This window comes from Streptomyces sp. NPDC003327 (assembly GCF_053589515.1).
Genome location: NZ_JBSFSA010000003.1, coordinates 170,785 through 226,597 on the forward strand (window position 1 = coordinate 170,785; position 55,813 = coordinate 226,597).

Here is a 55,813-nt window from a genome sequence, read left to right on the forward strand (position 1 = left end):
GGGCAGAGCGGCCAGCGTCCGTACCGTTCGAGGAGGGCGTCCTGTACGTCCTGGGCGACGAGGCCGGCGACGTACGTCACGCCCTCGGGCCACTGCTCGACCCACCAGCGGCGGTGGGTCACCGCGTCCTCCACCATCGACACGACCTCGGCGGCGGCCACCTCGCGGGCCGCCAGGTCGGCCAGAACCAGCGCGCGGGCGGCGTGGAGCGCCTGCTCCACGGGGTCGATGTCGTCCATGCAGACATTGTCACCCCGCGGGAGGGATGACGACGAAGGCCCACCCCCACGGGCCACGCCCGCCCCGCCGCGGCCACCGGGGAAGGGGGTCTTGTCGCCGCCCGCACCCGAAAGTATCTTTCAAGCGTGACCAATGACGTGAAGGAAAGTTTCACCGGCGACGCGCCGCCCGCCCCCGCCGCGCTCGCCGCCAAGGTGCGCACCCTCGCCCCCTCCATGACCCGCTCCATGCAGCGGGTCGCCGAGGCCGTCGCCGGCGACCCGGCGGGCTGCGCCGCCCTCACCGTCACCGGCCTCGCCGAACTCACCGGCACCAGCGAGGCGACCGTCGTCCGCACCGCCCGCCTCCTCGGCTACCCCGGCTACCGCGACCTGCGCCTCGCCCTCGCCGGGCTCGCCGCCCAGCAGCAGTCCGGCCGCGCCCCCTCCGTCACCGCCGACATCGCCGTCGACGACCCCATCGCCGACGTCGTCGCCAAACTCGCCTACGACGAGCAGCAGACCCTCGCCGACACCGCCGCCGGCCTCGACACCGTGCAGCTCGGCGCCGCCGTCGCCGCCCTCGCCACCGCCCGCCGCATCGACATCTACGGCATCGGCGCCTCCGGCCTCGTCGCCCAGGACCTCGGACAGAAGCTGCTCCGCATCGGCCTGATCGCCCACGCCCACAGCGACCCGCACCTCGCCGTCACCAACGCCGTGCAGCTCCGCTCCGGGGACGTCGCCATCGCCATCACCCACTCCGGCTCCACCGGCGACGTCATAGAACCGCTCCGCGTCGCCTTCGACCACGGCGCCACCACCGTCGCCGTCACCGGCAGACCCGACGGCCCCGTCACCCAGTACGCGGACCACGTCCTGACCACCTCGACCGCCCGCGAGAGCGAACTGCGCCCCGCGGCCATGTCGTCCCGCACCAGCCAACTCCTCGTCGTGGACTGCCTGTTCACCTGCGTGACCCAGCGGACGTACGAAACGGCCGCCCCCGCCCTCGCCGCCTCCTACGAGGCCCTGGCCCACCGTCACTCGCCCCGCACGCGATAGCGCCCCCCGCACCGAAAGAGCCGCACGTGTCCCCTGCGTACTCCGAACTGCGCGCCCAGCTGGCCACCCTCACCACCGAGGCGTTCCGCCCCGAGTTGGCCGAGATCGACCAGCTGCCGACCGCCGAGATCGCCGCCCTGATGAACGGGGAGGACCGGACCGTCCCCGAGGCCGTCGCCCGGCAGCTGCCGGCCATCGCCGCCGCCATCGACGCCACCGCGGCGCGCATGGCCCGCGGCGGCCGCCTGCTCTACCTGGGCGCGGGCACCGCCGGCCGGCTCGGCGTCCTCGACGCCAGCGAATGCCCGCCCACCTTCAACACCGATCCGGCCCAGGTCGTCGGCCTCATCGCGGGCGGCCCCACCGCCATGGTCAAGGCCGTCGAGGGCGCGGAGGACTCGCGCGCCCTCGCCGCCGCCGACCTCGACGCCCTCGGTCTCACCGCCGACGACACCGTGGTCGGCATCTCCGCCTCCGGCCGCACCCCGTACGCCGTCGGCGCCGTCGAACACGCCCGCGCGGCCGGCGCGCTCACCATCGGCCTGTCCTGCAACGCCGACAGCGCCCTCGCCGCCGCCGCCGAGCACGGCATCGAGGTCGTCACCGGCCCCGAACTCCTCACCGGCTCCACCCGCCTCAAGGCCGGCACCGCCCAGAAGCTCGTCCTCAACATGATCTCGACGATCACGATGATCCGGCTCGGCAAGACGTACGGGAACCTGATGGTCGACGTCCGCGCCTCCAACGACAAGCTCCAGGCCCGCTCGCGCCGCATCGTCGCCCTCGCCACCGGCGCGACCGACGAGCAGATCGAGGGCGCGCTCACCGCCGCCGACGGCGAGGTGAAGACCGCGATCCTCATGATCCTCGCCGACCTCGACGCCCCGACGGCGGAACGCCGCCTCACCGACGCCCGTGGCCACCTGCGCGCGGCGCTCCACGCGGCCCTCCACGCGACGCCCTGAACTCGTCGGGACGGCGGGTCGTCACCGGCACAGGACGTCCGCCGGCGGCCGCACGCCCTCCGTCAGGAACCGCGTCACGGCCCGGTCGCCGCACGCGTTCCCGTTGCCGAGGTAGACGCCGTGCCCGCCCCCGTCGACCGACACGAGCCGCGCCCGCTCGCCGAGCGCCGCCCGCATCCGCAGGCCCATGGAGTGGGGCGTCGCCGGGTCCCGCAGGTTCTGGACCATCAGGACGTTCGACGGGCCCCGGTCGGTGACGCGGACCGGCTTCTCCACCGCCCCGCCCTTCCAGAAGGAGCACGGCGTCACGTTCACCGGCATCCCCGCCGTCAACGGGTGCCGCAGCCGGTCCTCGGCGACCGCCCGCGCGTGCGCCGGCACCGAGCGCGGCCAGTCCACGTCGTTGCAGATGACGCCCACCGTCACGGCCGCCGCCTCGTCCGGCATCGCCCCCGCGAGCTCGGGCGGCAGCGCCGGCACGCCCGCCGGGTCCAGCGCGTCGGCCACCAGACGCCCGAAGGCCGGGAAGGCCCCGTCCGCGTACAGCGCCAGCTGGAGGGCCTGGAGCAGCACCGGCCCCGTCAGCGGCACGCCCGGCGTGCTCGTGGCCCGCGGCTCCCGGTCCAGCCGGGCCGCGAGGTCCAGCACCACCCGCCGTACGTCCTGCGGCCGGGCCGCGAGCCGCAACCCCTCGTCCGCCCGGTCGGGGTGCGCCGCCCACGCCGCGAAGTCCGGGAACCGGTCCTCCGCGCCCACCGCCATCCCGGCGAGCCAGCCCCGCGCCACCCGCTTCGGGTCCGGGTCGTTGCTGCTGTCCAGGACCCAGCGGTCCGTCCGCCCCGGGAACCTCTCCGCGTACGCCGCCGCCACGTACGTCCCGTACGACACGCTCCAGGCCGACAGGCTCCGCTCGCCGAGCGCCTCCCGCAGCAGGTCCATGTCCCGCACCTGGTTCGCGGTCGTCAGGCTCCGCAGCATCGCCCCGCCGTGTGCGGCGCAGGCCTCCGCGATCCGCCTCGACCGGGCCGCGTTCGCGCCGATCCCGCCGTCCGCGCCCGGCCAGGACCGCAGCGTCACCATCCACCGGTCCTCGTCCGCGAGCCCGCACCGGGCCTTCGCGCTGCCCCCGGTGCCGCGCGGATCGAACGCCACCAGGTCGTACGCCCCGCCCAGCTCCTTTCGCAGCGCCTCCCCCTTCGCCGCGAGCCGCTGCACCCCGGAGCCCCCGGGCCCGCCCGGAATCACCATGAGCACCCCGCGCCGCGCCTCCGGCCGCTCGCTCCGGATCCGCGAGACCGCCAGGTCGATCCGCTCACCTCCGGGGTCGGCGTGGTCGAGCGGCACGGAGAGCACGGCGCACTCCTGCCCCTCGACGGGCTTCACGCGCGCCTCGCACGCCCCCCACTCCAGCCCGCCCCCCGTCCGGGCGAAGGCCTCCCCACCGACGAGCCCCGCCCCGACGACCACACCGGAGAGAGCACCGACCAGAACCTTCCGCACACGCTTCGTCGTCATGCCCCCACCCTCCCGAACCGCCCGCCCGGCCCCCATCCGGCGGGCAGGCGCATCTGAGGTGGGGTCAACCCCCGCCCGCCGAAAGGCGCCTAGACTCCGCTGCCATGACCACCACCGCCGCCATCGCCGCCGACCTCGCGCCCACCGGGACCCTGCGGGCCTCCGTCAACCTCGGGAACCCGGTGCTCGCCCAGGGGACCACCGAGGCACCGACCGGGATCACCGTCGACCTGGCGCGGGAGATCGGCGAACGGCTCGGGCTCCCGGTCGAGTTCCTCTGCTTCGACGCGGCGCGGAAGTCGTACGAGGCGATGGCGCGGGGGCGGGCGGACCTCTGCTTCCTGGCGGTGGACCCGGCGCGCGAGAAGGACGTCGCGTTCACCGAGCCGTACGTCGTCATCGAGGGGGTGTACGTCGTGCCCCGCGCGTCCGGGCTGGTCACCGTCGCGGACGTGGACGCGCCGGGTGTGCGGATCGGGGTCAAGCAGGGGTCGGCCTACGACCTGTTCCTGTCCCGGGAACTGGCCCACGCGCGCGTGGTGCGCGGCGCGGAGGGCGTGGACGTGTTCCGGGAGGAGGGCCTGGAGGCGGGCGCCGGGATCCGGCAGCCGATGGTCGCGTACGTCGCCGCGCACGACGACGTACGGCTGATCGACGGGCGGTTCATGGAGATCCGCCAGGCGGTGGGGACGACGGTCGCGCGGACCCCGCAGACCGTGGCGTTCCTGCGGTCCGTGGTGGCGGAGCTGAAGGCGAACGGTTTCGTCACCGACGCGCTCCGCCGCTCCGGCCAGGACCCTGCACTCGTCGCCCCGTAGGGTCCGGAACCCCGCCGCCACGGGGCCCTCGCCACGGGGCCCCGCCACCCACCGGGCCGCTCGCCGCCGGACCCCGCCGCCACCGAGCCCTCGCCACGGGGCCCTCGGCTGTCGCCCCGTACCCCCTACAGCGACGCGCGCAGCTCGCGCTCCCGTTCCGCGCCGAGGCCCGCGCGGCGTGCGCGGTCGAGGCCCTGCTCGCGCTCCCACGCCAGGGTGTCCGCGACCATCTCCTCGCGCGGGCGGTTGCGCAGTCCCGCGGCGACCGCGGCCGCGCCCGAGCGGCTGCCGTGCCAGTCCGCCTCGTGCACCCACAGCGGCAGCGCATCGGGCCCCGCCCACTGGCCGACGCCCCGCTCGACGAGGAGGGCCGAGTCGGCGCGGACGACCGGCGCCGTGTGCCCGGCCACCGCGCGGCACAGCTCGATCCACTCGGGGAAGGGCACGACGGGACCCACCGCGTCGTACGTGCCGGTGGTCTTCGCCTCGGCCGCGTCGAGCAGCCACGCGGCCAGGTCACGGACGTCGACGATCTGCGTGGGCAGCTGCGGGAGGTCCGGCACCAGCAGCGGCTCCTCCGGGGCGCGCGCCGCGCGGGCGGGCCAGTAGCCGGTACGGTCGGTGTGGTCGCCGGGGCCGCCGATGAGGCCGGCCCGGGCGGTCAGGAGCCGGTCGCCGACGGCTGCCGCGGTGGCGAGCTCGCAGGCCACCTTCGCCTCGCCGTACGTCTCGCGGCCCACCCGCTCCTGGTCGGTCGGGGGCAGCAGCGCGGCGGACTCGTCGGCGCCGGGCGTCCCGTGGAAGGCGTAGGCGCTGACGGACGAGACGTACGTCCAGTGCCGGGCGCGCCCGGCGAGCGCGTCGAGCGCCTCCCGCACGAAGGCGGGCTGCCACGAGACCTCGACGACCGCGTCCCAGTCACGGTCGAGCAGTTCGTCGTACGCCCCCGGGGCGCTCCGGTCCGCCGCGACGAGCCGCGCTCCTTCGGCGACGCCGCCGCTCTCGCCGCGCGCGAGGCAGGTCACGGCGTGGCCGCGGGCCAGCGCCTGTCGTGCGGTCTCCCGGCCGAGCCAGGCCGTCCCGCCCAGAATCAGTAGGTCCATGCGGCCAGTTGATCACCCGGGCTCCCTCCTGAGGCGCGGAGTTCGCCGTCAGCGCAGTCCGAGGGGCCCCGCCCGCCTGCCCGCCCCCGGGGACCGGGTCCGCTACCGCCCGGACCGCAGGTGTGCCGCCAGGCGGTCGTACTGCTCCCGGACGCCCGTCTCCATGCCCGCCGCGAGCGCCTGGTCGCGGGTCTCGTTGGAGGGCCAGAAGGACGTGCTGGTCAGGGCCGTGCCGCCGTCGGGCGTCGTGTCGAAGGTGAGCGTGACCCGGACCGGCGGGGCGTCCGGCATCTGCTCGAAGGTCTCGGTGTAGTCGAGCCGCTCGGCCGGGACGATGTCCTCGTACGTCCCGGAGAACACGAACTCCTGCCCGTCCGGGGCGCGCTGGCCCCAGCGCCAGGCGCCACCGATCCGCAGGTCGATGTCGACGACCGTGGTGGTCAGCGCGGAGACGCCGTACCAGACGCGGACCTCCTCGGGGCGGGTCCAGGCGTCCCAGACCCGCTGGGGCGGGGCGTCGAACGTGCGGGTGATGACCAGCTCGCGGTCGGCCGGGGTCGTCAGGAGGGTGACCATCGTCGTATCCCTTCACGAAGGGGCCATTCCAGGATCACCCCGGCAATCGAACAAAGCGAGTGAACACGTTCGACTGCCGGGTTCGACTGCCGGGCGCGGGTCCGGAACCGGGACCGGCACCGGTCCGGCACGGGACCGGCACCGGTCCGGCACGGGACCGGCACCGGTCCGGCACGGGACCGGCACCGGTCCGGCACGGGGCCGGCACCGGTCCGGACAACGCCCGAGGGCGGCACCCCCTGGTGGGGGTGCCGCCCTCGTCGCGTTCCACTCGGTTCGGCCCGCCTCGGGCGAGGAACCGTCGAGCGATGAACCGCCGATCCCGGAGGATCAGAAGTCCATGTCACCGCCCGGCATGCCGCCGCCGGCCGGCGCGGCGGCCTTCTCCGGCTTGTCGGCGATGACGGCCTCGGTGGTGAGGAAGAGCGCGGCGATCGACGCGGCGTTCTGCAGCGCGGAGCGCGTGACCTTCGCCGGGTCGATGATGCCCTCGGCGATGAGGTCGACGTACTCGTTGGTCGCGGCGTTCAGGCCGTGGCCGACGGGCAGGTTGCGGACCTTCTCCGCCACGACGCCGCCCTCGAGGCCGGCGTTGACGGCGATCTGCTTCAGCGGGGCCTCCAGGGCCAGCTTCACGATCGCGGCACCCGTGGCCTCGTCGCCCGTGAGGTCGCCCTCGAGCTTCTCGAAGACGTTGGAGGCCTGCAGCAGGGCCACGCCACCACCGGCGACGATGCCCTCCTCGACGGCCGCCTTCGCGTTGCGGACGGCGTCCTCGATGCGGTGCTTGCGCTCCTTGAGCTCGACCTCGGTCGCGGCACCGGCCTTGATGACGGCCACGCCGCCGGCCAGCTTCGCGAGGCGCTCCTGGAGCTTCTCGCGGTCGTAGTCCGAGTCGGAGTTCTCGATCTCGGCACGGATCTGGTTCACGCGACCGGCGACCTGCTCGCTGTCACCGGCACCGTCGACGATGGTGGTCTCATCCTTGGTGATGACGACCTTGCGGGCGCGGCCCAGCAGGTCGAGGCCCGCGTTCTCCAGCTTGAGGCCGACCTCCTCGGAGATGACCGTGCCGCCGGTGAGGATGGCGATGTCGTTCAGCATGGCCTTGCGACGGTCGCCGAAGCCCGGGGCCTTGACCGCGACGGACTTGAAGGTGCCGCGGATCTTGTTGACGACCAGGGTCGACAGGGCCTCGCCCTCGACGTCCTCGGCGATGATCAGCAGCGGCTTGCCGGACTGCATGACCTTCTCGAGAAGCGGAAGGAGGTCCTTCACCGAGGAGATCTTGGAGTTGACGATGAGGAGGTACGGGTCGTCGAGCGACGCCTCCATACGCTCCATGTCGGTGGCGAAGTACGCCGAGATGTAGCCCTTGTCGAAGCGCATGCCCTCGGTGAGCTCGAGCTCGAGACCGAAGGTCTGCGACTCCTCGACGGTGATGACGCCTTCCTTGCCGACCTTGTCCATCGCCTCGGCGATGAGCTCGCCGATCTGGGTGTCGGCGGCGGAGATGGAGGCCGTGGAAGCGATCTGCTCCTTGGTCTCGACATCCTTCGCCTGCTCGAGCAGGGCGCCGGAGACGGCCTCGACGGCCTTCTCGATGCCGCGCTTCAGAGCCATCGGGTTGGCGCCGGCGGCGACGTTGCGGAGGCCCTCGCGGACGAGCGCCTGGGCGAGGACGGTGGCGGTGGTCGTACCGTCGCCGGCGACGTCGTCCGTCTTCTTGGCGACTTCCTTGACCAGCTCGGCGCCGATCTTCTCGTACGGGTCCTCGAGCTCGATCTCCTTGGCGATGGAGACACCATCGTTGGTGATCGTGGGGGCGCCCCACTTCTTCTCGAGGACGACGTTGCGGCCCTTGGGGCCGAGGGTGACCTTGACGGCGTCAGCGAGCTGGTTCATGCCGCGCTCGAGACCGCGCCGGGCCTCCTCGTCGAACGCGATGATCTTGGCCATGTGAAGTGGTCCTCCCGGACATGGGGTGGATAACGCTCCAGGAACGCGCCGACGCCCGCGACGGACGGCCTCCGGGAGTCCGTGTGGTTCCTTGCCCCACCCGGCCGGCGACCTCGTCGTGCTCGATCCTCGTAGCACTCTCACCTTCCGAGTGCTAACGCCAATGATTAGCACTCGACCTATGTGAGTGCAAGCCGTTCCGGAGGAACGTCGATGAGGGGTGGCGGTCGGGCGACGGGTGGGGGCAAGCGACTCTCATGGATCGACCCCTCTCGCCAGGGGGCGCCTCCACCCGCGCTCAGGGAACGCGCGAGGGGCCCGCATCCCCTGGTCGGGATGCGGACCCCTCGACGGCGTGCGTCGGTGGCCGATCGCGCCGCGCTCAGACGGCGAGCTTGACCATGTCCGCCTGCGGACCCTTCTGGCCCTGCGAGATCTCGAACTCGACCCGCTGGCCCTCTTCGAGGGTGCGGTAGCCATCCATCTGGATCGCGCTGTAGTGGACGAAAACATCCGCACCACCGTCGACCGCGATGAAGCCGTAGCCCTTCTCCGCGTTGAACCACTTGACGGTGCCCTGAGCCATGCCTAACTCCCCTATTACTGGCCCTTGCGCGGGACCGCACTTCGCGGACCCGGGTCAGACCCTGCGCCGGAACGCGTCGACCGCGGCTGAATGTATCTGCCCAACTGCCCTCTGCAACAGGTCATTCGAGCGAGAATTCTGGGCGGGCCGTAAAGGCGAATTCATCCGATTCCCGTGAATCCCGGGGCAAGTCGGGCCCGGCAAAGGGCGCAGAAGGTACACAACGCGCACACACTTTGGCTGCTTCTTGTCGCGCGCGGACGCATTCTCATATGCGCCCGGCATGAGCAGCGGAGGGGACTTCCCTAACTCTACCGCGCTCAACCATGCAGAATTGCCCCTTCCGCTTATTGTCGCGGAAGGGGCAATTCGAGGAAGAAGAGGAAGAAGGGGACCGGACCGGATCAGCAGCCGCCGGCGACGGCGGGAATGATCGAGACGCCCGCGCCGTCCGGGGTCGCCGTCTCCAGGCCCTGCTCGAAGCGCACGTCGTCGTCGTTCACGTACACGTTGACGAAGCGGCGCAGCTTGCCCTGGTCGTCGAGGACGCGGGCGGCGATGCCGGTGTGGTTCTTCTCCAGGTCCGCGATGACCTCGGCGAGGGTCGCGCCCTCGGCCTTCACCTCGGACTGCCCGCCCGTGTAGGTGCGGAGGATGGTGGGGATGCGGACGTTCACGGCCATGTGTTCACGAACCTTTCGGTGGTCGTTCAGTGGGCCAGGCCCGCGTCGCGGAACGCGTCCAGGCTCGGGCGGATGGTGGCGGTCGCCTGCGAGCCGTCGGCCACGGCGTCCAGGGTCTTGAGGCCGTCGCCCGTGTTGAGGACGACGGTGGTGAGCGCCGGGTCGATCAGGCCCGCCTCGACGAGCTTCCTCGTCACGCCCACGGTCACGCCACCCGCCGTCTCGGCGAAGATGCCCTCGGTCTCGGCGAGCAGCTTGATCGCGTCGACGACCTGCTCGTCGTTGACGTCCTCCACGGCGCCGCCCGTCCGGCGGGCGATGTCCAGGACGTACGGGCCGTCGGCCGGGTTGCCGATCGCCAGCGACTTGGCGATGGTGTTCGGCTTCTGGGGCCGTACGACGTCGTGGCCGGCCTTGAAGGCCGCGGAGACCGGGGAGCAGCCCTCGGCCTGGGCGCCGAAGATCTTGTACGGCTTGTCCTCGACGAGGCCCAGCTTGATCAGCTCCTGCAGACCCTTGTCGATCTTGGTGAGCTGGGAGCCGGAGGCGATCGGGATGACCAGCTGGTCCGGGATGACCCAGCCGAGCTGCTCGCAGATCTCGTACGCGAGCGTCTTGGAGCCCTCGCCGTAGTACGGGCGGAGGTTGACGTTCACGAAGCCCCAGCCCTCGCCGAGCGGGTCGCCGATGAGCTCCGAGCAGAAGCGGTTGACGTCGTCGTAGTTGCCCTCGATGGCGACGAGGTCACCGCCGTAGACACCGGCCATGACGACCTTGCCCTGCTCCAGGTCGTGCGGGATGAACACGCAGGAGCGGAAGCCGGCGCGGGCGGCGGCGGCGCCGACGGCGCCGGCCAGGTTGCCGGTGGAGGAGCAGGAGAGGGTGGTGAAGCCGAAGGCGCGGGCGGCCTCGATGGCCTGGGCGACGACCCGGTCCTTGAAGGAGTGGGTCGGGTTGCCGGAGTCGTCCTTGACGTGGAGCTTGCCGGGCTCGACGCCGATCGCGCGGGCGAGGTTGTCGGCCTGGACGAGCTTGGTCCAGCCCGGGTTCAGGTTCGGCTTCTCGGCGACGTCGGCGGGGACGGGCAGCAGGGGGGCGTAGCGCCAGATGTTGGCGGGGCCGGCCTCGATCCGCTTGCGCAGGGCCTCCGGGTCGCCGGTCGGCAGGTCGTAGGCGACTTCGAGCGGTCCGAAACACAGCTCACAGGCGAAGATCGGGCCGAGGGCGAAGACCTCGCCGCATTCGCGACAGGAGAGCCCGGAAGCGGGACCGAGGTCGACGGGGGTGGCGGGTGCGACAGTCTGTACAGCCATGGAGGCGAGGCCCTTTCTCCTCATCTTCCTCACGACGCGTTTCGCCGCGAGACGGATTTGGCACCTTCCCTAGCCGGGGACCCCGCGTGCACGAGAAAACCGACTGGAGGGTTGCCGGGGCTTCAACGGGCCGTATCCCTCTGCCCCTCTGGATGAGCGGTATTCGATTGTGAGACGCGGTCGGCACCCCGACATGCATCGGGGATCCGCGTTGTTCAAGACTGTAACCGAAGGCCTCGAAGTGGGAGACGGTCGTCCGATCCGCGAGATGGAGATCACGTTGCTGGAAGAAGTGGAGCGCTGGCTGGCCCGGCGGTCCTGGTCGCTGCCCGACCGTTCGCTGGAGCGGATCCTCGCCGCCAAGCGGGGGACGCGGGTCAGCGTGGTGCTGCCCGCGCTGAACGAGGAGGCGACGGTCGGGGACATCGTGACCGTGATCCGGCGCGAGCTGATGACCGAGTCGGTGCCGCTCGTGGACGAGCTGGTGGTGATCGACTCGGGCTCCACGGACCGTACGGCGGAGGTGGCGGCGGCCGCCGGGGCGCGGGTGGTCGCGCGCGACGACGTGCTCCCGCGGATACCGGCGGTGCCGGGCAAGGGCGAGGTCCTGTGGCGGTCACTCATGGTGACGAGCGGGGACGTCGTCTGCTTCGTCGACGCGGACCTGCGGGACTTCTCCGCGGACTTCGTGACGGGGATCGTCGGCCCGCTGCTCACCGACCCCGACGTGGACTTCGTCAAGGCGATGTACGACCGCCCGTTCGGCGACACCCCTGGTCAGGGCGGTCGGGTGACGGAGCTGGTGGCGCGCCCGCTGCTCAATCTGCACTGGCCGCAGCTGGCCGGGTTCGTCCAGCCGCTGGGCGGCGAGTACGCGGCGCGGCGCTCGCTCCTCGAGCGGCTGCCCTTCCCGGTCGGTTACGGAGTGGAGCTGGGGCTCCTGGTCGACGCGCTGCACACGGTGGGCCTGGACGCGCTGGCGCAGGTGGACGTGGGGGTGCGCAAGCACCGGCACCAGGACGGGCAGGCGCTCGGCCGGATGGCGGCGGCGATCTACCGGACGGCGCAGCTGCGGCTGTCGCGGGGGCATCTGGTGCGGCCGGTGCTCACGCAGTTCGAGCGGGGCGAGGACGGCTTCGTGCCGCGGACGTACGCGGTGGACACGGAGGAGCGGCCGCCGATGGCGGAGGTCGCGGAGTACGCGCGCCGCCGCGTGGCGTGATGCGGAGTACGCGCGCCGCCGCGTGGCGTGATGCGGAGTACGCGCGCCGCCGCGTGGCGTGATGCGGAGTGCGCGCGCCGCCGCGTGGCGTAATGCGGCGGCCGACGGCGTGGCGCAGCCCGGCCCGATGATCCGTTTTGCCTACATTGCCCTTTCATGTTCATGCGCATCGGATCACGGCCTCGTGCCGACCTCCTCGCCTCGCGGGCGCTCGCGGCCGCCGCACTGACCGTGGGCTCCCTCTCGCTCACCCTGCCCCTGGCCACGGCCGCCCCCGCGGCGGCGGTCTCCCGCCCGGCGCCACCGGTGCGGGCCGAGCTTCCCGAGCTGGCCGAGACCGGCGGCAACGCCGAGCGGCTGTGGCTGCTCGGCGGGCTCGGCGCGGCGCTGGCGGGGACGGGGATCGTGGCGAAGGCGGCGATGCGCGGCCGCCGCGACCTCTGACCGCGACCTCTGACCGTATCCGTACGACCGCCGACCGTATACGTACGTTTGAGCGTTTACGGGACGGGCTAGGTTCGCCCCATGGCATCTGTGCTCGTCGCATCGAACCGCGGCCCCGTCTCGTACGCGCTCGCCGAGGACGGGTCGCTCGCCTCCCGCAGGGGCGGCGGCGGCCTGATCTCCGGCCTGAGCGCGATCGGCTCGCAGGACAGCCTGTGGGTCTGCGCGGCGCTCGGCGAGGGCGACCGGGAGGCGGTCAGGCGCGGGATCGCCGAGCCCGGTGTCCGGATGCTGGACATCGACCCGGAGGTGTACGCCGACGCGTACAACGGCATCGCCAACTCGGTGCTCTGGTTCCTCCACCACCACCTGTACGACGCGCCGCGCGAGCCCGTCTTCGACGCGGCCTTCCGGCGCCGCTGGGCGTCGTACCGCGCCTACAACCGCGCCTTCGCCGAGGTCCTCGCCGCCGAGGCCGACGAGGGCGCCGCGGTCCTCGTGCAGGACTACCACCTGGCCCTGGTCCCCGGAATGCTCCGGGAGCTCCGCCCCGACCTGCGGATCGGGCACTTCACCCACACGCCGTGGGTCTCCTCCGAGTACCTGCGGATGGTTCCGGACGACATCGTCGAGGAGCTGGTGTGGGGCATGCTCGGCGCGGACGAGCTGGGTTTCCACACCTGGGGATGGGCCTCGTTCTTCATCGGCTGCTGCTCCCAGCGCGACGACGCCACCGGCACGGCCGAGGGCGTCTGGCCGAGCGGTGACCCCTGGCACGGGGTGGAGTGGCGCCGCTACGGCCACGGGAAGGGCCGTACCCGCGTCCGGGCGTACCCGCTGGGCGTGGACGGCGACGAGCTGCGGGCGCTCGCCCACCGCCCGGAGGTGGACGACTGGCTCGCCCGCCTCCGCGAGGAGGTCGGCGGCCGCAGGACCATCGTCCGCGTCGACAGGACCGAACTGTCGAAGAACATCCTGCGCGGCCTCCTCGCCTACCGCGAGCTGCTCGTCACCCACCCGGAGTGGCGGGACCGCGTGGTCCACCTGGCCTCGGCCTACCCCTCGCGCCAGGACCTGGAGTCCTACCGCTCGTACACGGCCGCCGTGGTGGAGCTGGCGGAGGAGATCAACGCCGAGTTCGGCACCGCCGACTGGCAGCCGGTCCTGGTCTCGGTGGAGGACGACTTCACCCGCTCCCTCGCGGCCTACCGCCTCGCGGACGTGGCCCTGGTCAACCCGGTGCGCGACGGCATGAACCTGGTGGCCAAGGAGATACCCGTCGTCTCGGACGAGGGCTGCGCCCTGGTCCTCTCGACCGGCGCGGGCGCCCACCAGGAGCTGCGGGGCGATGCCCTGACCGTGAACCCCTTCGACGTCTCCCAGACCGCCGAGGCCCTCCACACGGCCCTCTCGATGCCCCCCGCCGAACGCGCCGCCCGCACGGAGCGCCTCGCCGCCGCAGCCACGGCCCTCCCGCCCCAGCGCTGGTTCCTCAGCCAACTGGAGGCCCTGCGCGAGGGGGCGTGACGCCACGCGGTACGGGACCCCGCCGCACACGGTGAGCGGCGGGGCCCCCGCGCGCCCCGCTCGGGTGAGCGCTCAGCGGTCGTGCGGGGTCGGTATTCGTACGGCCCGACCCCTCCTCCTCGGGGGGCTCCGCGTGTCAGACTCTGCGCGATCGTTCCCCCAGGCGATCCGTCACCCTCGTACGGAACCACGCGAACCATGCGGCACAGCCCCGCATGCGAAGCGAAGGGATCGCGGAATTGAAAAAGATTGTCGTGGGCATGACCCTCGGGTCGGCGCTCACCGCACTCCTCGCCGCGGGGCTCACCCCCGCCGCCGCGCAGGAGACCCGGGACGACGCGGCACCGGCCGGCGCGAGCGCCCACCGGCCCGACAACCGGCCCGGACCGCTCACCAAGCAGCGCACCGAGCTGCGCGAGAGGGCGATCGACCTCGTCGCCAAGGGCAAGGCGCGGGCGAACGCCCGCGGTGTCGTCGAGGTCGCGCCCGGCAAGTTCGTGGAGACCGAGACCACCACCGCCGTACGCCAGGAGAAGATCTTCACGATCCTCTCCGAGTTCGGCACCGAGGGCTCCGGCAAGCTCGGCACCGTCCCCGGCCCCCTCCACAACGAGATTCCCCGGCCGGACCGGAGCGTCGACAACTCCAACGCCTGGACCGCCGACTTCGACAAGGCGTACTACGAGAACCTCTTCAACGGCCCCGGCGAGTCGATGAAGACGTACTACGAGAACCTGTCGAACGGCGCCTACTCCGTCACCAACGTCGTCGAGGACTGGGTCCGCGTCCCCGGCAACGCCTCCTCCTACGGCGACAACGCCGTCGAGGACAACGGCGGCTCGTGGGCCTTCGTCCAGGACACCGGCGACGCCTGGTGGAACGCCCAGATCGCGGCCGGCAAGACCCCGGCCGAGATCGACGCGTACCTCGCCCAGTTCGACGTCTGGGACCGCAACGACTGGGACCACGACGGCAACTTCGACGAGGCCGACGGTTACATCGACCACTTCCAGGCCGTCCACGCCGGCATGGGCGAGGACGCCGGCGGCGGCGCCCAGGGCGAGGACGCCATCTGGTCCCATCGCTGGTACGTGAACGGCGACGACTTCGGCCTCACCGGCCCCGACGTCGCCGGCACCCAGAACAAGGCCGGCGGCGCCCGCATCGGCCAGTCCAAGTACTGGCTCGGCGACTACACCACCGAGGGCGAGAACGGCGGACTCGGCGTCTTCTGCCACGAGTTCGGCCACGACCTCGGCCTGCCGGACTACTACGACACCGACGGCGGCGAGAACTCCACCGCCTTCTGGACCCTGATGAGCTCCGGCTCCTGGCTGGGCCACGGCGCCGCCGCCAACGCGGGCATCGGCACCCACCCGGGCCTCATGGGCGCCGAGGAGAAGCTCTTCCTCGGCTGGCTCGACTACACCGACGCGCCGCTCGGCTCCACCGGCACGTACACCCTGAACCCGGCGCAGTTCCAGGTCGACGGCAAGGACCAGGCGGTCCGCGTCGCGCTCCCGGACAAGACGAGCAGCACCACCTACGCCACCCCGGCCTCCGGCACCCACGCCTGGTGGACCGGCTCGGCGGACGGCCTCAACCAGTCCCTCACCCGCTCCGTCCCGGCCGCCCCGCGCGTCACCGTGAAGGCCAGCGCCTGGTACGAGATCGAGGCCGACTTCGACTACCTCTTCGCCGAGTACTCCCTCGACGGCGGAGCCACCTGGGCGCGCGCCGGCGCGGCCGTCGACGGCTCCTCCGCCGACCGCTGGACCACGCTGCGCTTCTCGTACGACGCCGCCGGCCAGGCCTCGCTGTTCCGCTTCCGCTACCAGACGGACGGCGGCGTGCACTTCGCGGGCGCGTTCCTCGACGACATCACCCTGACGGCGGGCGGCGCGACGCTGGCCTCGGACGACGTCGAGCAGGGCGCGAACGGCTGGACCGCGCAGGGCCGCTGGAAGATCTCCACCGGCACCGAGACGGCCACCTCGCCCCGCTACTACCTCCTGGAGAACCGCGAGTACGTCGGCTCCGACGCGCTCCTCGCCGAGGGCCCGTACCAGTTCAGCAAGCCCCTCACCGCCCCGGACTGGGTCGAGTACTTCGCGTACCAGAACGGCATGCTCGTCTGGTACGTCGACCGGTCCTTCGACGACAACAACGTCAGCAGCCACCCGGGCGGCGGCTCGGCGATGGCCGTGGACGCCCGCCCGACGCCCTTCCGGTACGACGACGGGACCGCGCCCAGCAACCGGCGCCAGCCCTTCGACGCCACCTTCGGCCTGGAGGCCACGGACGCCACCTGCCTCCACAAGGAGGTCCTCGCGGGCAAGGGCAAGCAGCAGACCGTCGAGACGAAGGCGGCCTGCGCCCCCTCCGTGCCGGGCATCCCGGTCTTCGACGACACCGACCCGAACGCCTACTACGACACCTCGGCGCCGCAGGCAAGCGTCAAGGTCGCCGGGCACGGCGTGAAGGTCACCGTCACCGGTGACGCCGGGGACGACCTGACGATCAGCGTGGCCAACCCGGCCGCCCACTGATCGCCAGGACCGCTTCGGGGGCGGTACGGCGGGGCCTCAGGCCTCCCGTACCGCCCTCGCCAGTTCCGTGAGGAACCCGACCACGCCCGCCGGGCCCCGGACGGCGAGGTCGGCACGCCCGGCGAGCTCCGGGACCTCGGCGGAGCCGGAGCAGACCAGGACGCCCGGCGTGCCGTCGGAGCGGAGCTTCTCGACGGCGGCGAAGGCGGGCAGGTCGCCCAGGTCGTCGCCCGCGTACAGCACGGACCCGGCGCCGACCTCCCGGAGGTACGAGGTGAGGGCGACGCCCTTGTCCATGCCCGGCGGCCGCAGCTCCAGGACCATGCGCCCGGGCTCCAGGACCAGGCCGTGCGCGGCCGCCAGCTCGCCGAGCGGGCCCTTCAGCGCCTCGAAGGCGGCCTGCGGGTCCCGGGCGCGGCGGGTGTGGACGGCGACGGCGCGGCCCTTCTCCTCGATCCAGACGCCCGGCCAGGCACCGGCCCGGTCGAGGAAGCCGGGGAGTTCGGCGCGGACGGCCGCCACGCCCGGGTGCGGGTCGGCGGCCTGGACGGTGCCCGTGACCGCGTCCCAGCGTTCGGCGCCGTAGTGGCCGAGGACGACGAGGTGTTCGAGGCCGGGGACTCCGGCGAAGCCGCCGTACCGGACGGCGACCCCGGCGGGGCGGCCGGTCACCACGGCGACCGAGGCGACCTCGGGGGCGAGGGCGGCGAGCGCGGCGACGGCCCCGGGGTGGGCGCGCGCCTGCTCGGGATCGGGGACGATCTCGGCGAGCGTCCCGTCGAAGTCGAGGGCGACGACGGCCTCACCGGGCCGCGCGAGGAGCGCGTCCAGACCGTCGCGGCCGGCGGATGTGGTCGGTTGCGGAAGGCTGACCATGTCACCGACCCTACCCACGCTCCGCCGTCCGAGTCAGCGTGGCCGCCGTCACCCGCGCCGGGGGCCCTTCGGGCCCGGGCTACCTGGACCGGCGGCGCTCGGCGCGGACGCGCCGGAGCCGGTTGACCGTCACCGGGTCGTGGGCGAGGGCGCGCGGGTCGTCGAGCAGGGCGTTCAGCAGCTGGTAGTAACGGGTCGGGGAGAGGCCGAGGCCCTCCCGCACGGCCCGCTCCTTGGCGCCGGGACCGGGCCAGGAACGGCGCTCGACGGCGAGCAGCGCCCGCTCCTGCGGACCGAGCCCGCCGTCGTCGGCGCGGGCCTCCACGTCGGCGAGCCCGTCCTCGTCGGCGAGCCCGCCCGCGTCCTCCCGCGCGGCCTCGTCGGCGCGGGTCCCGTCGGCTCCCTCGGCCCCCTCGGCCCCGGCCTCGGCCCCTTCGGCCCCGTCTTCGTCGGTCATACGACCAACCTATTACTCCGGCCCGCTCACTCGGCCTGCTCGGCCGCCGTCGCCACCCGTCCGATCGACCCGAGGACCTGGGCGGTCCGGGCGCCGGGGGCGACGGCCTTGCCGATGTTCCGCTTGATGTTCTCGCTGACCTCGGCCCAGGACGTCTTGCCGACGGGCGGCAGCTGGCTGTCCGGGAGCGCCTTGAGGAACTCGAGCAGGTTGGCGTGCTCGGCGTCGGTCTCCATGCGGGTGGAGGCGCTGACGGTGACGGGCAGCAGGTCGTTGTCCCCGGCGAACTTCAGGACGTTCCCGTCGCTGAAGAGGTAGTTCAGGAAGTCGCCGATCTCCTTGCGGTGGCCGTTCTGCTTGAAGCCCATGATCCAGTCGGCGACGCCCATGGAGGACCTGGGCTTGCCGTCGGCGCCGGGCAGCGGGACCTGGCCGACGTCGACTCCCTGCTTGGCGGCCTCCTTCAGGAGCGAGGGGTGGCCGTTGAGCATGCCGACCTCGCCGCGCGCGAAGGCGGCGAACGCGGCCTTGCGGTTGAGCTTGGCGGGGGCGACGGGGCCCGTGAGGCCCTTGCCGACGAGGTCGTCGCGCAGCCACTCGAAGGTCCGGATGTTGGCGTCGGAGTCGATGGCGTACCGGTCGCTGGCGTCGGTCCAGCCGCCCCCGCCGCTGAGCAGCCACATCATGGCCTCGGCCTGGGCCTCCTCGGGCCCGAGGGGCAGCGCGAAGGGCGTGGGGACGTCCGCGTCCTTCAGCTTCCCGGCGGCGGCGGCGAGCTCGGCCCAGGTGGTGGGGGGCTTGGCCCCGGCCCGCGCGAAGAGGTCCCGGTTGTAGAAGAGGGTGCGGGTGGAGGCGACGAACGGCATGCCGTACTGAGTGCGCCGGGTCTCGCCCGCGGCGACGAGCGGGGCGAGGAAGTTGGCCTGGACGGGTATGGAGAGGAGTTCGTCGGCGGCGTAGAGCTGGCCGGCGGAGGCGTAGTCGGCGTAGGCGCCGATCTGGGCGATGTCCGGGGCCTGTCCGGCCTTCACCATCTCGGCGACCTTGCGGTCGACGTCGTCCCAGGACTCGATCTGGACCTCGATGGTGACCCCGGGGTGCTGCGCCTGGTAGGCGGCGACGAGGTCGGCCCAGTACGTCTTCGTGGTGTCGCCGCCGGTGAGGTCGTAGTCGGCCGCGACCAGCTTCAGGGTCACGTCGCCGTCGTCGCCGCCGAGGGTGTCGCAGCCGGCGACCGTGGCGGTCAGGCCCAGTGCCGCCACCGCCGCGGTCAGTCCAAGAAATCGTCGCCGCTCCACGGCTTCATCCACCTTTTGCTCGTCGTTGAGCTGCATCGAGCCGCGTGGTCACGCCGCGTTGCGCTGATGCTGAGCTGCTGTTCGCCCGGTCCGGGGCCGCAAGTCTGCCCCGACTCCGGTTAGAGGTCTACACCACTTGGGTATCACTTCCGCAACTCGGCGGGGACGATGACCCCATGGCCGCCCCCGAATTTGTATCCGAGCGCAACAATCCTGCCCAGTGGACTAGACCTTTTGGTGCTTCGCGCGCCAAACTGTCCCCCGTGAGACACGTCATCGCCCTCGATGTGGGCGGCACCGGCATGAAGGCCGCCCTCGTCGGGGCGGACGGCACCCTGCTCCACGAGGCCCGCCGCGCCACCGGGCGCGAGCGCGGCCCCGAGGCCGTCGTGGAGACGATCCTCGGCTTCGCGGAGGACCTCCGCACCCTCGGCCAGGAGCGGTACGGCGAGCCCGCCGCCGCGGCCGGAGTCGCCGTACCCGGCATCGTCGACGCCGAGAACGGCATCGCCGTCTACGCCGCCAACCTCGGCTGGCGCGACGTTCCCCTGCGCGAACTCCTCAGCACCCGCCTCGACGGCATCCCCGTCGCCCTCGGCCACGACGTCCGCACTGGCGGCCTCGCCGAGGGCCGCATCGGCGCGGGCAACGGCGCCGACCGCTTCCTCTTCGTCCCCCTCGGCACCGGCATCGCCGGCGCCATCGGTATCGGCGACCGCATCGAGGCCGGAGCCCACGGCTGCGCCGGCGAGATCGGCCACATCGTGGTCCGCCCCGGCGGTGCGGAGTGCGCCTGCGGCCAGCGCGGCTGCCTGGAGCGCTACGCCTCCGCCTCCGCCGTCTCCCAGGCCTGGGCCGAGGCGAGCGGCGACCCGGACGCCGACGCCGCCGACTGCGCCAAGGCCGTCGCGTCCGGCGACCCCGCCGCCGCCCGCGTCTGGCAGGACGCCGTCGACGCCCTCGCCGACGGGCTCGTCACCGCGCTCACCCTGCTGGACCCGCGCACCCTCGTCATCGGTGGCGGTCTCGCCGAGGCCGGGGAAACCTTGTTCACACCCCTCCGGGCCGCCGTGGAGGAACGGGTCACGTTCCAGAAGCTGCCCGCCATCGTCCCGGCGGCCCTCGGGGACACCGCCGGATGCCTGGGTGCGGGCCTCCTCGCCTGGGACCTTCTCTCCCTCGACTCGGAGGTTTCCGCCTGATGGCCGATCACCAGGTTCTCGCCGGCGCGCACGTCGTGCTGCCCACCGGAACGGTCGAGAACGGACGCGTGATCGTCGACGGCGCACGCATCGCGGGCTCGGCCCCCGAGAACGCCCCCGTCCTCGACCTGACCGGCCACTGGCTCGTCCCCGGCTTCGTCGACATGCACAACCACGGCGGCGGCGGCGCCTCCTTCACCTCCGGCACCGTCGACGAGGTCCTCAAGGGCGTCCACACCCACCGCCTGCACGGCACCACCACCGTCGTCGCGTCCTTCGTGACCGGCGAGACGGACTTCCTCGTCCAGCGGGCCGGGCTCCTGTCCGAACTCGCCGAGCAGGGCGAGATCGCCGGCCTCCACTTCGAGGGCCCCTTCATCTCCCCCTGCCGCAAGGGCGCCCACGACGCGACCCTGCTCCGCGACCCCGACCCCGCCGAGGTCCGCAAGCTGATCGACGCCGGACGCGGCCACGCCAAGATGGTCACCCTCGCCACCGAGCTGCCGGGCGGCCTCGACTCCGTACGCCTCCTCGCCGAGCACGGCGTGATCGCCGCCGTCGGCCACACCGACGCGACGTACGAGCAGACCGTGGCGGCCGTCGACGCGGGCGCCACCGTCGCCACCCACCTCTACAACGCGATGCCCGCGCTCGGCCACCGCGCACCCGGCCCGATCGCCGCCCTCCTGGAGGACGAGCGGGTCACCGTCGAGCTCATCAATGACGGCACCCATCTGCACCCCGCCGCCCTGAAGCTCGCCTTCGACCACGCGGGCCCCGGGCGCGTCGCCCTCATCACCGACGCCATGGACGCCGCCGGCTTCGGCGACGGCCGCTACATGCTCGGCACGCTGGAGGTCGAGGTGAAGGACAGCGTCGCCCGGCTCGTCGAGGGCGACTCCATCGCCGGCTCCACCCTCACCCTGGACCGCGCCTTCAAGCGCTCCGTCACCGTCGACCGGCTGCCCGTCGAGTCGGTCGTCCGGGCCACCTCCGCCAACCCGGCGAAGCTGCTCGGCGTGTACGACCGCGTCGGCTCCCTGGAGCCCGGCAAGGACGCCGACCTCGTCGTCCTCGACGCCGCCTTCGACGTCAGGGGGGTCATGCGCAAGGGCGAGTGGATCGTCGCCCCCGACGGCGTCTGACCCCTCCCGGACGCGTCCGACCGGGGCGAACAGGAGCGGCGGAAGGCCCGGGGACTGGGCCAACCGCCGTTCCTTTGGCATGATCGTGCCGCGTTCCACAGATCTGGTCGGGAGTACGGGGGGTGGACAGGTGATCCTCACGGTCACCCTCAACACGGCGCTGGATCTGACGTACCGCGTCCCCGCGCTCGTCCCGCACGCCTCCCACCGGGTCACCCAGGTCATCGAGCGCCCCGGCGGCAAGGGCCTCAACGTCGCCCGCGTCCTCGACGCCCTCGGGTACGAGACCGTCGCCACCGGCTTCGCCGGCGGCCCCACCGGCGCCCTGCTGCGCGAGCGGCTCGCCGCGCACTCCACGGTCCGCGACGCGCTCGTGGAGACCGCCGACGCCACCCGCCGCACCGTCGCCGTCGTCGACGCCTCGACCGGCGACACCACCCAGCTCAACGAGCCGGGGCCCACCGTCACGGCCACCGAATGGGCCGCTTTCCGCGAGCGCTTCGCCGCGCTCCTCGACGGCGCCGCCGCGGTGGCCCTCTGCGGCAGCCTCCCGCCCGGCATCCACGTCGGCGCCTACGCGGACCTCGTCCGCACCGCCCGCGCGGCGGGCGTCCCGGTCCTCCTCGACACCAGCGGCGAACCGCTGCGCCGCGGCGTCGCCGCCCGCCCCGACCTGGTGAAGCCCAACGCCGAAGAGCTCGCCCGGCTGACCGGCGCCCGCGAACCGGGGCGCGCCACGCGGGACGCGCGCCGCCGCGGCGCCCACGCCGTGGTGTCCTCGCTCGGCCCCGAGGGCCTCCTCGCGGCGACCCCGGACGGCATCTGGCGGGCGGCGCCGCCCGCCGCCGTGCGCGGCAACCCCACGGGCGCGGGCGACTCGGCGGTCGCCGGCCTCCTCGCGGGCCTGGTCGACGGCGCCCCCTGGCCCGAGCGGCTCGCCCGCGCGGTCGCCCTCTCCGCGGCGACGGTGCTCTCCCCGGTGGCCGGGGAGTTCGACGCGTCGGCGTACGAGGAGCTGCTGCCGCGCGTGACGGTCACCGAGGAAGCCCCCTGACCCCCTGAGGGACGGGGGTCAGCGGCCGGTGTGCCCGGCCTCCAGGTACACCTGGTCGAGGATGGCGTCGCAGGAGTTGCCCGCCTCGCAGGAGATCTTGAGCGCGTTCGACCCCTTGTTGAGGTTCACGTAGGAGTACGTGTACGTCCAGCCCTTCTCCCAGTCGCCCTCGGCGGCCTTCGCGAAGTTGGACATGTTGATCTCGCGGGGCGCCTCGCCGTTGACCGTCAGCGAGGTCTTGGCGTCCTTGCCGGGCACGCTGTACGTGATGCGCAGCGTGTACTCGCCGGTCTCCGGCACGTCCACGGACCAGCTCGCCGAACCGCCCTGCCCGTTGAAGGACACATAGGCGCCCTGCGGCCCCTTGGCGCCCTTGATGACGGTGTCCAGCTTGGCCGGACCGCCGAGCTGGAGCGTCGCCGCGTCCTGCCGGGGCAGCTCGGTCGGGGACGGGTCGGTGCTCGGCGTGGCCGTGGTGGGGGCCTCGGAGACCTGCGAGGAGAGCGGCGTCGGGGTCGACGTGCCGTTGCCCGCCTTCGGGTCCTCGTCGCCGCCCGTGTTGGAGATCACGGCGGCGGTGATGCCGATGACGACGACCGCGACCACCGCGACCGCGCCGATCAGCAGCCCCTTGGTGTTCGGGCCGCGGCCGCCGGAGCCGCCGCGCTGCGCCGGGATCGGGCCCTGGCGGGTCGGCGGCCCGCCGTACGTCTCGGGGGCGGCGTACTGCGGGTGCGGCTGCCCGTACGGGGCCTGCTGCTGCTGCGGCACGTACGCCTGCTGCTGCCCGTACTGGCGCTCGCCGACCGTTCTGACCTGGTTGTACGAGGTGCGGGGCACGCCCGGCTGCGCGGGCGCGGGGCCCGGGTAGCCGTAGCCGCCGCCCTGCGGGGGCTGGGCGCCCGCTGCCTGGCCGTCCGCGTACAGGTAGCCGAACGGATCGTCGTCCTCGGGCTTGTTCGCGCCGTCGTTACCGGCAGCCATCCGGGTCACTCCTATCCATGCTCGCCAGCCGTCGCCGACCGGCCGAGCCTACCCCGAACGGGCCACCGCCCGATGCGGACCCTTGACCTGTTGACGACCGGTACCCGAGTCAGCCGGCCCGGCGGTGGACCTTGGCGCGGGAGCGTTTCTCCACGTACATCCGCTGGTCGGCGGAGTTCAGGACCTCTTCCACGGTCATGCCGCACTCGGCCCAGCCGATGCCGAAACTCGCCCCGACGCGCACGGCGCGCCCGTCCACCCGGATCGGCGGAATGATCGCGTTGCGGAGCCGTACGGCGAGGTCGGCGGCGTCCGCCGCGCCGAGGCCGTCGGCGAGGACGACGAACTCGTCGCCGCCGAGCCGGGCGACCGTGTCGCCGTCGCGCACGCCGGTGGTGAGGCGGCGGGCCACCTCGATGAGGACGGCGTCGCCCGTGTGGTGCCCGAACCGGTCATTGATCGACTTGAAGCCGTCGAGGTCGCAGAAGAGGACGGCGAGCCCCTTGGTGCCGTCGTCGACCTCGCCGCCCGTCGGCGCGACCATGTGCACGTGGTGGTCGTACGCGCCCGCCCCGCCGGCCGGCTCGAAGCCGAAGCCGTGCTCGTGTTCGTGGTCGTAGGCCGGCTCGTACGTGGGCTCGTAACCGGGGTCGGGGGCGTAACCGCTGTCGTACGTCGCGCTCTCGTACGCGCCGCCCTCGTACGCGCCGACGGTCCGCGCCGGGCGCTCGCAGAGGCGCGCGGAGAGCCGGGAGCGCAGCTCGGCGCTGTTGGGGAGGCCGGTGAGGGCGTCGTGGGAGGCGCGGTGGGCGAGCTGGAGCTCGTGGCGCTTGCGCTCCTCGATGTCCTCGACGTGGGTGAGGAGGAAGCGCGGCCCGTCGGCGGTGTCGGCGACGACGGAGTTCCGCAGGGAGACCCACACGTAGGTGCCGTCGCGGCGGCCGAGCCGCAGCTCGGCGCGGCCGCCCTCGGCGGAGGTCCGCAGCAGGGTGCCGATGTCCTCGGGGTGGACGAGGTCGGCGAAGGAGTAGCGGCGCATCACGGAGGCGGGCCGCCCCAGAAGCCGGCAGAGGGCGTCGTTCGTGCGGAGCAGCCGGCCGTGCTGGTCGCCGCCCATCTCGGCGATCGCCATGCCGGAGGGCGCGTACTCGAAGGCCTGCCGGAAGGACTCCTCGCTGGCCCGCAGGGCCTGCTGCTCGCGCTCCAGGCGGACGAGGGCCCGCTGCATGTTGGAGCGGAGCCGGGCGTTGCTGATCGCGATGGCCGACTGGGAGGCGTACATCTGGAGGGCTTCCTGCCCCCACGGCCCCGGGTGCCGCCCGTTGCGGGGACGGTCGACGGATATGACGCCGAGCAGCTCGCGGCCGGAGCCGGAGGCGTACATGGGGGCGTAGAGGCGGTCGTGGGGATGCCACTCGTCCTCGAAGCGGGGGGCCGGCCCGTCGGTGTGCCACTGGGGGACGTCGTCGTCGAGGAGGACCCAGCCCTCGGTGTGCGGGATGAACCGGAGGTCGCCCCAGGCCACGCCCATGGAGAGGCGCCGCTCCCAGGCGTCGCGCGAGCCGACGCGGCCGGTGATCAGGGCCTCGGCGGCGGTGTTCCCGGCGAAGGCGGCGACGACGAGGTCACCGTCGGGGCGTACGAGGTTGACGCAGGCCAGCTCGTAGTTGAGGCCGGCGACGACTCCGTCGGCGACGGTCTGCAGGGTGTCCGCCAGGCTGCGCGCGGTGTTGAGGTCCGCCACGACCTGATGCAGCTGCCGCAGGGTCGAGAGACGGACGTACGGCTCCGACTCGGTCTCCATCGCTCGCTCTCCCCGAGACCTCGACAGCAACTCCAGGGTTCTCATCGGCTTCGTCTTGCACAGTCACGCTTCGCAGTGCACTGTCATCGCCACTGAATCACAGCGAGCTGCGCACCCGGTACACAGGGTCAACAAATACTGCCCTCTGTGACTCAAGTCACAGCAGGTCATGGCGGGTCGCACGAACGGCCGTGCGGCCGGGTCCTAGGACCGGAGCGGGGGGCGGGCTGGTCCCCGGGCCCGATGCGGACCACCGACCGCCCGGACTAGCGTGCGGACGTGCTCCGGAAGACCCTCGCCCCGCCCCCCGTGTCCGACCTCGCCGTCCCTCATGCTGAGGGGGTGAGCAACGACGAGTTCAGGGCGGCGATGTCCCGCCTCGCGGCGGGCGTCGTCCTGGTGACCGCCCACGACCCCGACGACGGCCCGCGCGGCGAGGACGTCGGCATGACCGCCACGGCCTTCCTCTCGGTGTCCCTCGATCCGCCGCTGGTCCTGGTCAGCCTGCGCAACGGCTCGCGCATGGACGACCTGCTCGCCGAGGTGCCCGTCTGGGGCGTCTCGATCCTGGCGGAGAGCCAGCGGCACGTCGCCGGACGCTTCGCGATGAAGGGCCGGGTCAGCGACCGGCTGCTCTTCGCGGACCTCCCGTACACCCGGGGCGAGGAGAGCGGGGCGCCGCTCATGGGTGGGGCGCTCGCGACGCTGGAGTGCCGGACGGAGAACCGGGTCGTGGCCGGGGACCACACGCTCGTGGTGGGGCGGGTGCTGACGGTGGCGCTGCCGTCGGGGGACGGCGAGCCGCTGGCGTACTACCGGGGGAAGTACCGTCGCCTGGGGTGACCGAGGGTAACGGGCGGGGTGGGTGGCGGGCCCTCGCCCCGGCCCGGGCTCAGGGCCAGTCGCGGGCCTGGCGGCCCCGCTTCGTCTCCGCGCGCTGCTTCTTCTCCCGCAGCCGGCGCTCGTTGATGCCGCGCGGGATCTTCGTCGGCCGCCGGGGCTTCGGCGGCGGCGCCGTCGCCTCCGCGAGCAGCGCGGCGAGCCGCACCGCCGCCGTCTCGCGGTTGCGCCACTGGGAGCGGTGCTCCGAGGCGCGCACCGAGACGACGCCGTCCACCAGCCGGGAGGCGAGCCGCTCCAGGGCGCGCGCCTTCCAGACCTCGGGCAGCGCCTCGGTGGCGGCGAGGTCGAAACGCAGCTCGACCTGGGAGTCACTGGTGTTGACGTGCTGCCCGCCGGGACCCGACGAACGCGAGAAACGCCACTGGAGCTCGGCCTCGGGAAGCGAGACGGAGCCGCGGATCGGATACGGACCGGACATGCCTGCCATGTTCCCTGGAAGGCCCCGCGGGAGTCATCCTGTTTTCGCCCCTGTTCCCGTCCGGGAACCGCCGGGCTTCCGTTCGCGTTTCTCCAGGCGAGATCAGCACGCGATCATCACGAAGGAAAGGGACATCCCATGGCTGTAAGCCTGTCCAAGGGCGGCAACGTCTCCCTGACCAAGGAGGCCCCGGGCCTCACCGCCGTCACCGTGGGCCTGGGCTGGGACGTCCGCACCACCACCGGCACCGACTTCGACCTCGACGCCTCCGCGATCGGCGTGGACGCCGCCGGCCGCGTCGCCTCCGACGCGCACTTCGTCTTCTTCAACAACAAGGCGACGCCGGACCAGACCATCGTCCACACCGGTGACAACCGCACCGGCGAGGGCGGCGGCGACGACGAGCAGATCAACGTCAACCTCGCGGGCCTCCCGGCCAACGTCGACAAGATCGTCTTCCCGGTCTCCATCTACGACGCGGTCTCCCGCTCGCAGAACTTCGGCCAGGTGCGCAACGCGTACATCCGCATCGTGAACCAGGCCGGCGGCGCCGAGATCGCCCGCTACGACCTCTCCGAGGACGCGGCCGTCGAGACCGCCATGATCTTCGGCGAGCTCTACCGCAACGGCGCCGAGTGGAAGTTCCGCGCCGTGGGCCAGGGCTACGCCTCGGGCCTGGAGGGCATCGCCCGGGACTTCGGCGTCAACCTCTGACCCGACCCCCGCGCCACGCGCGACGCTGGAGCCCCGGCCGGGAGACCGCCGGGGCTCTACCCTTGCCCGGGTGATCGTCGAAGCGCTCCCCCGCACGGAAGCCCACGCCCTCCCCGGCGCGCTGCTCACCGAACTCACCGCGCTCCACGCGTCGAACCGGGAGTTCCAGCAGCTCAGCGGCGACTTCCCGGACCCGGACGACATCCGGCCCGAACAGGTCGCCGCCGCGCTCGCGGACGAACTCGCCGAGCCGACCGCCGAGGTGCTCCTGGCCCGCTCCGAGGGCCGGCTCGTCGCCGTCGCCGTCACCCTCGGCCGCCACCCCGACCCGGCCGACCCCGACCCGTGGCTCGGCCTCCTGATGGTCCACGGCGCGGAACAGCGCGCGGGGTACGGGCGCCGCCTTACCGCCCACGTCGAGGACCGGTTCCGCGCGGAGGGCCGCACGGGGCTGCGGCTCGCCGTCCTGGAGGAGAACGCGAAGGCGCTGGCGTTCTGGCGGGCCCTCGGCTACGAGGAGACGGACCGCCGCCGGGACCGCGCGCACGGCCGCCCGTGCGTGGTGCTGCGCAAGGACCTCACGGCGCGGGATACCTGACCCCGTTTATCGGGACACCCCTGCGGATCGTCCGGCTTCCTCAGGGGCGTCCGGCTTCCCGTCCCCGTGGAGCCAGACGGCCCACAGGTCCCCGAGGTCGCGGCCCGCCACCTCCTCCGCGTACGCCGTGAAGTCGTCCGTCGAGGCGTTGGCGTGGCGGTACGTCGCGGGCCAGCCGCGCAGGATCTCCGCGAAGGCCTCCTCGCCGACGGTCTCCCGCAGCTTGTGGAGGACCATCGCGCCCCGCTGGTAGACCGGCGGGTCGAAGAGGTTCTCGGCGGTGGGCGGATCGGCGGGCGGGAAGGCCCAGTTGTCGGGGTCGGCGAAGGCCCGCTCGAAGCTCGTGCGCAGCGGGACGTCCGCCGTCTCCTCCGCGTCGATCCACTCGGCGTACGTGGCGAAGGCCTCGTTCAGCCACAGGTCCCGCCAGGTGGCGGGCGTCACCGAGTTGCCGAACCACTGGTGGGCCAGCTCGTGCACGAGGGTCGGCCGGTCGAAGGAACCGGCCGGGAAGACGGGCCGGGTCTGGGTCTCCAGGGCGTAGCCGAGGGCGTCGTCCGACAGGACGACCGCCCCGGCGGCCGCGAACGGGTACGGCCCGAAGTGCTCCACCTGCGCGGCGAGGATCCCGGGGATCTCGGCCCGCAGCTCCGCGCTGTCGGCGGCCACGGACTCCTCGGCGGCGGTGACGACGGGCACCGAGCCGAGGGCGGTCGCCGTCCCCGTCTCGTACCGTCCGACGGCGACCGTCGCGAGATAGCTCGCCATCGGCTCGGCCGCCCGCCAGACGGTGGTGGTGCGGCCGTCGGCGGCCCGCTTCTCCGAGGTCAGCACGCCGTTCGACAGGGCCCGCAGCCCGGCGGGCACGGTGAGCGTGACGGTGTACGCGGCCTTGTCGGAGGGGTGGTGGTTGCCGGGGAACCAGCTCGTGGAGCCGGCCGGTTCGCCGACGGCGACGACCGACCCGTCCTCGTCGCGCAGCCAGCCCTCCACGGAGCCGTCCGCGTCCGTGATCGGCTCGGGCACGCCGGAGTAGACGACGGTCGTGGTGAACTCCGCCCCGTCTCGCAGCTCTTCGCGGGGCCGGAGGGTGAGTTCGTTCCCGGCGCGGCTGACGGCGGCCGCCGCGCCGTCGACGGTCGCCCGGTCGACGGTCAGCCCGGCCAGGTCGAGGTTGAAGGCGCTGAGGTCCTGGGTGGCGCGTGCGGTGATCTCGGCGGTGCCGTCGACGCGGCCGCTGGCCGGGTCGTAGGCGAGGTCGAGGGCGTAGTGGGTGACGTCGTAGCCGCCGTTGCCGAGCCTGGGGAAGTACGGGTCGCGCAGCCCGGCGGCGCCGGGAGTCCCGCGGACGCCGCCGTCGCCGGTGCAGCCGCCCGCGAGGAGCGCGAGGGCGGTGAGGCCCGCGGCCAGGGCCGCCGCCGCGCCCGTCCGACCGCCCGTGGTCCGGCCGCGCTGGGTCAGGCCGCCCGTGGTCCGGCCGCGCTGGGTCCGGTTGCGCTCTGTCACGGGTCGATCCTAAGCAGCCCGTACGAAGAACGGGGAAAGGGGCGAACGGTGACGGCGCCCGGCGGGGGTCCGGGCGCCGTCACCGGCTCAGGGGGTGTCGCCTCGACGTCAGTTGAGGGCGGCGACGCCGGCCCGGGCGAACTTCTCGTCGAGGTCGCCGGAGGGGGCGCCGGCGACGCCGATGCCCGCGATCGGGGCGCCCTTGGCGGTGACGGGGGCGCCGCCGCCGAGGAAGAGGGTGCCGGGGATGTCCTTCAGGTTCGGGGCCTGGGCGAGGCGGCCCGCGAGGACGGAGGTGGGGGCGTTCCAGGAGACGGCCGTGTACGCCTTGCGCTCGGCGGACTCGTAGGACTGCGGGCCCGCGCCGTCGCCGCGCAGGGTGACGACGGTGTTGCCGTTGCGGTCGACGACGGCGACGGAGACGCGCTGGTTCTCCTTCTCGGCGGCGTCGAGCGCGGCCTGGGCGGCCTTCGTCGCGGCCTCGATCGTCAGGTGCGTCGACTGCTGGAGGTTGTCGTTGTCGGCGTCGGCGCGGACGACGGCGGCGGGGGCGGCGGCCGGGGCGGAGGCGTTCGCGGAGACCGCGCCGAAGGTGCCGGCGGCGAGGACGGTGGCGGCGGCGGTGCCGAGGAGGATCTTCTTCTTCACGGAAAGCTCCCGGAGGTGAGGGTGGAGGTGGGGATGGAGGTGGAGGTGGCGGTGCGGGTGGGGCCGGCGGTTCGTTCCGTCGCCCTGCCTCCATCCTGTGGCCGGGCCCCGGGCCCTCCGGTCCACGGTCCGGCTGCCCTCCGCGCGCCCACCGGACGACCCCCGGGTCAGCCGATCGGTTGATGCCCGCCTGGTCCCGACGGGTCACCATGGATACGTATCCCCAGGTCACACGGTCGGGGGCAGGACAGGGACGCCGGTCCCCCGGGAGCCGGCCCGACGCAGAGGAGGCCGGACCGTGACGTGGCCCCCGAATCCCCCGCACGCGGCACGCCCCCCGCACGGCGGGCGCCCCCCGCGGGACGCACCGACCCCGTACGGCGAGCGCCCCCCGCACGATCCCGACGCGCGCTGGCTCGCGCGCGTCATGCACATCGCCTTCTTCCTGCTCCTCGGCGCCTCCCTCGCCCGCTTCCTGCTGCGGCACGAGTGGGAGGACCGCAGCCCGTGGATCATCGCCCTCACCGGGGCGCTCGCCTCCCTCTACCTCCTCGGGCCGGTCCTCGGCACCCGCGCCACCCCGCGCCGCATCGCCTGGCTGTGCACGGTCGTCGCCGTCTGGGTCGTCCTCGTCGTCCTCGCGCCCAGCTTCGCCTGGTGCGCGGTGCCGCTCTTCTACACCGGCCTGCGCACCCTGCCGCCGCGCGCCGCGCTCGTCCTCGTCGCCCTGCTGACCGCGTTCGTCGTCTTCGCGCAGGTGCAGCTCTCCCACGGCGGCTGGGACCCGAACCTGATCGTCGCCCCGCCGGCCGTCGCCGCCATCGCCACCGGCGTCTTCGTCCACGCCGAACGCCAGGCCGAGCGGCAGCGCGCCCTCATCGAGGACCTGATCCGCACCCGGCGCGAACTCGCCGCCACCGAGCGCCGCGAGGGCACCCTCGCCGAGCGCCAGCGGCTCTCCATGGAGATCCACGACACCCTCGCGCAGGGCCTGTCCAGCCAGCAGATGCTGCTCCAGGCCGCCGACCGCACCTGGGACGGCGACCCGGCGACCGCCCGCCGCCACGTCCGTACCGCCGAGTCCATCGCCGTGCGCAACCTCGCCGAGGCCCGCCGCTTCGTCCACGACCTGGCCCCCGCCGACCTCGCCGAGGGCGGCGGCCTGGAGGAGGCGCTGCGCGGGCTCGCCGCCCGCGAGGCAGCCGACTTCCGGGTCGACGGGGCCGCGGTGCCGCTGCCCGACCGCGTCCAGTCGGCGCTCCTGCGGATCGCGCAGGGCGCCCTCGCCAACATCCGCGAGCACGCCGCCGCCGACTCCGCCGCGCTGACCCTCACCTACCTCGACGACCAGGTCGTCCTGGACATCGCCGACGACGGCAGCGGCTTCGACCCGGCCGAGCCGCGCGCCGACGAGGGCGTGCGCGGCCACGGCCTCCCGGCGATGCGGGTGCGAGCGCGGCAGCTGGGCGGCACCCTGACCGTGGAGTCCGCCCCGGGCGAGGGCACCGTGCTCTCCGCCTCGATCCCGCTCGCGCCCCCGACCCGCCAGGAGGTCCGTCCGTGACCGTACGCATCCTGCTCTGCGACGACCACGTCGTCGTCCGCGCCGGACTGCTCGCCCTGCTCGGCAGCACCCCCGACATCGAGGTCGTCGGCGAGGCCGGCAGCGGCGAGGAGGCCGTCGCGATGGCGGCGAAGCTGAGGCCGGACGTCGTCCTGATGGACCTCCAGCTCGGCCCCGGCATCGACGGCGTGGAGGCGACCCGGCGGATCGCGCCGACCGGCGTCCACGTCCTCGTCCTCACCACGTACGACACGGACGCCGACATCACGCGGGCGATCGAGGCGGGCGCGACCGGCTACCTGCTGAAGGCGGAGCGGCCCGAGGAGCTGTTCGCGGCGATCCACTCCGCCGCCCAGGGGCGCACGGCCCTGTCGCCGCCGGTCGCGAGCCGGGTGATGGACCGGATGCGGGGCGCGGCCGGGCCGAGCCTGACGGACCGGGAGCGGGACATCCTCGGCCAGCTGGCGCACGGCCTCGGCAACCGCGAGATCGCGCGCGCCCTGTTCATCAGCGAGGCGACCGTGAAGACCCACCTGGGCCGGATCTACGCGAAGCTCGGCGTCGACACCCGCGCCGGCGCCGTGGCGGTCGCCAAGGAACGCCGTCTGCTGCCCTGAGACTGCTACTGTGCGTTGCCGTTCCAGCGCACAGTGTCATGTCCTCGTTGGGGAGCGCACGTGAAGATCACCGTCGTCGGTGGCGGGCCCGCCGGCCTGTACCTCTCGATCCTGCTGAAGCGGCAGGACCCGGACCACGACATCACCGTGTACGAGCGGAACCCCGCGGGCTCCACGTACGGCTGGGGCGTCACCTACTGGGCCGGGCTCCTCGACAAGCTGCGCGCGGGCGACCCCGAGTCCGCGGCGGCCGTCGCCGCCGCCTCCGTCACCTGGACCGACGGCGTCGCGATCGTCCGCGACGAGCGGACCGTCCACCGCGGCGACGCCGGTTTCGGCATCGGCCGCCGCCGGATGCTGGCGCTCCTCGCCGACCGGGCCGAGGAGCTCGGCGTGCGGGTCGCGTTCGAGCACCCGATCGGCGGCCCCGACGCGCCCGAACTCGCCGGCGCCGACCTCGTCGTCGCCGCCGACGGCATCCACAGCGTCCTGCGCGAGGCCAGGGGCGCCGCCCGCTTCGGCAGCGAGGTCACCTCCGGCCGCAACACCTACATCTGGCTCGGCACCACCAAGGTCTTCGACTCCTTCAGCTTCGCCTTCAAGGAGACCGACCACGGCTGGATCTGGTGCTACGCCTACGGCTTCAGCGGCGAGCAGTCCACCTGCGTCGTCGAGTGCTCCCCGGAGACGTGGACCGGTCTCGGTCTCGACACCCTCGGCGAGGCCGACAGCCTCGCCCTCCTGGAGAAGCTCTTCCACGACCTCCTCGACGGCCACGCCCTCATCGGCCGCGCCCAGGCCGACGACAGCGCCCAGTGGCTCACCTTCCGCACGCTCACCAACCGGGTCTGGCACGACGGCAACCTCGTCCTCCTCGGCGACGCCGCCCACACCACCCACTACTCGATCGGCGCGGGCACCACCCTGGCCCTGGAGGACGCGCTCGCCCTCGCGGCCGCGCTGCGCGCCCACCCCGACCTGGAGACGGCGCTCACCGCGTACGGCAGACGGCGACGCGCCGAACTCGTCTCCGCCCAGAGCGCGGCCCGCTACAGCGCCCGCTGGTACGAGAACCTGCCCCGCTACATGCGCCTGGAGCCGGACCGGATGTTCGCGCTCCTCGGCCAGCGCCACTCGCCGCTCCTGCCGTACGTGCCGCCGCAGCTCTACTACCGGATCGACCGGGCCGCCGAGCAGCTGGAGCCCCTGCGCCGCCTCAAGCGCTGGCTGGGCCCCCGGGTCGCCCGGGCGGTGCACGGCCGCGGCTGAGCCCGCGGGCGGGGCCGGGGGCCGCCCGGTGCGGCGGGCGGCGCGGGCCGGGGCCATGACACCATCGGTCCCGTGCTCGACATCGGCTACTCCCTCTCGCGTCGCTTCCCCGACCCCCCGCAGACCGACTACCGGCGCGCGGACGTCCACGCCCTGCGCCACGACCTCTTCTGCGGCGACGTCTACCTCGCCGACACCGAGGCGGACCGCGAGGTGTCCACGGCCTGGGGATGGGTGCCGGTCCTCGACTTCGCCTGGGCGCTGTGCGACATCGTCGAGCGGCTCGACCGCGACCCGCGCGGCAGCCGCGCCTCCCAGCCGCAGTACGCCGAACTCGACTTCACCGAGTCCGCCGACCGCATGCTGTTCGAGCGCCGCTTCGGCTGGGTCGACGTCGAGGCCGACTGGATGCCCGGCGACGAACCCCCGCTCACCTTCAGCCACGCCGCCCTGCGCCGCGAGGCCCGCGACTTCCTGCACGACCTGATCGCCGACCTCACCGACATGCACGAGGGCCTCGCCGACAACCCGGCAGTCTGGGACCTCCAGGCCCGCTTCCCCCGCCTGCCCTGACGCCCCCCGGGGGCCCTCCTACGCGTCCTCCACCCGCACCCCCAGCCGCGCCGCGAGCACCGGCGCCAGGTCGAGCAGCTGCGCCGGCGAGATCACCGCGCCCGCCAGCGACTCCACCCCCCGCGCGATGTCGATCCGCTGCGCGCCCCGCAGGTCGACGTCCGCCAGCCGCGCCCCCGAGAAGTCCGCCCCGAGCAGCACGCAGTCCACGAACTCCACCCGCTCCAGGCGGGCGCCCCCGAAGTCCGGCTCACTCAGCACACACCCCTCGAAGACGACGTCCTTCAGCTTCGCCGCCCGCAGGTTCAGATAGTCCCCCTTCCCTCCTCTGACCAGCACTCTCTCCCACACCGAGCCGTGCAACTGCACCCCGCCCAACCGGGCGTCGACCAGCTCCACGTCCCGCAGCTGCGCCCCCGCGAGGTCGGTGCCCACGCCCCGTACGCCGGTCAGCAGCGAGTCCAGGAACCGCGCGCCCGTCAGCCGCGCCCCGTCCAGCCCGCAGTCGCGCAGCGCGCAGTCCAGGAACCGCGCGCCCTCCCCCGAGGCGCCCGCCAGGTCGAGCCCCGTCAGCTCCAGGCCGTCGTAGTCGCCGTCGGGCGCCAGCTCCCCCTCGTACGGGTCGAGGGGTGGTAGCCGCAGCTCCGGGCGGCGCGCTTTCGGGACCGTCTTCCGCTTCATGCCCCCATCGTGACGCACGTCACTGACATCGCCCCGCCCCGCTGTCACGAACCGGCCCCCCTGTCCGGTCCCCCCTTCAGAACCCCTGCCCGGGCGCCCGGGCCGAGGGACCCGCACGAGGACGAGGAGACCGACATGACAGGCACGCTCACGATCGTCGGCGGCGGCTTCGCCGGACTGACCGCCGCCATCACCGCCGCCGAGGCCGGCGCCTCGGTGACCCTGCACGAGGCCCACCGCACCCTCGGCGGCCGGGCCCGCACCGCCACCGGCCCGTACCGCACCAACGAAGGCCCCCACGCCCTTTACGACGGCGGCCCCCACTGGACCTGGCTCGCCCAGCGCGGCCTGCTCGGCCCCCTCGCCCCGCTGCCGCCCGCCGAGGGGCTCCGCTTCCGCTTCCACCGCGACGGGGCCCTGCACCGCACCCCGCCGCTCGGGCTGCTGCGCCAGATCCTGCGCGGCGCCGAGCGGGCCCCCGTCGACGTCGACTTCCGCACCTGGGTCACCGGCCTCGCGGGCGCGCGCACCGCGCGCGTGGCCGCCGCCTACAGCGGGGTCGCCCTCTTCCACCACGACCCGGGCTCGCTCTCCGCCCGCTTCGTGCAGGAGCGCCTGCACCGGGCGGGCTCCCTGCCGCCCGAGGCGCACTACATCCGGGGCGGCTGGGGCGAGCTGATCGACCGGATGGCCGCCCGCGCCCGCGAACTCGGCGTACGCGTCGAGACCTCGTCCCGCGTCGACGCCCTGCCCGTCGCCGACGGCCCGGTCGTCGTCGCCACCGCCCTGCCCGCCGCCGCCCGGCTCCTCGACGACCCGACCCTGACGTGGGAGAGCGGGCGCACGCTCCTGCTCGACCTGGCCCTGAGGACCCGTAAGGGCGACCCGTTCGTCGTCTCCGACCTCGACGCGCCCGGCTGGATCGAGCGCTTCACCGCCCAGGACCCCTCGCTCGCCCCCGCCGGGCAGCAGCTGATCCAGGCCCAGCTGCCCCTCGGCCCCGACGAGCCGAGGTCGGCGGGCGTCGCCCACGCCGAACGCCTCCTCGACCTGGGCTTCCCCGGCTGGCGCGACCGGACGGAGTGGCGCCGGGAGTCCGTCTCCCAGGGCCGTACGGGAGCGGTCGACCGGCCCGGTACGACCTGGCGCGACCGGCCGGCGATCGACCGGGGCGACGGGGTGTACCTGGCGGGCGACCAGGTGGCGGCGCCGGGCGTCCTGTCGGAGGTCTCCTTCACGAGCGCGGTGGAGGCGGTGTCCCTTGCGCTCCGGCACGCCCGGTACGCACCGTCGGGGCGGGCTGGGCACGGCCCCCGGGGCGGGCGGTCCCTCCGGACCACCACCCCCTGACCCCTTGACCTCAAGCATGGTTGAGGTCAGAGGCTGTTCAGCGCGTCCAGGATCACCGACGCCCGAACGAAGGAGAACCCGCCGTGCACGCCATCCGCCTCCACGCCTTCGGCCCCGCCGAACACCTCACCTACGAGGAGACCCCCGACCCGACCCCGGGCCCCGGCCAGGTCCGCATCAGGGTCGCCGCCTCCGGCGTGCACCTCCTCGACACCGCCCTCCGCCAGGGCGCGACGGGCCCCTTCCCCGCCCCCGCCGAGCTCCCCACCGTCCCCGGCCGCGAGGTCGCCGGGACCGTCGACGCCCTCGGCGAGGGCACCGACCCCGCCTGGCTCGGCAAGCGGGTCGTCGCCCACCTCGGCATGGCCCCCGGCGGCTACGCCGAACTCGCCGTCACCGACGCCGCCCGCCTCCACGAACTCCCCGACGGGCTCGGCGAGGCGGAGGCCGTCGCCATGATCGGCACCGGCCGCACCACCCTCGGCATCCTCCAGTTCACGGACCTCGGCCCCGAGTCGGTCGCCGTCGTGCCCGCCGCGGCCGGCGGCATCGGCACCCTCCTCGTCCAGTACGCGAGGAACACCGGCGCCACCGTCATCGGCCTCGCCGGCGGACCCGAGAAGGTCGCCCGGGTCCGCGCCAACGGCGCCGACCTCGCCGTCGACTACACCCGCACCGACTGGCCGGACGAGGTCCGCGCGTACCTCGCGGACCTGGGCCGTACCGCCACCGTCGTCTTCGACTCCGTCGGCGGCGACACCGGCAGGGCCGCCGTCGACCTCCTCGGGAAGGGCGGGCAGCACCTCGTCTTCGGCTGGTCGGGCGCCGGACTCCACGACGGCGAGCCCCTCACGTACACCCCCGAGGAACTCGCCGAGCGCGGCATCACCTCGGAGTCCGTCCTCGGCCCCGTCATGATCCAGAAGGCCGGCGGCGACATCCGCGCCCTCGAACTCGCCGCCCTCGCCGCCGCGGCCGACGGCACCCTCCGCCCCGCCGTCCAGCGCTTCCCCCTCGCCGAAGCGGCGAAGGCCCACCGCGCCCTGGAGACCCGGGGCACGATGGGCAAGGTGGTGCTGATCCCGTAGGGGTCCCCAGGGGTCCCCCACGGATCCGGGAGAGACGGCTCAGACGCCGAGCACGTCCCAGGAGTGCGCCTTGAACTCCTTCCGGAAGTCCGCGTGGTCCTCCCACATCCGGGCGATCGAGCGCAGCACGTCCCAGTTGTGTTCGAGGGCCTGGTCGACGACCTGGCGCAGCTCCGGCGCCGACTCCCGCTTCTCCAGGAGCCCGTTCACGGCCGAGGCCGCCTGCACGGTGTAGCGCAGCGCCCGCAGCGCCCGGGAGGTGTCGTCCATCCCGAAGCCGTGATCGCTTCCGTTCTCCGGGTCGAAGAGCGGCGTCAGCCGCGCCTCGACGAAGCCGGTGATCCGCTGGAAGCGCTGCTCGATGTCCTTGTCCATGGCTCCTTCCTACACCTCCGCCCCACCCAGCTTCGCCAGCGCCCCGTCCGTCAGGCGGTAGACGGTCCACTCGTCCTGCGGGCGGGCGCCCAGCGACTCGTAGAAGTCGATCGACGGCTTGTTCCAGTTCAGGACCGACCACTCCAGGCGCTCGTAGCCGCGCTCCACGCAGATCCGCGCCAGCTCGGTCAGGAGCGCCTTCCCGTGCCCGCCGCCGCGCAGCTCCGGCCGCACGTACAGGTCCTCCAGGTAGATGCCGTGCACCCCGCGCCACGTCGAGAAGTTGAGGAACCAGAGCGCGAAGCCGGCCACCTCGCCCGTCTCCGTCTCGGCGATGTGCGCGTAGGCGGCCGGGCGCTCGCCGAAGAGCGCCTCGTGGAGCTGCGCGGGCGTGGCGTGGACCTCGTCGAGGGCCTTCTCGTACTCCGCGAGGGCGAGGACGAGTTCGTGGATGACGGGGACGTCGGCAGGTGTGGCGGTACGGATCATGGCCCAAGCCTGCCCCGCCCCGCCCCGTCCTGTCACACCCCTTCCGTCACACCCCTCCCGTCACCCGCCTCCGATGACGCCCCTCCCGTCACATCCCTCCCGTGACGCCCCTCCCGCCGTCAGGTCCGCCTGGCCAGGAGGACCCGCGCGACGGCCTGCTGCTCCGGGGGGAGCGCCGGGCCGCCGCCCTCCACGTTCCACAGGCCGTTCTGCAGCACCCGCCCCAGCGTCCAGGCGCCCGCCCGGCCCCGGTCGAGGCCGAGCCGCTCCGTCAACAGGTCGAAGCGCCACAGCAGCTCGGCCGGGTCGGCGCACTCCCGCGAGACCAGCGCCGGCAGCAGCTCGAACCCCGGGTCACCGGCCAGCGGCTTCGGGTCGATGGCCAGCCAGGGTTCGCGGACGGCCCCCAGCACGTTGCCCTCGTGCAGGTCCCAGTGCAGCAGCCGGTCCCCCGGCTCGGCCACCACCTCGCGCACCGCCGCCGCACAGTCGAGCAACAGCGCCCCGACCCGTACGCCACCCCCCTCCTGTACACCACCGCCCAGGCCCCCGCCCCCGTCCCGTACCCCGAGCCGCTCCGCCGCTCCCGGGGCGCGGTCGAGCATCCGCGCCGCGACGTCCCCGAGCCGCCGCAGCCCGGGCGGCGCCGGCACCGCCGAGAGCCGGGCCAGCACCTCCCCCAGGATCCGTACGGCCTCCCGGGCGTCGGGCAGCGCCGACAGCGGCCGCGTCTCGTCGAGCCGCTCCAGGAGCATGGTCCCGGTGCCCGCGTCGTACGACAGGAGCCGCACGGCCCCCTCGCCCGCCCAGGCCCGCAGCGCGACCGGCTCGCCCTCCGTCTCCTCGTCGACGAGCTGCAGCTTCAGCGCGGCCGGCGTGCCGTCGCCCCGCTCCACCGGCAGCACGAGCGCGGCCACCCCGCACATCGGCTTCCCGGTCGCCCGCAGCCCCCACCGCTCCAGGAACTCCGCCGCCCGCCCCGGCAGCGCGGCCACGAACGCCCGCCCCGCCTCCCCGTTGAACTCCGCCTGCGACTGGGCCAATTGCTCCGGTACGCGCATCACGCCCCGAGCCTAGGCCGTTCAGCCGGCCACCGCCCGGTCCCCGCGCCCACGCCGCACACCGTGACCGCGCACGGCCGCACCGGTAGCCTCCCGCCCACGCACCCGGAAGAGGGATAGAGATGAGCACGGTCAACGGCGGTATTTCGTTTTGGTACGCGCAGGAGGGCGCCCCCGCGCCCCGCGAACCGCTCCCCGGCGACACCACCGCCGACGTCTGCATCGTCGGCGGCGGCTACACCGGCCTGTGGACCGCCTACTACCTCAAGAAGGCCGTCCCCTTCCTCAACATCACCGTCCTCGAAGCCCACTTCTGCGGCTACGGCGCCTCCGGCCGCAACGGCGGCTGGCTCTACAACGGCATCGCGGGCCGCGACCGCTACGCCAAGCTCCACGGCCACGACGCCGCCGCGCGCCTCCAGCAGGCCATGAACGCCACCGTCACCGAGGTCCTCGACGTCTGCGAGGCCGAGAAGATCGACGCCGACCAGCACCGCGGCGGCGTCCTCGAAGTCGCCCTCGGCCCCGCCCAACTCGCCCGCCTCAAGGCCTTCCACGCCACCGAGGTCGCCTTCGGCGAGACCGACCGCGAGCTGTACGGCGCCCGCGAGACCGCCGCCCGCGTCCGCGTCGCCGGCGCCGTCGGCTCCTCCTGGTCCCCGCACGGAGCCCGCCTCAACCCGCTGAAGCTGGTCACCGGCCTCGCCGCCGCCGTCGAGGCCCTCGGCGTCACGGTCCACGAGTCCACCCCGGTCACCGAGATCAGGCCGAAGCACGCCGTCACCCCCTACGGCACGGTCCGCGCCCCCTACGTCCTGCGCTGCACCGAGGGCTTCACCGCCTCCCTCGCGGGCCAGCGCCGCACCTGGCTCCCCATGAACTCCTCGATGATCGCCACCGAGCCGCTCACCGACGCCCAGTGGGACTCCATCGGCTGGACCGGCCGCGAGGCCCTCGGCGACATGGCCCACGCCTACATGTACGCCCAGCGCACCGCCGACGGCCGCATCGCCCTCGGCGGCCGCGGCGTCCCGTACCGCTACGGCTCGAAGACCGACAACGACGGCCGCACCCAGCCGCAGACCGTCGAGGCCCTCCGCGACATCCTCGTCCGCTTCTTCCCGCAGCTCGCGGGCGTCGGCATCGCCCACGCCTGGTCCGGCGTCCTCGGCGTCCCCCGCGACTGGTGCGCCACCGTCACCCTCGACCGCTCCACGGGCCTCGGCTGGGCGGGCGGCTACGTCGGCTCGGGCGTCGCCACCGCCAACCTCGCCGCCCGCACCCTGCGCGACCTCGTCCGCGAGGACTCCGGCCAGTCCGGCCCCACCGAGCTGACCACCCTCCCCTGGGTCGGCCACAAGGTCCGCAAGTGGGAACCCGAACCGCTGCGCTGGCTCGGCGTCCAGACCATGTACGCGGCCTTCCGCGGCGCCGACCGGCGCGAATCCACCGCCCCCACCCCGGCCACCGACCGCGTGGCCGTCCTCGCCAACCGCCTCAGCGGCCGCTGAGACCAGCCGGGGGCTGGGCCCCAACGGCGGCCGGGAACGGCGCGGGGCCGGCCCGGAGATCCGGACCGGCCCCGCCCCGCAGGACTTCGACTTCGACTGCGACTTCGGCGCGTCAGAACAGCAGGCCGTACGAGGTGCCGGGGAGCTCGCCCCAGCCCGTACCGACCCTGATCCGGCCGGAGTAGGGCGCCGTGGTGCTGCCCGTCCCCTTGTACAGCCAGAACACGCCCGCGCCGTCACGCGCGATCAGGTCCGCCCGGCCGTCGTCCGTCAGATCGCCGGGAGCCGACACCACCGGGTACGCGCCCCAGCCCGTACCGATCTTGACGCGGGCCGCGAACGGCGCCGTGGCGCTGCCGGTGCCCTTGTACAGCCACAGCACGCCCGAGCCGTCACGCGCGACCAGGTCCGCCCGGCCGTCCCCGGTGAGGTCGCCCGCACCGGTCAGCTGGTTGTACGCCTGCCAGCCGGCGCCGATCCGCGTACGGGCCGACAGCGGCGCGGTGGTGCTGCCGGTGCCCTTGTACAGCCACAGCACGCCCGAGCCGTCACGCGCGACGAGGTCCGCCCGGCGGTCGCCCGTCACATCGGAGACGCCCGTCAGCGCGTTGTAGATGCCCCAGCCCGTACCGGCCTTGACCCGCGCCGTGAACGGGGACCAGGCGTCACCGGTCGTCCGGTAGTACCAGAGCGCACCGGCGCCGTCGCGAGCGATCACGCCGCCGCCCGTCGCCTGGACGGTGATCGGCGCGAGCTTGGTGATCTGGTTGTAGATGTGCCAGCCGGTGCCGACCTGCTCGTTCCAGTCCCGGAACGGCTCGGTGGCCAGTCCGGTGCCGTGGTGCCAGAACAGCCGGCCGCTCCTGTCCCGCGCGACCATCGCGTGGTGCGGGGGCACGGGCCGCGAGGACTGCACCGCGAAGACGCTGCTCTTCTCGGGGTTGCCGGTGCCGAAGGTGTACACCTCGTACGACGCGTACGCCTCGATCTTCCAGGCGGCCGCCGTCGCCCCGGCCTTCAGCGTGTACGACACGGTGACGTCGGTCGCCGGACCGGAACCCGGGTCGACGGTGCACCAGACACCGCCGTAGTCGAGGTCCTCGGTGTGGTCGCACTCGGCGATGCCGGAGCTCGCCGTGACCCCGGTGATCGTGACCTGGGTCTCTCCCTCCTCCCAGTCCCGCATGCCGGGCGCGGGCGCGAACGACACGTCCAGCCGGCCCTTGTCGATCGCGTGGACGGTGACCGACTGCGTGGCGCTGCCGCCCGCCGGGACGGCCGGGGTGCTGAGCGCGAGCGTGTTCTTGGCGACCTCGGCCGCCGACTTCACCGTCACCTTGCGCGCGGCGTGCCGCCCGTCCTCGGGCAGGCTCCCGACGGTCTGCGCCTCCTTCACGGCCCGCGCCAGGTCGGCGCCGCGCGGGGCGTAGACGGCGCCGTAGTACAGCGTCGTCCCGTGCGCGGCGGTCGCGGCGGCCGAGACGGCGATTCCCGGGAACGGGTTGTCGTCGTTCATCGGGCACGCGAACACGCCGACCTGCTTGACCGTGCAGGACCCCATGTCGTCGAGCGCGACCCCGGCGGGCAGCCCGCCCTTGGCGAACGTGGGATCGGTGAGCGGCGCCTTGCTGAGCGCGTAGACGAGGGTCCCGTCGGGAATCCCCCCGACGCTCTCCGGCGACAGGTCGGCCCAGCCCTCCCCGGGCTGCAGCACCTGGTCCGCGATGGTGAACTCGATGAACTCGTCGGCGGCCACGGCCGACCCTGCCGTACCGGTCACCAGACCGGCCACCAGCAGAGCGGCCGTCCCCCCGAGAGCGACGATTCTTCGCACGACGTCAGTCCTCCGAACTTCGGCGCGCCCCCGAGGGACCCGCCGTACTGCGACAGGAAACGGGAGCACCCGCGAGGCGGCCCCGCCCCACGACACGCCAGGCGATCCCCCCACCCTGGCCGCCCGCGCAAGCTACCCCACCCCCACGGGGCCCCCACGGGCGCCCCCGAGCTGCGGCCGTCAGCCGCCCCGAGGAACGACGCCACCCGCGCGGTCGCCGTACTCGTCCTGCCGGAACCCGGAAGCCTCCCAGGTCAGATCCACGGGCTGCCCGACCGCCGACGCGCGGAACCCCTCCATCCCGACGCCGGAGCAGCGCCCCCAGCCCCCGGGAGTCTCACCGGGTCGCCCCCTCTGCGAAGAGGGCGAGCCGCCCCACGTGGGGTACGTCAAAGGCCCCGTACCGCGATCCCGGTCCGGGGCCTTCGTCATGCCTGCCTGGAGCCCCCTGTCGGGTTCGAACCGACGACCCCGCTTTACAAGTTTGATCAGTCCTCGGCGCAGCCGAGGAGCCACCCAGAACGGTGCGACCATACGGGCTCGCTGGCACGATGCTCCCATGGTTGACCTGGAGCGAATCAAGGCGGAGAGCGTGGCGTACTTCCGATCCCTTGACGAAGGGGCCACCCTGCGGCACCACTTCCGCCACGTCGACGAGGAGGGCGGCTTGTGGTACTTCGAGGCCGTACCCGACCGCGGCGAGTTGGTCGCCATCAAGCAGGCCGAGCTGACTCCGGCCGGCCGGCTTCACCGGTACAGCTGGGAGCACATGGAGGACGTGCACGGTTTCCTGACGGACCAGGCGATCGACCCTGAGGAGGATCCGCTGGAAGGTATCCCAGCCGAAGAGTTCCAAGAGATCTGGAACCGGTGAACGCACCGAACAGCCTCTGCGCGAGAGCGTGAGGGCGGGACCATGCCTGACCTGCACAGATAACGGGGTAGCTGATCGATGATCCAGAGCCCGTCGATGCCTCTCGTTCCCCCTGGTTCCCCGCACGTTCTGGCACGGATGCGGCACGGTCCCAGACGGCGCCTGGCAGGGGCTTCGGGGCTGGCCTGGGCAGCGGGGTGTCAGTGGCCGTGCCTAGCATCCGGCCGTGAGCATGATTGGTGAGTACTTCCGTGTGACGGCGGCCGAGCTGGAACGCTCGATGGAGGACCCGGACTGGGCCCTCGACTACATCGATGGGATCCGGGTCGTCGAGGAAGAGGCTGAACCCTCGTCGGCCATGGCCCGTCATTTCTCCACGTACCAGGCGTGGCACCTCTTGGACTTCCTCTTGAAGCGCTCCGGTTTTCCGGTCGACGTCATCCATGGGGAAGAAGCCTTCGAGAAGGCCGACGACTGGGGTTACGGCCCGCCGCGCTACCTCACCGCGGATCGGGTTCGCCTCGGCGCCGAAGCTCTGAGCGGCTTGACTTATGACCAGCTTCTCGGCGGAGTCGACCCCGCAGAACTACATACGGCGGAGATCTACCCACTGATCTGGGAGGACCACGCCTCACTGGAGTGGGCCAGGGACTGGTTTGCCGGCCTGACCGGGTACTTCAAGGCAGCTGCCCGAGAAGGACACGCAGTCATCATCTGGCTGGACTGACTGTGGGCCTGGTTGGAAACCAGGCCCACAGGTGATCCGGAACCCGCGCCGACTTCTTCGTCCCGAAGCAACTCGGGTGGGGCCGGTTCCTTGGAGACGGTGGCGCTGACGCGTTGCCAGTCGCCGCAGCCTACGGCGGCGCTGTCCCGCTGCGCGCTGCTGAGCTTTCACGATGGCGACTGTCTGTGGATCACTGACCAGGTCGTAGTCGTGCATCAGGAGCGCGTCGTCATCCCCGGCCAGCAGGTATCGCAGCGTGCTGATATGGCGCTCAGGGCCGGTGAGTAGTCGCTTGGGCTCCAGCCAAGCGGCCAGGCCACCGTCGTGTTCCAGCATGGGACCACCGTAGTCAGGCAACTCGGTGATGTCGCGACAGTCCGACGGAGCAACCGGCGTCTCCGGGGACGTGCACTTCCACGACCTCCTAGGCGGCACGGCCGTGATCATGCAGAAGGGCCGGCGACAGGGGGGGAGTCCCCCTGTCGCCGACCCTTCGCCGTGAGCCCCCTGTCGGGTTCGAACCGACGACCCCCGCTTTACAAGTTCGGCCGAGCGGCACCCATAGGGCTCCGGGCCGGGCGCGGTCCTGTTCTGGACGACCGCCTAGCACTGTCGTCGTCCGGTGCCGTTGATGTCAGCGGTGGATGTCAGGCTGCACCGTACGAGTTGCTGTCACCAGTCGCGCCAGGCGTCTGTGATCTCGGCTCGGTTGATGCCTCTCCTTGCTGCCAGAGCAGCCACGTCCACACCGTGCTCGCCCAGGGTGAGGTCGATGTACTCGCACAGTTGCTCCCGCTCGTCGGTGCAGTAACCGGCGCCATCGTGGCCAGGGTCTTCGTCAACAGCGTTGAGCGCGAGAACGACCCTCTCCACCGCTCCGAAGACCTCGTCGTCGGAGGGACTCGTGAGCCCACGCACCTCCGCCTCGAATGCCTCCAGCGCCGAGTCGGTCGCCCTCAGAAACGAGTCGGGGTATATCTCCGCAGCGTCGGCGCACTCGGGCCCCAGGATCCCGGCCTCGACGTCGCGGGCTACCTGCGCCATCCAGGCACGCCAGTTCTCAGGAGGTCTTTTCGCCATGGCGAGAAGGTATGCCGAAGCACTGACAACCCCGCCTAACGGTTGATGGGGATCTCGTAGACGATCTCGCAGAGTGCGACGGGCACGACGATGTCAGCGGTCTCCACGGGCCGGCCCTGGTCGCTGTAGTACGTCCGCCGGATGTGGGTGACGAGCGCGGCCTTCTGGATCCCGAGAAGTGAGGCTTCTTCGGTGGTGGCCTGCCGGGGCTCGGGCTGCTCGACGGCATGGCTGACGGTCACGCCGATCTCGGCCATCCGGTTCACGACACCAGCGCCGGCATGCGGTCCACCCTCCGGAAGGACGACGAGGGTCCCGCCGGTGAGGTCGTACGGCTCCCAGCTCGTCGACAGCTGCACGGGCCGTCCGTCGGCGAGGAACTCGTACACGGTCCGGACGCACAACTCGCCCTCACCGATCCCGAGCCGCGCAGCGATCTCCGCCGGCGCGGGCACCTTCGCATCGGTCCGGCTCTCCCAACCGCCGTTCCGCCCGACGGCCTTCATGTCCGCCCGGAACGGCGAGCCGTCCGGCTGCTCGCGCGCCGCGGACCGCACCATCCGCACTCGCTGCCGGGGCTCGGCGACATAGGTTCCGGACCCGGCCCGCCCCTCCAGCACGCCCTGGGAGATCAGCAACTCCTGGGCTCGGCGAACGACGTTCTCGCCCACCCCGCACTCCTGGCCGATCTGGGCCCGCGAGGGCAGCCGGTCTCCAGGGGTCCACTCGTGCTCCGCGATCCGCCGCCGCAGTTCGTCGGCGATGCGGAGGTATGGCGGCTGCTCAGGCATATGGAAAATCTAGTCCACTAGCTCTAACCTAGTTAACTAGCTTCACTGAAAGTGATCGCCGGTGACGGAGGCTGCCCTGTGCCTGCTTCAGAAGTAAGCGCGGAGGCCCTCGCCGCCCGGCTGTCCGCCCTGGGACTCACCACACGCGTGCTGGATCACACCAGACACACGTCGATCGAAGCGGAGGTACCGGAGACCCTCACCGCCGAGACATGGCGGGAGGTCCTGGAAGTCCTGGCACAGGCAGACCGCTTCGGCCTGCTCGCCACCAGCCTGGGCGGCCGAACCCTCTGGGCCGCCGTGAACAAAGCGGTCCCCGCGACAGGCGACGTCCGGGGACCTGGCCATCAGCGATAGGAGCTGATCAGCATGTTCAACCGTATCCGTCGCGCGCTCCGGCCCACCGGAGCGCGGCACGCCCGAAACTCCCGCCGCTACACGGCTTTACCCCTCAGCATCCAGTTCGGTCCGGACACGATCCGCGGCGAGGAGACCGTCCTGGTCCGACCGTATGTCCCGCCCGTCGAACGCCTCCTCACGTTCGCGGAGGCCATCTGATGCCCCTTCCGAAGACGCCCCCGTACCGCTCGTCCGCATGCCGAATCGGCACGCACCACGAGTGCGCTCACTCCTCTCCGGCGACGGCCCCGGTCGACATCCCCGTGACCTACGAGGCGTGCGCCTGCCCCTGCCACACGCCGAGCACTCACGCGCCCCGCACGGAGGCGACGGCATGAAGCCTTGGGCCCCGAACGCTGCCGTGGCCGCCCCCATCGAAATCACCTCGCTCAACGTCCAGCGAGGCGATGTCATCCAGATCGGCGGTATGCCCTGCCGCGTGGCCGACCTCCGACAACTCCCCCTCGGAGCAGAGTGCCTTCTCTTCGAAACGGGCGAGCAACTGACGATGCACCCCCGCACCCGCCTGGTCGCCCTCCGCGTCCACAGAAGGTGGTGACCGCTCCATGCCCACGCTCCGCGACACCATCGCCGAAAACCTGCGTGCCCAGATCACCGCCGGCAGCCCACATGCTCGGCTTCCGCGGCCACTTCTCCACCAAGTCCCGTCGCTACTCGGCCACCCTCGGCGCCCTCCGTCAGATCCGCGCCGACTACTGCGCCGCTCAGGACCGCATGGACGCCGACCCGGACACCGTGCTCGTCCTCGCCTCCTGGCGGTACGCCGGACACGGCCGCAGCCCCGGCGAGGCCGCCCTCGCCGCGACCATCTCGCGCGGAATCCAGCTCAACCGCCAGACCGCACGGGAAGCCCTGCGCGACCAACTCGTACCGGAAGCACCGGAAGGAGCCGCGGCATGACCACCGCCACCACCGACGAACTGCTGACCGTGCCCGAGGTCATGGCCCGGCTCAAGCTCGGACGCTCCACCGTCTACAACCTCATCCGCTCGCGCCGCCTCACCTCGATCACTGTCGGCCGCGCCCGCCGCGTCCCGGTCTACGCCGTACGGGACTTCATCTCGTACGAGATCAGGGAAGCCGCATGATGGCCACGCAGCGCAAGCGCAACCCCCAACGGGGCCGGCACCATCACCCAGCGGAAGGACGGACGCTTCCAGGCCGCCGTCTATGTCCTCCAGCCCGACGGCACCCGCGCCCGGAAGTTCGCCTACGGCAAGACCTGGGCCGAGTGCGACACACAGCGCCGCGCGCTCCTCGACAAGGTCGCGAGCGGCACCCCCGTGCCCACCCGTTCGGCGAAGCTCTCCGAGAGGCTGGCGTACTGGTTGGAGAGCGTCGTCCGGCCGCGCCGCAAGCTCAGCACGTACGACAAGTACGAGGCGCACGTGCGGCTCTACCTCTCCCCCATGCTCGGCACGAAGCGGCTGGAGTCGCTGAGCGTCCCCGACGTCCGGCGCTTCCTGCTCCAGTTGGAGAAGAAGACGACCACCGCCACCGCCAAGGAGTCCCACCGCGTGCTGCGTACGGCCCTCTCCGCCGCCTGCCGGGAGGAGCTGATCGTCCGGAACGTCGCCAAGCTCGTGGAGCCGCCCAGGGCCGCCGCACGCGACCTGAGCCCGTGATCCCTCGACGAGACGCTGGACTTCCTCGCCGCCGCCCGCCGGGACCCGCTGCACGCCGCCTTCGTGCTCGCCATTGCGATGGGACTCCGCCGGGGCGAGATCGTCGGACTGCGCTGGAACGACATCGACCTGGAGAACCGCGTCCCCCTAGTCCGCCAGCAGGTTCAGCGGCGCCGCGGAGTGCTCTACAACGACGAGACCAAGGGACGTCGCTCCCGCGCGATTCCACTCCCGCCATGTGCCTGGCTCCTCTGCGCTGGCGTCGGATGCGTCAGAAGGCGACGTACGAAGCGGCCGGCACGGAGTGGACAACCGCGGGCTACGGCTTCGCCACCCGCACCGGCCGCCTCGTCGAGCCCCGCAACGTCCACCGGTCCTTCGTCCGCGTCAGCGAGGCCGCCGGGCTCCGGCTCATCCGCCTCCACGACACCCCGCACGGCTGCGCGACGCTCCTCACCGCCGCCGGCGTCGCGCCCCGCGTCGTAATGGAGATCCTCGGCCACAGTCAGATCAGCCTGACCACGGACGTCTACACCCACGTCGTCCAGGACACCCAGCGCGAGGCCATCAGCCACATGGACCGGCTGCTCAAGCGGAAGCGGCCCGATCGCCACCGTTGATGTGACGCTTCATGCCAAGACCCTCAACCACCGTCGGTTGGGGGTCTTCGCGTCACCCCTGGCGTCCCGGCCACCCACACGCCCGTTCGCGTGTCCCAACGGCGTGGCGACATACCCGTCCACGCTCCTGCGGGTGCCATGGTGAAGATGACTCGAACTCTCGGCACCGAGCGGATCCGTCGTATTAGACATCGGCGTGCAGCAGGACAACGTCGGCGGCAGCAGGACCGCCGGGACGGCCCCCGTGGTCCTATGCATAGCAACCGTCGAGAATGGATTGGGCTCGTTGCGGTGAGCCTGCCGGGTCTTGCAGCACTTACCGCACTGCTCTTCACCTGGGTACAGGTCGGTCAGGCCAGTAGAGAACTACAGATCAGTGAGCAGGGGCAAATCACAAACCGGTTCAACGCTGCAATCGGCAATCTGGGATCAGAATCCATGGATGTGCGCCTCGGAGGGATCTACGCCCTGCAGCGCATCATGCAGGACTCCGTCCGCGACCACCCCACGATTGTCTCGGTCCTAGCTGCCTACGTACGCCAGCATGCCCCCCTCCCCAGTGAAGGCACGCGGCCGCAACAACCTGCGTCGGCAGAGCAGGAGCCCTCCGCTGACGTCCAGGCTGCGATGACCGTGCTGGCGGACCGCCTCCCCGACCGCGACACGGGACCGACGCTTGATCTGCAACGCACCGATCTACGCGGCCTTAAATTCAGGATCGGGAAAGGGCGTAGTCTCGCCTTCCGGGGAGCGGCCTTCTCGTCAGCGAACCTCCGTGGCGCAGCCATGGCAAATTCGGACCTCCGTGAGGCCCTTTTCGACGATGCTGACCTCCGTGAGGCGCAGCTGTTCAACTCGGATCTCACCGGTGCGTACATGGTCGGTGCAGATCTCACCGGCACGTTGCTCTGCGTGGAGATCACAGGAACAGGCGTGAGTGACCGAGGTCAGCACCGATGCGCGGCCCTGGAAAGAGCATCACTGCAGGGAGCAAAACTGACCGGTGTCGACCTGGCCGGCGCACAGCTTGCCCGCGCCGATCTGAGCGCTGCCGACCTCACGGGCGCCGACCTGACTGACGCAGACCTCACAGGCGCCGACCTGACTGACGCAGACCTCACAGGCGCCGACCTGACTGACGCAGACCTCACCGGTGTGAAGTTCACAGGGGCCAAGCTGGACGGGGTCCGCGGGCTGCCGGCACCGTAGCCCTGACCTACTTGGCTTTCTTGGCTCCGTGTTTTCTGCTCTGCGGGGTCTGCCTCGCCCCCCTGAGCTCTGACTTCACAGAAGTTGAGTCAGAACCCGATCTCGTGGATAAAGCCAGACGGCAACGTGCAAGCAAAGACCCGACAGGACGGCGCCCTCTGTCGTAGGTGCCTGACAGGATCCCGAACGTGATAGCCATCGAAGATCTCGTTCCCCGCGTAGCGGCGAAGGCCAAGGCCACTTCTACGGCCTTGCCTCCCGCCGCCACCGCCGAGGAGGTTGCCGAGGCAGAGGCAGTTCTCGGCTTCGCGCTCCCGCCCCTGCTGGCGAGCCTGTACCGGGAGGTGGCCAATGGTGGCTACGGCCCCGATTACCAGCTTCTTCCGCTGGTTGGGCCAGGGCGTACGGCGCTGAGCGAGTACCAGTCCAAACGGTCCGCCTCGGCCGAGGACGAGGCACCGTACTGGCCGGTGGGCGTGCTGCCGATCCTCGACTGGGGCTGCGCCATGTACGCCGCGGTGGACTGCCTCAGCGAGACCGCCACGGTCCTCCTCTTCGACCCGAACGCCATGACGAACGAGGGAGCCGCCGCCTGGTTCGTCGACGCCGGGAGTCTGGCCGAGTGGCTCGAAACCTGGCTCGCCGAAACAGGCTGGTACCGGGAAGACGCCGACGAGTACGAAGACGTGGCGGAGCCGACCCCGTGGGAGATGGCCGCCTCCCGCATCGCGGAATGAACGAACCGCGGGATGGCCGCTGAGCTCACTCGGTGGGGCGGCTCCTCGCGCGAAAGCGGCCCGGGGGCCGCCCCGACTGTGGCTGAGTGCGCTGGATGCCTGTCTGGCCCGACCCCGTGCTCACCGCGGGGTCGAGTCAGTGGAACCAGACGACGAGACGCACGTTCTCCGCGCCGTGGACTTCGCCGAGGATGCGCATGACGCTCCAGACGCGGCCCCAGTCGGTGTCGGTCCCTGCGGCCGATGCACGACTTTCGTGTGCCGGAGGCGTCCGTCTCCTGCCAGTCGGTGGCGGACAGCTCGGCCCAGGTCACCCGTGTCGTCCCGTACACGGAGTCGGTGCCGCCGTAGCCCGCGAACTCACGGCGCAGCCCTTCCGACGCGTCATCCGGAAAGCCACGGTCCTCAGCAAGCGGACGGAAGCCGAAGGAGTTGCGGATCCCGAAGAGACAGGCCAGGCCGTCGTAGGCGTTGCCCCTGTTCAGCAGGAAGAGGTCGATGCCCGCTTCCCAGACGGTGTCCTCGTCGTCCGGACCCTGCAGCCGGGCCCCCGGACGGCACTCGATCATTCCACTGACGTCGGTCGACATGGCGTGCTCCTGCCTGCCAGGCCTAGGAGCCGGCATGCGCATTTCGCTCCGCGCACTCGCGGCCGTCCTCGGCCGACCGCCCCCGTTGCTGTCAGCCGTGGATGTCAAAGACCCCCAGCCATGATCGGTTGGGGGTCTTCGCGTCTCCTGCCTGGAGCCCCCTGTCGGGTTCGAACCGACGACCCCCGCTTTACAAGAGCGGGAGGGCAGGGTTGCACCTGACCTGCACAGACGTTGCGGGAGCTGATCGCCACTCCAGAGCCCGACGCCACCCCTCGTTCCCCGTGGCTCCCCGCACGATCTGGCACGGATGTGGCACGGTCTTCGCCCCGTCTGCCAGTGCCTCGAAAGGGTCTCCACCTGCGCGCGTCGGCTTCCGAGGTGTTCAGCTCCGTAGTGTGAAGGCGCACGCCCGCCTCTGCCCGGGCCCTTGGCAGTCGAGCTGCCAGTCGCGGGCCTCCCACTCTCCCGGAGGCGCCTCCATTGGGATCGATCAACGATTCTGAGGGGCTCATGACCCCGATACGGGGTAGCCTGAGACTGTGCAGCTAGTGTGCAGGTTGACCCGATAGTAGGGAGGCGAGGCATGTGACTTCGTTGCGTAGTTCAGATCCCGACCTGCCGCTGGCCGGCTTGCCATCAGCAGGCCGGGCGCTCTTGCGGATGGCGCCCGTCGAACTCGCCATCGCCGAAGTCCGCTTCGCAGGTGTGGGTGAATCGGTATCAACCGGGCAAGCGCTCGCGATCAAGGACTTTGCAGAGGCACGCGGCGTTTCCTTCACGTCGCTTGAGCCAGCCCAAAAAAATGAACTCAGTGTCGAGTTCGGCCCGTCTGGAGCCAACCCACAAGTGCAGGTGAGCGCGAGAGGGTGGCAGTTCGGCCGCGATGGAGGGCAAATTCTGGCGACTATCATGCCGGATTCCCTCGTGATTCAAACAAATCGCTATGAGCGGTGGAGCACCAGTCTTCGCCCGATCCTGGAAGCGCTAATTCTTGGAATTGAAGAGAATCTGAAGCCGGAGCTATTGAACAGATTGGGCGTGCGTTACATCAACCGCTTGGTTGATGCAAAGGCGACGAACGCCCTCGCTTGGCAAGGACGTATCTCGGACGCTTTCTTGGGCCCCGTGCTCGACCCAGTCCTGGGCGACAAGGTTGCGGCCGCTCAGCAGCAGGTAGAGCTCTCGCTAGGCACAGGCCGGGGTGCTTTGATTCGGCATGGAGCGTTCCGGGACGCAGCAGCGCAAAATTCCATGAGTTACCTAATGGACATCGACGTCTTCGATGCTTCCACGCAGCGATTCTCTAGCTCGAATGCGCTAGACGCAAGCCAGCGGCTAAATCGCACTGCGCTTGCTCTATTCAAGCAAGTAATCGAACCTTCCTACTGGGAAACGCTGCCGACATCAACCAACACGTCCGACGACGATTAGGGGGAATCGTGACTGCGACAATGGTTCGGGCATCCGGGGAACGCCACACAGGGCAATCAATCGAAATGGCGGAGCTCCGCCAAAACGGTGATGCAGTAATTTCCGCCAATGGGACGGCTCTTCAGCTCCCGGGGCTGCAGAATACAGTTCTACGGGATGTGCTGGAGAGTTGGGATTCCGCGCTGACACCAATGGTGTCGACGCTGGTTATAGGCCTCAATGAGGCTGCATGCCAGGTTGCCCAGTTCAAGCTTCGAGTTGAGCAGATTCCTGGCCGGAAGCTCGCCTGGGTGGGCCCCGGCCTCGAATCGACCAACGAGAAGGAAATTTCAGGCGACCCTGAGGAGTCGGCTGATCGAACGGCTGTAAGTGCCGTGAATGAGCTGGCGCAAATTCTAGGGCTGCCGGTGCGTGACATCCTTGCTGGGGCTGGAATTGCGCGGCGCACGTTCTACTCCTGGCGCGGCAGCAATGTTTCGCCGCGATTGGCCAGCCAGGGCCGGCTGTGGTCCATGCTGCAGGCTGGCACCGACCTTCATGATGTGCTGGGACCTGATCTTCAGCGATGGATTGCTGCGGACTCGGACCGGCGGCAGAGCATCGTATCGGGCAACCTTGATGCCCTCATGGGGGAGGTTCTCGAAGAGAAGGCTCGGCGCGGTGAGTTCAGCACCAGGCCACTTGCCGCAGCATGGATGGAAGCAGCAGGACCGGAAGGGGATGCTGATCCGGTTACCCCTTCACGGCGGCCCGCCGGAAGAGTCACGAAAGCTAAGTCGGGTATCCGCACGCGCAAGGATCAATCCCCGGGTATTTAATGCAGCGACACCGGAGAAGTAATGGCAGATTCGACCGAGAAGGTCGAGGGTGAGACCGGAAGTGAATTCGCAACGCTGGATTCACTCCTCCCTGAAGTCTGGCCTGATGAAAGCAAGAAGTCCCTAGACGCCTGGCAGCAGGGCCAAATGCTGCCGGGTTCCACCCTGTCTTGGGCAGCTCCTTTCGGGCTCGATACAGTGACCGGGATTGATTCCGATGCCGAGGAGGGTCAGGAGACTTCGCAAGGGTGGTGCCATGTTTCCGTTTCCGACTTGCGCTGCCGTTGGGCAATTGTCACAAGTCAGACCTGTGACATCGTGGCAAGCGGGCCAGGAGCAAGGCATCCCTTTGTTCAAGTCAGTCCCGTTTACCATTTGCCCGAGGTTTCACCCAATCGGCGGCTCGCGATTGAAGGTCACGAAGTCTCCCATCTCGTAGCTCTGACCGCTCCACCGTCATCGGGGTTTTGGGTTGCCGATCTCCGGGCCAGCCTCCCGGTGAGTAAGCATCTCCTGGCTTCCAGCTCTCCAGTTACCGCCTTCTCTAACGAGAAGGACTTGCTGGACTTTTCTGAGCACGTGGCTGCGCGGATTCGCCGTCCTTCGCTGCACGACGTGGTGAGCGACACGATGGTCAAATCAATTGGCCAATACATCAAAGTCACCAACAAGGGCAATCCTGAGTGGTGGGAGAATGTTGAGCAACTGCGGGTAATGATCACTGGACCTAGGCTTGATCCCAGCTCTATTCAGCTGGTCGTCCTACAGCAGAATCAGCTGGATGCGGCCCAGAAGAAGCTCTGGCGAGATTGGGCTTCCTCGTTTCGGAAGATCCTGGCGAAGGATAATATAACGATGACACCGGTATTCTTTACGTCATTGGACGAAATGACTGCCCGCCTTTATCGGGAATCCATTCCGTTGCGAGTCGTTGAACTTCGCCGACCCTACGTTTGGTGAGTTCAAAGTGGTCTAAAATTTGTTCGCGTAAGCAGGGCGCCGTTAAACCCGAAGACATGTGGTTTGAAACGACATGGTCATAGGCCACGACGAGACCTGGACCGACGCGGAGCGACCACACCGGCCCCGCCATCTCGCGGCAGCAGCTGCTCCCCGCCCGCCCCTTCCCGGTAGTGTGGTCGCCTCACGCTCCCGCCATCCGTGACGGCGGGTGTACGGCGCCCCGCCCTGCTCAAGCCCGGCAGTCGGCCGGCCATGCGCAAGAGGCCACCCCTCCCCTACTGCTGGCCGTCTTTTGGTCGCCCGTCTTGGCCGCAGTCGGCAGCGCTCGTGGCTACGCGTGCCATGTGACGGTTGCCGTGCTTGGAGGCCTGCTTGGGCTGCCCATCAACCCAAGCCGTCAGGCGTGCGGCCGGCGGCCGGGCTGGAGCGGGGCGTAGACAGGAGCGCAGGCCCGGGCGACGGGCCGCGCGCGCCGCGCCGTGCGCGGCGGGTGCCTTGATGAGGTAGAGAAACCTGTAACAACTCGCGTCCCTACAGGCGGATGTACGCGATCGTCGCGTCGTCGTGCTGCTTGCTCCTGGGCCATCGGATGAGGTCCGGGTCTGCCTCCTCCGCCTCGCGGACTCGGCGGAGCATGCCTTCGGGGCCTTCGTGGCTGAGCTGCTTCATGTAGCCGTGCCAGTCGGTGGCGTGGAACGTCGTGACGAGCCGTGCGGCACCGTCCGTCAGCAGGGCAGCGCCCCCGATACTCGACGCGCTCGCCTCGCCCGTCAGGGCCTCGTTCGCCGCAGTCGGGTCTGCGGCTGCCACCCAGTAGCCGCCCCGCGTGTTCCGAAGTCCCCGCTCCTCCTGGACCAGGGACTCATGGGCTCGCTGGCGCTCGGGCGATCCCGGGGCCGCCGCGGCGAGGGCCTCCCGCGCTCCCGGTGCCACGCGGGCCAGGCGGTCGTCCGTGGTCGCCGTGACCGTGCCGTCCCCGTCGACGAGGACGGTGCAGTCGCCCAGGACGAGCCACTCGAAGGTCTCGCTCCGCAGCCGCGCCACGGCCACCGTCGCCGACGGGGACAACGGGTCGTCGACCGCGCACGTGTCCCGATGGAGCGCCGCCGTGGACTCGATGGACGTGGCCAGGCAGTCAGCCAGCGGTGCGGCCGCCCGAGTCGCCTCCGCGTACAGGCGAGCGCCGAGCTGCTCCACGTACCAAGCCACCCCGTGCTTGCAGCCCGAGCGCATCCCGGGCGCCATCCCGGCGCCGTCCAGGACCACGGCCACCGAGGGGCCGGAGAGCGCGAAGTCCTCGTTCCTGCCCTGGGGCCGCGGGTAGCTGGCCTGCTCGACGAGCACGTCAGGCGGTCTCGTGCAG

55 protein-coding genes, 1 tRNA gene, 2 pseudogenes and 1 riboswitch (2 of these 59 running past the window's edge) are annotated in these 55,813 nt (G+C 71.8%); of the genes and pseudogenes, 32 read left to right on the forward strand and 26 right to left on the reverse strand.

Annotated elements, in window-relative coordinates:
- On the reverse strand, window positions 1–239 hold the 5' portion of the coding sequence (locus ACWDVG_RS03930) for a hypothetical protein (protein WP_451695894.1). The gene continues 118 nt to the left of window position 1, outside the view; the window shows 239 of its 357 coding nt (coding positions 1–239); it begins with the start codon at window positions 237–239; its stop codon lies off the left edge, out of view.
- Window positions 240–365: 126 nt separating this feature from the next.
- Here ACWDVG_RS03930 and ACWDVG_RS03935 point away from each other — a divergent pair, with 126 nt between their 5' ends.
- Entirely contained in the window at window positions 366–1,283 is a 918-nt protein-coding gene (locus ACWDVG_RS03935; RefSeq protein ID WP_451695896.1) for a MurR/RpiR family transcriptional regulator, read from the forward strand.
- Between the two features lie 26 nt (window positions 1,284–1,309).
- Window positions 1,310–2,248 (forward strand): N-acetylmuramic acid 6-phosphate etherase, encoded by a 939-nt coding sequence (gene murQ / locus ACWDVG_RS03940; RefSeq protein ID WP_451695898.1) that lies wholly within the window; start codon window positions 1,310–1,312, stop codon window positions 2,246–2,248.
- A 21-nt stretch (window positions 2,249–2,269) separates the two neighbouring features.
- Here the strand turns inward: murQ and ACWDVG_RS03945 are convergent, their stop codons facing one another.
- On the reverse strand, window positions 2,270–3,763 hold the full coding sequence (locus tag ACWDVG_RS03945) for an alpha/beta hydrolase (protein ID WP_451695900.1): 1,494 nt from the start codon (window positions 3,761–3,763) through the stop codon (window positions 2,270–2,272).
- Between the two features lie 104 nt (window positions 3,764–3,867).
- On the opposite strand from ACWDVG_RS03945, the gene ACWDVG_RS03950 reads away from it, so the two are divergent.
- Complete coding sequence (locus tag ACWDVG_RS03950; RefSeq protein WP_451695902.1) at window positions 3,868–4,581, forward strand: transporter substrate-binding domain-containing protein; 714 nt, start codon at window positions 3,868–3,870, stop codon at window positions 4,579–4,581.
- Window positions 4,582–4,706: 125 nt separating this feature from the next.
- Here the strand turns inward: ACWDVG_RS03950 and ACWDVG_RS03955 are convergent, their stop codons facing one another.
- The 6 genes from ACWDVG_RS03955 to thrC form a co-directional block, all read right to left on the reverse strand.
- Window positions 4,707–5,684 (reverse strand): NAD-dependent epimerase/dehydratase family protein, encoded by a 978-nt coding sequence (locus tag ACWDVG_RS03955; RefSeq protein ID WP_451695904.1) that lies wholly within the window; start codon window positions 5,682–5,684, stop codon window positions 4,707–4,709.
- Window positions 5,685–5,786: 102 nt separating this feature from the next.
- Window positions 5,787–6,260 carry an SRPBCC domain-containing protein gene (locus tag ACWDVG_RS03960; protein ID WP_451695906.1) on the reverse strand — a complete coding sequence of 158 codons (474 nt, stop codon included), beginning with the start codon at window positions 6,258–6,260 and terminating at the stop codon, window positions 5,787–5,789.
- A 330-nt stretch (window positions 6,261–6,590) separates the two neighbouring features.
- Window positions 6,591–8,219, reverse strand: coding sequence for a chaperonin GroEL (groL, locus tag ACWDVG_RS03965; protein WP_451695907.1), 1,629 nt, complete (start codon window positions 8,217–8,219; stop codon window positions 6,591–6,593).
- A 382-nt stretch (window positions 8,220–8,601) separates the two neighbouring features.
- The gene (locus ACWDVG_RS03970; protein WP_005315736.1) at window positions 8,602–8,805 is read right to left on the reverse strand and encodes a cold-shock protein; all 204 of its coding nucleotides are present in this window, start codon (window positions 8,803–8,805) and stop codon (window positions 8,602–8,604) included.
- Between the two features lie 404 nt (window positions 8,806–9,209).
- Window positions 9,210–9,488, reverse strand: a complete 279-nt coding sequence (locus ACWDVG_RS03975; protein WP_451695909.1) for a MoaD/ThiS family protein — start codon at window positions 9,486–9,488, stop codon at window positions 9,210–9,212.
- A gap of 26 nt (window positions 9,489–9,514) precedes the next feature.
- Window positions 9,515–10,825, reverse strand: coding sequence for a threonine synthase (gene thrC, locus ACWDVG_RS03980; RefSeq protein ID WP_451695910.1), 1,311 nt, complete (start codon window positions 10,823–10,825; stop codon window positions 9,515–9,517).
- Window positions 10,819–10,960, reverse strand: a riboswitch (SAM riboswitch). Its footprint overlaps the gene before it by 7 nt.
- Window positions 10,961–11,081: 121 nt before the next feature.
- On the opposite strand from thrC, the gene ACWDVG_RS03985 reads away from it, so the two are divergent.
- From ACWDVG_RS03985 to ACWDVG_RS04000, 4 genes are all read left to right on the forward strand, one after another.
- A complete protein-coding gene (locus tag ACWDVG_RS03985) occupies window positions 11,082–12,023 on the forward strand; it encodes a glucosyl-3-phosphoglycerate synthase (protein WP_451696168.1) in 942 nt (313 codons plus the stop codon).
- A 156-nt stretch (window positions 12,024–12,179) separates the two neighbouring features.
- The gene (locus ACWDVG_RS03990; protein WP_451695912.1) at window positions 12,180–12,467 is read left to right on the forward strand and encodes a hypothetical protein; all 288 of its coding nucleotides are present in this window, start codon (window positions 12,180–12,182) and stop codon (window positions 12,465–12,467) included.
- Window positions 12,468–12,548: 81 nt separating this feature from the next.
- Entirely contained in the window at window positions 12,549–13,994 is a 1,446-nt protein-coding gene (locus ACWDVG_RS03995) for an alpha,alpha-trehalose-phosphate synthase (UDP-forming) (RefSeq protein ID WP_451695914.1), read from the forward strand.
- A gap of 260 nt (window positions 13,995–14,254) precedes the next feature.
- On the forward strand, window positions 14,255–16,543 hold the full coding sequence (locus ACWDVG_RS04000; protein WP_451695915.1) for an immune inhibitor A domain-containing protein: 2,289 nt from the start codon (window positions 14,255–14,257) through the stop codon (window positions 16,541–16,543).
- A gap of 36 nt (window positions 16,544–16,579) precedes the next feature.
- On the opposite strand, the gene otsB is transcribed toward ACWDVG_RS04000, so the two are convergent.
- The 3 genes from otsB to ACWDVG_RS04015 all read right to left on the reverse strand — a co-directional run bounded on the left by otsB (window position 16,580) and on the right by ACWDVG_RS04015 (window position 19,186).
- A complete protein-coding gene (gene otsB, locus ACWDVG_RS04005) occupies window positions 16,580–17,419 on the reverse strand; it encodes a trehalose-phosphatase (RefSeq protein WP_451695917.1) in 840 nt (279 codons plus the stop codon).
- Window positions 17,420–17,498: 79 nt separating this feature from the next.
- Entirely contained in the window at window positions 17,499–17,744 is a 246-nt protein-coding gene (locus tag ACWDVG_RS04010; protein WP_451696170.1) for a DUF3263 domain-containing protein, read from the reverse strand.
- 158 nt (window positions 17,745–17,902) lie between these two features.
- A complete protein-coding gene (locus ACWDVG_RS04015) occupies window positions 17,903–19,186 on the reverse strand; it encodes an ABC transporter substrate-binding protein (RefSeq protein ID WP_451695919.1) in 1,284 nt (427 codons plus the stop codon).
- 251 nt (window positions 19,187–19,437) lie between these two features.
- On the opposite strand from ACWDVG_RS04015, the gene ACWDVG_RS04020 reads away from it, so the two are divergent.
- The 3 genes from ACWDVG_RS04020 to ACWDVG_RS04030 all read left to right on the forward strand — a co-directional run bounded on the left by ACWDVG_RS04020 (window position 19,438) and on the right by ACWDVG_RS04030 (window position 22,575).
- On the forward strand, window positions 19,438–20,376 hold the full coding sequence (locus tag ACWDVG_RS04020) for an ROK family protein (protein WP_451695921.1): 939 nt from the start codon (window positions 19,438–19,440) through the stop codon (window positions 20,374–20,376).
- Window positions 20,376–21,521 (forward strand): N-acetylglucosamine-6-phosphate deacetylase, encoded by a 1,146-nt coding sequence (gene nagA / locus ACWDVG_RS04025; RefSeq protein ID WP_451695923.1) that lies wholly within the window; start codon window positions 20,376–20,378, stop codon window positions 21,519–21,521. The genes ACWDVG_RS04020 and nagA overlap by 1 nt, the downstream gene beginning before the upstream one ends.
- Before the next feature lie 130 nt (window positions 21,522–21,651).
- Window positions 21,652–22,575 (forward strand): 1-phosphofructokinase family hexose kinase, encoded by a 924-nt coding sequence (locus tag ACWDVG_RS04030; protein WP_451695925.1) that lies wholly within the window; start codon window positions 21,652–21,654, stop codon window positions 22,573–22,575.
- A gap of 18 nt (window positions 22,576–22,593) precedes the next feature.
- Here ACWDVG_RS04030 and ACWDVG_RS04035 read toward each other — a convergent pair whose 3' ends face one another.
- A complete protein-coding gene (locus tag ACWDVG_RS04035; RefSeq protein WP_451695927.1) occupies window positions 22,594–23,559 on the reverse strand; it encodes a CBM35 domain-containing protein in 966 nt (321 codons plus the stop codon).
- 109 nt (window positions 23,560–23,668) lie between these two features.
- Window positions 23,669–25,363, reverse strand: coding sequence for a diguanylate cyclase CdgB (gene cdgB / locus ACWDVG_RS04040; protein ID WP_451695929.1), 1,695 nt, complete (start codon window positions 25,361–25,363; stop codon window positions 23,669–23,671).
- A gap of 369 nt (window positions 25,364–25,732) precedes the next feature.
- Between cdgB and ACWDVG_RS04045 the strand changes: the two genes are divergently transcribed.
- A complete protein-coding gene (locus tag ACWDVG_RS04045) occupies window positions 25,733–26,206 on the forward strand; it encodes a flavin reductase family protein (RefSeq protein WP_451696172.1) in 474 nt (157 codons plus the stop codon).
- 49 nt (window positions 26,207–26,255) lie between these two features.
- Here the strand turns inward: ACWDVG_RS04045 and arfB are convergent, their stop codons facing one another.
- Window positions 26,256–26,693 carry an alternative ribosome rescue aminoacyl-tRNA hydrolase ArfB gene (gene arfB / locus ACWDVG_RS04050; RefSeq protein ID WP_451695931.1) on the reverse strand — a complete coding sequence of 146 codons (438 nt, stop codon included), beginning with the start codon at window positions 26,691–26,693 and terminating at the stop codon, window positions 26,256–26,258.
- Between the two features lie 129 nt (window positions 26,694–26,822).
- On the opposite strand from arfB, the gene ACWDVG_RS04055 reads away from it, so the two are divergent.
- Window positions 26,823–27,398, forward strand: coding sequence for a TerD family protein (locus ACWDVG_RS04055; RefSeq protein ID WP_451695933.1), 576 nt, complete (start codon window positions 26,823–26,825; stop codon window positions 27,396–27,398).
- A gap of 70 nt (window positions 27,399–27,468) precedes the next feature.
- Window positions 27,469–27,996 (forward strand): GNAT family N-acetyltransferase, encoded by a 528-nt coding sequence (locus tag ACWDVG_RS04060; protein ID WP_451695935.1) that lies wholly within the window; start codon window positions 27,469–27,471, stop codon window positions 27,994–27,996.
- A 6-nt stretch (window positions 27,997–28,002) separates the two neighbouring features.
- Here the strand turns inward: ACWDVG_RS04060 and ACWDVG_RS04065 are convergent, their stop codons facing one another.
- A complete protein-coding gene (locus tag ACWDVG_RS04065; protein ID WP_451696174.1) occupies window positions 28,003–29,406 on the reverse strand; it encodes a M1 family metallopeptidase in 1,404 nt (467 codons plus the stop codon).
- A 204-nt stretch (window positions 29,407–29,610) separates the two neighbouring features.
- Entirely contained in the window at window positions 29,611–30,150 is a 540-nt protein-coding gene (locus ACWDVG_RS04070) for a GlcG/HbpS family heme-binding protein (protein WP_451695937.1), read from the reverse strand.
- A gap of 427 nt (window positions 30,151–30,577) precedes the next feature.
- On the opposite strand from ACWDVG_RS04070, the gene ACWDVG_RS04075 reads away from it, so the two are divergent.
- From ACWDVG_RS04075 to ACWDVG_RS04090, 4 genes are all read left to right on the forward strand, one after another.
- A complete protein-coding gene (locus ACWDVG_RS04075) occupies window positions 30,578–31,714 on the forward strand; it encodes a sensor histidine kinase (protein WP_451696176.1) in 1,137 nt (378 codons plus the stop codon).
- The gene (locus tag ACWDVG_RS04080; RefSeq protein WP_451695939.1) at window positions 31,711–32,331 is read left to right on the forward strand and encodes a response regulator; all 621 of its coding nucleotides are present in this window, start codon (window positions 31,711–31,713) and stop codon (window positions 32,329–32,331) included. The genes ACWDVG_RS04075 and ACWDVG_RS04080 overlap by 4 nt, the downstream gene beginning before the upstream one ends.
- A 60-nt stretch (window positions 32,332–32,391) precedes the next feature.
- On the forward strand, window positions 32,392–33,600 hold the full coding sequence (locus tag ACWDVG_RS04085; protein ID WP_451695941.1) for an FAD-dependent monooxygenase: 1,209 nt from the start codon (window positions 32,392–32,394) through the stop codon (window positions 33,598–33,600).
- Between the two features lie 72 nt (window positions 33,601–33,672).
- Window positions 33,673–34,173 carry a hypothetical protein gene (locus tag ACWDVG_RS04090; protein ID WP_451695943.1) on the forward strand — a complete coding sequence of 167 codons (501 nt, stop codon included), beginning with the start codon at window positions 33,673–33,675 and terminating at the stop codon, window positions 34,171–34,173.
- 18 nt (window positions 34,174–34,191) lie between these two features.
- Here ACWDVG_RS04090 and ACWDVG_RS04095 read toward each other — a convergent pair whose 3' ends face one another.
- The gene (locus ACWDVG_RS04095) at window positions 34,192–34,854 is read right to left on the reverse strand and encodes a pentapeptide repeat-containing protein (RefSeq protein WP_451695945.1); all 663 of its coding nucleotides are present in this window, start codon (window positions 34,852–34,854) and stop codon (window positions 34,192–34,194) included.
- Between the two features lie 135 nt (window positions 34,855–34,989).
- Here ACWDVG_RS04095 and ACWDVG_RS04100 point away from each other — a divergent pair, with 135 nt between their 5' ends.
- Both ACWDVG_RS04100 and ACWDVG_RS04105 read left to right on the forward strand, forming a co-directional pair.
- A complete protein-coding gene (locus ACWDVG_RS04100) occupies window positions 34,990–36,204 on the forward strand; it encodes an FAD-dependent oxidoreductase (protein ID WP_451695947.1) in 1,215 nt (404 codons plus the stop codon).
- 83 nt (window positions 36,205–36,287) lie between these two features.
- Entirely contained in the window at window positions 36,288–37,292 is a 1,005-nt protein-coding gene (locus tag ACWDVG_RS04105; RefSeq protein ID WP_451695949.1) for a zinc-binding dehydrogenase, read from the forward strand.
- Between the two features lie 39 nt (window positions 37,293–37,331).
- Here ACWDVG_RS04105 and ACWDVG_RS04110 read toward each other — a convergent pair whose 3' ends face one another.
- The 3 genes from ACWDVG_RS04110 to ACWDVG_RS04120 form a co-directional block, all read right to left on the reverse strand.
- Complete coding sequence (locus ACWDVG_RS04110) at window positions 37,332–37,667, reverse strand: hypothetical protein (protein WP_451695951.1); 336 nt, start codon at window positions 37,665–37,667, stop codon at window positions 37,332–37,334.
- 9 nt (window positions 37,668–37,676) lie between these two features.
- Window positions 37,677–38,156 (reverse strand): N-acetyltransferase family protein, encoded by a 480-nt coding sequence (locus tag ACWDVG_RS04115; RefSeq protein ID WP_451695953.1) that lies wholly within the window; start codon window positions 38,154–38,156, stop codon window positions 37,677–37,679.
- 119 nt (window positions 38,157–38,275) lie between these two features.
- On the reverse strand, window positions 38,276–39,217 hold the full coding sequence (locus tag ACWDVG_RS04120) for an aminoglycoside phosphotransferase family protein (protein WP_451696178.1): 942 nt from the start codon (window positions 39,215–39,217) through the stop codon (window positions 38,276–38,278).
- A gap of 122 nt (window positions 39,218–39,339) precedes the next feature.
- On the opposite strand from ACWDVG_RS04120, the gene ACWDVG_RS04125 reads away from it, so the two are divergent.
- Complete coding sequence (locus ACWDVG_RS04125) at window positions 39,340–40,728, forward strand: NAD(P)/FAD-dependent oxidoreductase (protein ID WP_451695955.1); 1,389 nt, start codon at window positions 39,340–39,342, stop codon at window positions 40,726–40,728.
- A gap of 112 nt (window positions 40,729–40,840) precedes the next feature.
- On the opposite strand, the gene ACWDVG_RS04130 is transcribed toward ACWDVG_RS04125, so the two are convergent.
- Together ACWDVG_RS04130 and ACWDVG_RS04135 are read right to left on the reverse strand one after the other, a co-directional pair.
- Window positions 40,841–42,562 (reverse strand): FG-GAP repeat domain-containing protein, encoded by a 1,722-nt coding sequence (locus ACWDVG_RS04130; RefSeq protein ID WP_451695957.1) that lies wholly within the window; start codon window positions 42,560–42,562, stop codon window positions 40,841–40,843.
- A 439-nt stretch (window positions 42,563–43,001) separates the two neighbouring features.
- A tRNA-OTHER gene (locus ACWDVG_RS04135) sits at window positions 43,002–43,110 on the reverse strand.
- A gap of 11 nt (window positions 43,111–43,121) precedes the next feature.
- Between ACWDVG_RS04135 and ACWDVG_RS04140 the strand changes: the two genes are divergently transcribed.
- Together ACWDVG_RS04140 and ACWDVG_RS04145 are read left to right on the forward strand one after the other, a co-directional pair.
- Window positions 43,122–43,436 (forward strand): hypothetical protein, encoded by a 315-nt coding sequence (locus tag ACWDVG_RS04140; RefSeq protein WP_451695958.1) that lies wholly within the window; start codon window positions 43,122–43,124, stop codon window positions 43,434–43,436.
- Window positions 43,437–43,668: 232 nt separating this feature from the next.
- Complete coding sequence (locus ACWDVG_RS04145) at window positions 43,669–44,163, forward strand: YfbM family protein (RefSeq protein WP_451696180.1); 495 nt, start codon at window positions 43,669–43,671, stop codon at window positions 44,161–44,163.
- Between the two features lie 672 nt (window positions 44,164–44,835).
- Here the strand turns inward: ACWDVG_RS04145 and ACWDVG_RS04150 are convergent.
- Both ACWDVG_RS04150 and ACWDVG_RS04155 read right to left on the reverse strand, forming a co-directional pair.
- The gene (locus ACWDVG_RS04150) at window positions 44,836–45,207 is read right to left on the reverse strand and encodes a hypothetical protein (protein ID WP_451695959.1); all 372 of its coding nucleotides are present in this window, start codon (window positions 45,205–45,207) and stop codon (window positions 44,836–44,838) included.
- A 71-nt stretch (window positions 45,208–45,278) separates the two neighbouring features.
- On the reverse strand, window positions 45,279–46,034 hold the full coding sequence (locus ACWDVG_RS04155) for a GntR family transcriptional regulator (protein WP_451695961.1): 756 nt from the start codon (window positions 46,032–46,034) through the stop codon (window positions 45,279–45,281).
- A 78-nt stretch (window positions 46,035–46,112) separates the two neighbouring features.
- On the opposite strand from ACWDVG_RS04155, the gene ACWDVG_RS04160 reads away from it, so the two are divergent.
- From ACWDVG_RS04160 to ACWDVG_RS04205, 10 genes and pseudogenes are all read left to right on the forward strand, one after another.
- Window positions 46,113–46,391: a hypothetical protein gene (locus ACWDVG_RS04160; RefSeq protein ID WP_451696181.1), complete on the forward strand. Its 279-nt coding sequence runs from the start codon at window positions 46,113–46,115 to the stop codon at window positions 46,389–46,391.
- Between the two features lie 12 nt (window positions 46,392–46,403).
- Window positions 46,404–46,592, forward strand: coding sequence for a hypothetical protein (locus ACWDVG_RS04165; protein WP_451695963.1), 189 nt, complete (start codon window positions 46,404–46,406; stop codon window positions 46,590–46,592).
- Window positions 46,593–46,961: 369 nt separating this feature from the next.
- Window positions 46,962–47,354, forward strand: a pseudogene (locus tag ACWDVG_RS04170) (replication initiator); the annotation flags it as partial.
- Window positions 47,351–47,542 (forward strand): helix-turn-helix domain-containing protein, encoded by a 192-nt coding sequence (locus tag ACWDVG_RS04175; protein ID WP_451695964.1) that lies wholly within the window; start codon window positions 47,351–47,353, stop codon window positions 47,540–47,542. The pseudogene ACWDVG_RS04170 and the gene ACWDVG_RS04175, both read left to right, overlap by 4 nt.
- A pseudogene (locus ACWDVG_RS04180) lies at window positions 47,542–48,699 on the forward strand (tyrosine-type recombinase/integrase). The gene ACWDVG_RS04175 and the pseudogene ACWDVG_RS04180 overlap by 1 nt, the downstream one beginning before the upstream one ends.
- A gap of 291 nt (window positions 48,700–48,990) precedes the next feature.
- Window positions 48,991–49,908, forward strand: coding sequence for a pentapeptide repeat-containing protein (locus tag ACWDVG_RS04185; RefSeq protein WP_451695966.1), 918 nt, complete (start codon window positions 48,991–48,993; stop codon window positions 49,906–49,908).
- A gap of 188 nt (window positions 49,909–50,096) precedes the next feature.
- A complete protein-coding gene (locus ACWDVG_RS04190; RefSeq protein WP_451695968.1) occupies window positions 50,097–50,645 on the forward strand; it encodes an SMI1/KNR4 family protein in 549 nt (182 codons plus the stop codon).
- 1,178 nt (window positions 50,646–51,823) lie between these two features.
- Window positions 51,824–52,669, forward strand: coding sequence for a TIGR04255 family protein (locus ACWDVG_RS04195; RefSeq protein ID WP_451695970.1), 846 nt, complete (start codon window positions 51,824–51,826; stop codon window positions 52,667–52,669).
- Window positions 52,670–52,827: 158 nt separating this feature from the next.
- Window positions 52,828–53,487: a hypothetical protein gene (locus ACWDVG_RS04200; RefSeq protein ID WP_451695971.1), complete on the forward strand. Its 660-nt coding sequence runs from the start codon at window positions 52,828–52,830 to the stop codon at window positions 53,485–53,487.
- A gap of 21 nt (window positions 53,488–53,508) precedes the next feature.
- On the forward strand, window positions 53,509–54,447 hold the full coding sequence (locus tag ACWDVG_RS04205; RefSeq protein ID WP_451695972.1) for a hypothetical protein: 939 nt from the start codon (window positions 53,509–53,511) through the stop codon (window positions 54,445–54,447).
- Between the two features lie 534 nt (window positions 54,448–54,981).
- Here ACWDVG_RS04205 and ACWDVG_RS04210 read toward each other — a convergent pair.
- Window positions 54,982–55,794: a protein phosphatase 2C domain-containing protein gene (locus ACWDVG_RS04210; protein WP_451695974.1), complete on the reverse strand. Its 813-nt coding sequence runs from the start codon at window positions 55,792–55,794 to the stop codon at window positions 54,982–54,984.
- 1 nt (window position 55,795) lies between these two features.
- Window positions 55,796–55,813, reverse strand: partial view of a sigma-70 family RNA polymerase sigma factor gene (locus ACWDVG_RS04215; protein ID WP_451695975.1) — the 3' portion only. 819 nt of this gene lie beyond the right edge of the window; the window shows 18 of its 837 coding nt (coding positions 820–837); the start codon falls outside the window, past its right edge; the stop codon is at window positions 55,796–55,798.

Bases quoted from the DNA above. Each gene is read 5' to 3' on its own strand.
- ACWDVG_RS03970 (WP_005315736.1), bottom strand. From the start codon at position 8,805: ATGGCTCAGGGCACCGTCAAGTGGTTCAACGCGGAGAAGGGCTACGGC.
- ACWDVG_RS04125 (WP_451695955.1), top strand. From the start codon at position 39,340: ATGAGCACGGTCAACGGCGGTATTTCGTTTTGGTACGCGCAGGAGGGC.
- arfB (WP_451695931.1), bottom strand. From the start codon at position 26,693: ATGGCAGGCATGTCCGGTCCGTATCCGATCCGCGGCTCCGTCTCGCTT.
- nagA (WP_451695923.1), top strand. From the start codon at position 20,376: ATGGCCGATCACCAGGTTCTCGCCGGCGCGCACGTCGTGCTGCCCACC.
- ACWDVG_RS04095 (WP_451695945.1), bottom strand. From the start codon at position 34,854: ATGAAGCGGAAGACGGTCCCGAAAGCGCGCCGCCCGGAGCTGCGGCTA.
- ACWDVG_RS04165 (WP_451695963.1), top strand. From the start codon at position 46,404: ATGTTCAACCGTATCCGTCGCGCGCTCCGGCCCACCGGAGCGCGGCAC.
- ACWDVG_RS04145 (WP_451696180.1), top strand. From the start codon at position 43,669: ATGATTGGTGAGTACTTCCGTGTGACGGCGGCCGAGCTGGAACGCTCG.
- ACWDVG_RS04055 (WP_451695933.1), top strand. From the start codon at position 26,823: ATGGCTGTAAGCCTGTCCAAGGGCGGCAACGTCTCCCTGACCAAGGAG.
- ACWDVG_RS03995 (WP_451695914.1), top strand. From the start codon at position 12,549: ATGGCATCTGTGCTCGTCGCATCGAACCGCGGCCCCGTCTCGTACGCG.
- ACWDVG_RS03945 (WP_451695900.1), bottom strand. From the start codon at position 3,763: ATGACGACGAAGCGTGTGCGGAAGGTTCTGGTCGGTGCTCTCTCCGGT.
- ACWDVG_RS04035 (WP_451695927.1), bottom strand. From the start codon at position 23,559: ATGGCTGCCGGTAACGACGGCGCGAACAAGCCCGAGGACGACGATCCG.
- ACWDVG_RS03960 (WP_451695906.1), bottom strand. From the start codon at position 6,260: ATGGTCACCCTCCTGACGACCCCGGCCGACCGCGAGCTGGTCATCACC.
- ACWDVG_RS04115 (WP_451695953.1), bottom strand. From the start codon at position 38,156: ATGATCCGTACCGCCACACCTGCCGACGTCCCCGTCATCCACGAACTC.
- cdgB (WP_451695929.1), bottom strand. From the start codon at position 25,363: ATGGAGACCGAGTCGGAGCCGTACGTCCGTCTCTCGACCCTGCGGCAG.
- ACWDVG_RS04110 (WP_451695951.1), bottom strand. From the start codon at position 37,667: ATGGACAAGGACATCGAGCAGCGCTTCCAGCGGATCACCGGCTTCGTC.
- ACWDVG_RS04140 (WP_451695958.1), top strand. From the start codon at position 43,122: ATGGTTGACCTGGAGCGAATCAAGGCGGAGAGCGTGGCGTACTTCCGA.
- ACWDVG_RS03975 (WP_451695909.1), bottom strand. From the start codon at position 9,488: ATGGCCGTGAACGTCCGCATCCCCACCATCCTCCGCACCTACACGGGC.
- ACWDVG_RS04150 (WP_451695959.1), bottom strand. From the start codon at position 45,207: ATGGCGCAGGTAGCCCGCGACGTCGAGGCCGGGATCCTGGGGCCCGAG.
- ACWDVG_RS03950 (WP_451695902.1), top strand. From the start codon at position 3,868: ATGACCACCACCGCCGCCATCGCCGCCGACCTCGCGCCCACCGGGACC.
- ACWDVG_RS04045 (WP_451696172.1), top strand. From the start codon at position 25,733: ATGTCCCGCCTCGCGGCGGGCGTCGTCCTGGTGACCGCCCACGACCCC.
- ACWDVG_RS04100 (WP_451695947.1), top strand. From the start codon at position 34,990: ATGACAGGCACGCTCACGATCGTCGGCGGCGGCTTCGCCGGACTGACC.
- ACWDVG_RS03955 (WP_451695904.1), bottom strand. From the start codon at position 5,684: ATGGACCTACTGATTCTGGGCGGGACGGCCTGGCTCGGCCGGGAGACC.
- ACWDVG_RS03990 (WP_451695912.1), top strand. From the start codon at position 12,180: ATGTTCATGCGCATCGGATCACGGCCTCGTGCCGACCTCCTCGCCTCG.
- ACWDVG_RS04000 (WP_451695915.1), top strand. From the start codon at position 14,255: ATGACCCTCGGGTCGGCGCTCACCGCACTCCTCGCCGCGGGGCTCACC.
- ACWDVG_RS04205 (WP_451695972.1), top strand. From the start codon at position 53,509: ATGGCAGATTCGACCGAGAAGGTCGAGGGTGAGACCGGAAGTGAATTC.
- ACWDVG_RS04175 (WP_451695964.1), top strand. From the start codon at position 47,351: ATGACCACCGCCACCACCGACGAACTGCTGACCGTGCCCGAGGTCATG.
- thrC (WP_451695910.1), bottom strand. From the start codon at position 10,825: ATGAGGAGAAAGGGCCTCGCCTCCATGGCTGTACAGACTGTCGCACCC.
- ACWDVG_RS04155 (WP_451695961.1), bottom strand. From the start codon at position 46,034: ATGCCTGAGCAGCCGCCATACCTCCGCATCGCCGACGAACTGCGGCGG.
- otsB (WP_451695917.1), bottom strand. From the start codon at position 17,419: ATGGTCAGCCTTCCGCAACCGACCACATCCGCCGGCCGCGACGGTCTG.
- ACWDVG_RS04120 (WP_451696178.1), bottom strand. From the start codon at position 39,217: ATGCGCGTACCGGAGCAATTGGCCCAGTCGCAGGCGGAGTTCAACGGG.
- groL (WP_451695907.1), bottom strand. From the start codon at position 8,219: ATGGCCAAGATCATCGCGTTCGACGAGGAGGCCCGGCGCGGTCTCGAG.
- ACWDVG_RS04075 (WP_451696176.1), top strand. From the start codon at position 30,578: ATGCACATCGCCTTCTTCCTGCTCCTCGGCGCCTCCCTCGCCCGCTTC.